Origin of the sequence: Streptomyces sp. NPDC006365, assembly GCF_042870755.1 — a bacterium.
Classification (GTDB): Bacteria; Actinomycetota; Actinomycetes; order Streptomycetales; family Streptomycetaceae; genus Streptomyces; species Streptomyces xiangluensis.
This window is the reverse complement of record NZ_JBIAHS010000001.1, coordinates 335,805-391,278: the sequence shown is the minus strand read 5'-3', so window position 1 is coordinate 391,278 and position 55,474 is coordinate 335,805. Positions and strand designations below refer to the sequence as shown.

The following is a 55,474-nucleotide window of genomic DNA, read 5'->3' as shown; positions in this document are numbered from 1 at the left end:
ATTGGTCCACAGAACCGTTCCGTCAGGTCGGTAGAAGGCCTTCTCCACGTGGTAGTGCTCACGCTCACCGCGCACCAACTCCTCGTACAGGTGCCAGACTTGAGGAGCATCGTCGGGGTGCGTCCAGTCGACCACGTTACGGCCGCGCATCGATTCCTCGGTGCCGCCGAACATCCGCAACAGGGCCTTGTTCACCTGCAGGATGTTGCCGTCGAGGTCCGCGATGCCGATTCCTATGGCCGCGCCCTCGAACACCGCGCGGAGTCGCGCCTCGGTCGCGTGCAGCGCCTGAGCGACCACGCCCTGAGCCTGAAGGGCCGCTCGCGCGATGGCTTCCTGTTCGGCCAGCGTCCGCTCCCGCAGTGCCTCGGCGAACCCGGCGGCCATGGCATGCTGCAACCGCGCCGAACGGCTGCGCAGGTCCTCGTGTGATCCGTCCCCGCCGCAGTAGAGCACCAGATAGGCGTCCACGCAGTCGAGTGCGCGGCTGAGCGCCTCCGGCTCTGTGCAGTGGGCGTCGATCAGCGCGGCGCCGACCCCCCTGCCCTCGGCCGCGTCGAACGTCCTGGCCCGCAGCGCCTCACTCAACCGCCGGGCGAGCGGCAGCAGTTCCCGCTCCAGCTCGGGGCGGGTCAGCGATGTCGCCGTGTGCGGGAAGACCGCCCGGCTCCAGATCGTCGCGAATCTGCGGAGTCTGTCTTCCGGCCCGTCCGGCTCCGCGGTCACGCCGTGCGCCCCACGCCGGCGAACCCGGAATAGGAATACGGATCCTCGTCCTCGAGTGCCGTGTCGGGCCGCCATTCCGGCATCGGCACCAGTCCGGGTTCCATCATGTCGTACCCCTCGAAGAACCGCGCGATCTCGTCGCGCGAGCGCATGATCAGCGGATTGCGAATGTTCTTGTAGACGTCGACCGCACCTTCGGCCCGCTCTGGGGGAAGCGGGATGCCCTCATAGGAGGCGTGCGTGACGACGAGCAGGCTGCCCGGCGCAAGCGCGTCGCGCAGCTGTGCCACCGCCTCGTACGGGCCGTCCTCGTCCTCCACGAAGTGAAGTATGGCAACGAGGAGGAGCGCTACTGGCCGATTCTGGTCGATCAGGCGCTGAAACTGAGAACTGGTCAGGATCTCCTGGGGCTTGCGCAGATCGGCGGCTACGACGTCCGTGTCCTCGTTGCCCTCCAGGACGGCCTCGCTGTGGGCGACGGCGACCGGGTCGTTGTCGACGTACAGGACGCGCGCTCCGGGGCTGGCGCTCTGGGCGACCTCGTGGACATTGCCGAAGGTGGGGATGCCTGAGCCGATGTCCAGGAACTGGGTGATGCCTTCGTCCGCCGCGAAACGGACGGCCCGGCGCAGGAAAGCGCGGTTTGCCTTCATGATCTTCGGAAGGCCCGGCATGAACTCCATCGCCTTGCGGGCCGCTTCCCGGTCGACGTCGAAGTTGTGCGATCCGCCCAGGTAGTAGTCGTAGATGCGGCTCACGCTCGGCACCGAGATATCGATGCCACGTGGGGCCCAGGCGGGACGCTCCATCTATCTCTCCAAGGCGTAGGCGATCCGGTGTTCGAGCTGAGGCTACTGATCGCCTGCCAACGGGGCGAGTGGAAACGGAAATTGACCATCCGTTCCCGGTCACTGCCCGGGGCACATGCGGAATTGCAGTCGTACGAAATCGCTCCGAAGCCCTGAGAGCGGTGAAAAACGGCCAACCCCCTCCGTGCGGTGCGGAGGGGGTGGACCGGGGGTTGAGCGGTTGCTCGGTTCCTTGCGGCGTGTCAGTCGTCTGTTCCTGGTGACTCCTCCCTTCGTTGTCCTGCCTGCTGTGGATTGTGTGCTGCGTGGTCTGTGGTGTGCGGTGACGTCTACTTCTTGATCGCGCTGCCATCGGGGGCCATGGCGTACCAAGTGCCGCCCACGCCCTGGCCGTTGGTGTCGCCGGGCTTCTTGTCGCCCGCGAAGGTGTACATCGGCCAGCAGTCGATGCTCTGCTGCTTGAGTCCGTCCGCACGCTTGTTGATGACGTAGCCGCGCCGGCCGTCGACCTCGGTGTCGATGCCCTTGGTGTCGGCGGCGTCGACCGGCTCGACTACCGGCCACTTCTCGAGGCACTCACCGACACAGTTCGACTTCATCGGCCACTGGACGTCCTTCTCGAAGCGGTAGACCGTCATACCGTTCTTGTCGACGACGACCTCACCCAGCTTGGGGTCCTGTCGGGTCGAAAGGCCGGGCAGACCGGCGGCCTCCGCCCCGGCGTCATCACCGGCTCCGGCCTCCGCGGCGTCCGCCGCCGCCTTCTTGCCGTTGGGCGCCGACGCGTACCAAGTACCCTGCACACCCTGGCCCTTGGTGTCACCGGCCTTGGTGTCCTTCGCGTACCGGTACATCGGCCAGCCGTCGATGGTCAGTTGCTTCGTGCCATCGGCACGGGTGACCTCACCGAGCAGCGTCTTGTCCATGCCCGCCGGAGCGGTGGCCCCCGAGGCCGGGACCGGGGGCCATGCCGTGGCGCAGTCGCCGTCACAGTTCGACTTCGGCGGTGAGGCGGTGTCCTTGTCGAAGCGGTAGAGCGTCATACCGGCGCCGTCCGTGACCATTTCGCCGAGAGCCTTGTTCTTCGATATGGCGAGCTTGCCGGCGGTCTGCGCCTGCGCACCGGCGCCGGCCTGTCCCGCACCGGGAGTGGGCGTGCTCGTACCCGCCCCGTAGTCATTGCCAACCCCGTTGGCGGCGGGCGCCGCCCCCACGTTCTGGCTTCCCGTGGACTGGGGGGTGTCCGAGCCGCACGCAGTCGTCAGCGCCAGGGCCGCAGCGGCCGCTACGAGGGAGGCGCTCCGCCAGGAGGTCTTCATTTGGGTAACTCCCCGCTAATCACTCAGATGTTGCGGCGCACCACTGCGCCGCGTATGGCCCTAGGTACGGGTGAGAACAGGGAGAGCGTTCAACCGGCTCACAAGATTCTTTGAGTGATGGCTGCGCAGCTTGCGCCGTATGTGACTCGCGCGTAGCCAGCCATCGCCGGAATGGCTTGTTCTCGCCGTTCTGTCGCCGTCGCGGCGGCGGCCGGTGCCCCATTCGGGCCACTGCGATCGCGCATGCGGGCGGACCTTTTTAGCGTTTCGACCATCGAGGTGCATGTACGGCGCAAGCGGAAAAGGTCCGCGGCTGCTCCTCGGGACCCGGAGGATTCACCATGCGCGCGATATGTGTCGCTTCGGCCGCACTGCTGGGCGCCGGCGCCCTGGCCCTGGCCGCACCGGCGGCCGTCGCCGCGACGGGCGGCGAACGCGGGAGCAACTCGTTCGGTTTCGATGTCTCACCTACGACCGTCGCCGCGGGCGACGACGTCACGCTGAACGTCTGGGGCTGCGCGACCGAGGTCAAGGTGTTCTCGAGTGCCTTCGATCCTGTGGTGATCCCCAAGGGCCAGCACTCGGCCACGGCCACCGTCGGCTGGAAAGCCGAGCCCGGCACCGTGCAGGTGACCTTCCAGTGCGAGAAGGAGTACGGCAACAAGGATCTGACCATCGAGGCCGGACGGCAGTCGGGCCATGGCCAGTCCAACATGCACGCCCAGAAGGGCGTCAAGGCCGGTGCCGGCGGCACCATCGCCGGTTTCGACCCGGGCGACATCGGACTGGGGCTCGCACTCGTCATGGGCTCGGTGGGCGCGGCGTACCACTGGTCACACCGCCGCACCGCCGGCGAGGACAACTGACCCGAGCACAACTGCCGTTCACCTTCCAGCTCTTCGCCCCGGACCGAGCGGTCCGGGGCGAAGAGCTGGAAGGTGTGTACTGCGTCGGGCCTTGTTATCTCAGGCCTTGTTCTCGGAGCGGCGGCGCATCCAGAACACCGCTCCGCCGACGAGCGCGAGGCCCAGCAGGCCGCCGCCGATCGCCATGTCGGTCGGCGTGGCACCACTGGAGCTGCTGCCGCCGAGACCACCGCGGACGCCGCCGATGACGGTGAAGGCCTGAGGCTTGGTGAGGGTGCCCGTGCCGACGCAGTTGACGGTGATGTCGTAGGTGCCCGGGGCGGCCGTCTGGTTGATGGTCGCGACCCCCCTGGCCGTCTCGCTCCCCCTGGACATGTCGTCGTGCCCCCTGTCGTGGTGATTCTTGATCGGCTCAAGAGGCGTCCGCGGGAACGCGGGCGACGTCATGGTGCCGCCCCGCGGGCAGCCGTCGACGGTGACCGTCAGCTGCCCGCCCCGGGCGATGACGCTGGGCGTGGCGACGATGTTGCTCGGGCTGGAGCTGAAGCCGTCCCGGGCCGCGGCCGTGGGGGCGGCGAGCCCGAGGGTGGCGAGGGCTGTCGCAGAGACCGCCAGGGCACGAGTGGTACGCATGTGATCCTCCGCGGAAGGCGCCCCGGGAACCGTCCCCGGGTCGAATCGGCGAGAAAACGCCTCCCAGACGAACCCTCAGATGGCTTGCGGAGGGCCGCATTTCGAGAATGGTCCGTCCTGGTGAGAGGAACGCCGCGGATAAGGACCACAATCGGATATTGCCGCAGGTCACGGACCGTCAGAAATTTCCGGACCGCTCAGACTCGGATGGCGCACCGGCTTCGACGCGGCCACCCGTTCGCGCGTCTCCCGTCGCCTGCCGGGAATCTTGGACTTAGCGTTCTCGTATGCGCGAGTGACGCGGCGACGGCCGCGTCGAGAGGGGTTTGCGAATGTCTGCGTCCGAGCTGGCCGAAGAGGAGGAGCGGCAGAGGAAGCGCGCTCCCTGGGGCGTGCTGGCACTTGTTCTGCTGACCGGTCTCGCGCTCATTCGAAATGGCTCGGGAGAATTCGACGTGGGCCCGCCGCAGCCCGCGACGGCGGCGGCCGCAAAGAGCCGTCCCCCCGGAATCACCCGCTCGAACGGGCCGGCTCCCCTGCCATTCTCCGTGGTCGACCGCATCAGCATCCCTGCCATCCAGGTCGACGCCCCGGTCATGCCGGTAGGGCTCGACGTGGAGGGCTGGGTGGACGCGCCCCCTCCCGAGGACCCGAATCTCGCGGGCTGGTTCACCGGCGCGGTCTCCCCCGGCGAAAAGGGCACGGCCGTCATGGTCGGCCATGTGGACAACGAGCAGGGACCCGCCGTCTTCTACGGTCTCGGGGCCCTGAAACAGGGACATCGCGTGGAGGTCACACGCAAGGACGGGAAACTCGCCGTGTTCGAGATCTACGGCATCGAGGTGTTCGACAAGAACAACTTCCCCGGCGACCGCGTCTACGGAGACACCGGAACTCCCGAATTGCGCGTCATCACCTGTGGAGGCGGTTTCTCCCAGCAGAACGGCTACGACGGGAACGTCGTCGTGTTCGCCCGCCTGGTAGAGGCTCACTGAGCGTTTCCGACGGAGCGGGTGAAAGCCCGTGGAATTCCGTCGGCTCTCCTGTCGCATCCGCGGATTCTCGTCTGAATCCGCGGATTCTCATCGGTCCACGTGAGCCGGTCTACGTGAACTGCCGACGGGGCACGGTGAGGTGATAGCCCGAGTCCAGCAGTCGCGGCAGATAGTCGCGCAGCGCCCGGATGCTCTGCGAACGGTCGCCGCCCGCGTCGTGCGCGAGGACCACGACGCCCGGGGCCGCGCCCTTCATGACCCGGCGCTCGATGGTGCGCGCACCGGGTTCCTTCCAGTCGAGGGTGTCGACGGTCCAGGCGAGCGGCTCCATGCCGAGTTCGGCGCCGAACTCGAAGACCGCCCGGTTCCAGGCCCCGTACGGTGCGCGGAACCAGCCGGGCCGTTCCCCGTACGTCTTCTCGATGATCTCGCTGGTGCGTTCCATCTCGGAGCGGATCGCGGACCGGCCCAGCCCGGTCAGCAGCGGGTGGGACCAGGTGTGATTGCCGACGATGTGTCCCTCGTCTGCCATCTTCCGGAGCATGTCCTTGTGCTCGACGACCATCGAGCCGCACACGAAGAACATCGCGCGGACGTCGTGGTCCTTGAGGGTGCGCAGGACTTGGGGGGTGTAGCGGGGGTCAGGGCCGTCGTCGAAGGTCAGCACCATGGTGGGGCCCCGCCCGGCGATACGCAGGAAGGGTTCGCGCCGTACGAGGGTGCGCCCCGGTGCGCTGCGCAGGGGGCCGTATCCGGCGATGGGCTGGAGCCGATAGGCAGAGGGCCGCAGGGCGCCGGCCTGCGGGGCGCCCGCGGCGGGATTCGCGGGAGGCTCGCCCGGCGGCGGGGCCGGACCGGCGGCGAGAAGGCGTACCGTACCGGCCGCTCCCGCAGCCCCCAGGACGGCGGCGCCACCGACGAGCAACGCCTTGCGCCGGGAAAGCATTTGATCCTTATTCATGACTAATCAGTCGCCCGGTCGGCGCCCTGAACCGCACACCGACACCTGTACGGCCGCACAAAAACACCCGTTGGAACCACCTCTGCAACGGCACACGAGCGCAAACGTTAGCGCCTCTCACACACAGTCAGCACGCGCACTCGGCCCGGTTCCCCGAGCGGGGCGGGACCTGGGCACTCCGATAACCTCGGCGCCGTGACGGAACAGCACTCACCAGGGCACTCACAGGAGTTCGAGCGCGGCACGGACGGGCCGAAGGTCATCGTGGCCGGCGTGGATGGCTCCGACTCCTCATTGCGCGCCGTGGCCTACGCCGCCGGTCTGGCCCGGCGGCAGCGGGCGCTGCTCGCCGTCGTGTACGTCCAGCCGGTGCTGGCGGCGGGCACCGCGGCCGGGGCTCCGGTCGCCGATACGACCGACGAGATCGCCCGGGGGCTCGTCCGGGACATGCACGAGGCGACCGAGCAGGTCAAGGACATATTCCAGGTCCGCTGGGAGTTCCACACTTTTCGCGGCGACGCATACAGCGGTCTCGTGGCCGCGGCGGACCAACTCAAGGCGGACGCCGTCGTGGTGGGAGCGTCCGAGCAGTCGGGGCATCGCTTCATCGGCTCGGTGGCCGTCCGCCTCGTGAAGGCCGGGCGATGGCCTGTGACGGTTGTGCCGTAACCCGCGGCCAGCTCTTCCGCCCCAGCTGCGACCGGTTCATCATGATCCGCCCGCGGTCCTCGTGTCGTTCCTCATCGCGGGCGTCGCGAGTGCCGCGGCGGCGCTGTCGTACGCCGAGTTCGCGGGCCTCATCCCGAAGGCGGGCTCGGCCTACACGTACGGCTATGCGGTGCTCGGCGAGTTCGCGGCTGGTTCATCGGCTGGCGACGGGCACAAAGTCGACCTGTTCGCGGCGGTGCTGTGCCTGCTCATCGCGTATCTGCTGAACCTGGGCATCAAGAACGCGGCCCGGTTCGAGATGGTCGTCGTCGTCCTGAAGGTCGCGGTGGTGCTCCTGGTGATCGGCGTCGGCGTCTTCCACATCGACACGGCGAACTACAACCCGTTCTTCCCGTACGGGGTCGGCGGGGCGTTCACGGGCGCGGCGGCCGTCTTCTTCGCGGCCTTCGGGTACGACGCCATGTCGACGGTCGCCGAGGAGTCGAAGGACGCTCAGCGCCATATGCCGAAGGCGATCATCTACTCCCTCGCCATCTCGATGGTGCTGTACGTGCTCGCCTGTCTTGTCCTGACGGGTATGCAGGACTACCCGGACATCGACAAGGAGAGCGGCTTCTCGACGGCGTTCCAGTCGGTGGGCCTGGGCGGGCTCGCGAACGTCATCGCGGTCGGCGCGATCATCGGCATTCTCACCGTGATGTTCACGTTCATGCTGGGTGTCACCCGTGTCTGGTTCTCGATGTCCCGCGACGGGCTGCTGCCCAAGTGGTTCGCGAAGACGCATCCGACGCGGCATGTGCCGACACGGGTGACCTGGATCGCGGGCGTCGCCTCGGCCGTCATCGCCGGGTTCCTGCCGATCGGCGAGGCGGCCGAACTGACCAATATCGGAATCCTGTTGGCGTTCGTCGTCGTGTGCGTCGCGGTGATCGTGCTGCGCTACAAGCGGCCCGACCTGCCGCGCACCTTCCGTACGCCGTGGATGCCGTTCGTGCCCGCGGTCGGCATCGTCTTCTCGATCTGGCTGATCACGTTCCTGCAGTGGCAGACGTGGGCGCGGTTCGCCGTGTGGTTCCTGGTGGGCCTCGTCTTCTCCTTCGCGTACTCGTACCCGGCGCTCGGAGCTGGCCAAGGCGGAAGCGGCGGCGAATTCGGAGACGACTGGGCCCACCTCCCCATGACGCGGGGACTACTTCCCCATGACGAGCCCGTCCTCGGCCGCGCCCCGGCTGAGGACGACCTGGCGGATCCGGTCGCGCACGGCGCTCTGGTCCGGCGCCTCGTTCAGGTTCACGACACGATGGGAGCCGACGTCGAACCACTGCGGTACGAACTCGGCCTTCTCGACCTTCCACCGTCCGCCGGGTTCGGCGGGCGGGGCGAAGGTGAAGCGGCCGATGGTGCTCTCGTTGCCGCGGGGGTCGTGGGCGCCGCTGTGGTTGACCATCGATCCGGCGATCTGGTCGCCCATGCCGTAGACGACCCAGGTGCCGTTGACCTTCTCGTACGCCTGCGGGACATGGGCGTGGGTGCCGAGGATCAGATCGATGGCGGGGCGGCCGTCCGTGCGGGCTTCGGTGAGCTGCCTGCTCAGCCTCAGCTGCTGTGCGTCGGGCGCGTCCTGCCATTCGGTGCCCCAGTGCACGGAGAGGACCACGACGTCGGCGCCCGCCTTCCGGGCGGCGCGGGCGTCCGCGAGGATTCTGTCGCGGTCGATCAGGTTCACCGCCCAGGGCCTGGCCTCGGGCAGCGGGATGCCGTTCGTGCCGTACGTGTACGCGAGGTGGGCGACCTTCGCGGGGCCCGCCCGCAGGAGGGTGGGCGTGCTCGCCTCGGCGGCGGTGCGGGCGGATCCGGCGTGCCGTACGCCCGCCCGGTCGAGTGCGTCGAGCGTGCGGTGGATGCCCGCGGCGCCGGCGTCGAGGGTGTGGTTCGAGGCGGTCGAACAGGCGTCGTAGCCGGTGGCGGCCAGGCCCGCGGCCACCTCGGGCGGCGACTTGAAAAGGGGGTAGCCGGAATAGTCGCCGTTCGCGCCGTACACCGTCTCCATGTGGCAGATTGCCAGATCGGCCCGGGCCACAACGGGTTGCATGCCCGCGAGCATGGGACGGAAGTCGTAGCCGCTGCCGCCCGCGTCCGCGTTCGCCTGGCGGATGACCGAGCTGTGCGGCAGGACGTCGCCGGAGGCGACGAGCGTGAAACGGGCGTTCGCGGCGTGCGGCGCGGGATCCCCGGACCGCGCGGGCCGCACCTGCTCCCGCGCCTGCTCCTGCTCCTGCTCCTGCTCCTGCTCCTGCTCCTGGCAGCCGACAGCTGCCGTGAGGAGCAGGACCGCCAGGGCCAGTGTCATGTGTCGCCTGCGTGTGGTCTTCAAGCCGGCTCCCGTGCGGTCGTATTTAATTACTAACGATTACGAATCCACCCAGAGACGACAAAGGGGTCAAGTAGCCATTCCGGCCAGGTAGCTGAAACGGCCCCACTCGGTCTCTTCCGGACCACCTGGTGCGCGAGCCGTTCCAGCCAGCCGGAGGGCTGGGGTGCCGTCGACCGGCCACCCCCGATCGACCGTTCATCGCACCGTTCGTCGACAGCTTCGACCGTCCGCCGACGATCCGCGTCCGTGACCTGTCCCGACGGAGCGACCTGCGCTGACATACGGCCATGACGGCCGCCACCACCATCACGAGCAGGACGACCGCCGAGCACGAGCTGGCCGAGTTGCAGCGGGAGCACGGCGCACCGCTCTTCGCCCTGCTGCTGAGGCTCTCGGACGGAGACCGGCAGCGCGCCGAGGATCTGGTGCAGGAAACACTGGTACGCGCCTGGCAGCACCCCGAGGCGCTGCGGGCCGACGACTTCGACTCCGTACGGCCCTGGCTGCTGACCGTGGGGCGACGGCTCGCCATCGACGCACGCAGGGCCCGTCAGGCGCGGCCCGCCGAGGTCGGGGACGCCGTACTGGAGAGCGCGCGGGTCTGCGCCGATCACGCGGAAAGGTCAGCCGCCACCCTCGATGTGCGCGAGGCTGTGAAGACACTCACTCCCGAGCACCGGGAAGTTCTGGTGCAGGTGTACTTCCGCGGTGCGAGTGTTGCAGAAGCCGCCGCGGAGCTGGGGATCCCGCCCGGTACCGTGAAGTCCCGCGCGTACTACGCGCTGCGCGCCCTGCGCCGGGTACTTCCGGGATATGCGGCCGACCTGCGGTGAAACCAATGGTCGAGTCAAACCTCCGTAAAGCGCCTTGCCGAGACCCTCTGTTGAGTAATCGGCTGTCCTCATCCGTGTTCCGGAATGGGGCCCGGGGTCGGGCGACGCGCACGCACCGGAGGAAGGCAGGAAAGGATGCTGCACAGAGGCCACGAGAGCACGGACGGCACCGGCGGCGGTGAACTCGTCGTTCCCATGGCGTGGTTGTACGCCGAGTACATCGCTGACGAGCTGTTGCGTACCGGGGACCTGATGCCGCCGACGTCATTCGAGTTCCGCGCCGGGCGCGACGCGCTGGCGCTGACCATCTTCCTGTCGGACACGAGCGGTGAGCTCTCCGGCATCCGCGTCGTCTCGCAGCTGGAGACCTGGCTTTCGCTGACGGCGTACGACCAGCCGTGGCAGGACTGGGTGTGTGAGCGGCTTGCGGCGCAGGCGGCCGAGGCGGTCGAATCGGGAGGCCCCACGCCGGACCTGGAGCTGGCGACGGCGGCCTGGCGCTGGCTGGAGGAGACGGAGCTTCTCGCGCCGGACCTGGACGCGGTGCCGGGCGGAGGCCCGGTGCCCGGCGAGGACGACGGCCCGAAGGTGTGGACGCCGGCCTGGCGGCTGGGGCTGCCGTTGGGGCACCTCGCGATCCATCTCTTCTGATCCGTGATCTTTCCGTTCTCCGAACTTTTCCGATCCGCGACTTTTTTTGGTTCCCGACCAATCCGCGGGCACTCCGGCTCCGAATCTCCTGGTTGGTTTCCTGCGGGGCTTGAGTGATTCGGCGTTCTCGTGCGTACCGGTGGGCAAGTAGCTACTCCTAGCTCTCACCATCGCCACGAGGATGAGGTATGAGGTCCCTGGAACGCCATCGCGACGTCGGCGCCTATGCGCTCGGCGTGCTGGACGCTGCGGATGCATTCCGCTTCGAGGACCACCTCGTGGAGTGCCCTCAGTGCGCGATGCAGATACGCGAACTCGCCCCCACGACACGGTCCCTGCGGGCGTACGCCGAGGCGACTCCGCGCACCGTGAATCCCATGACCAGGCCCGGCCCGGCGCTGCTCGACCGGCTGCTCGAGGACGTGGCCAGATCACGCAGGAAAGGACGTACGCGCTGGCTGTTCGCCGTCGCCGCCGCGGTGGTGATCGCGGTGGGCGGGCCCGCGGTCGCGGTGCTCGCCGGCGGATCCGACGCGGACGGACAGCGGGTCGCCGCGACCGACCCGGGTACCGGTGTGTGGGCCGAGGTCACCACCCATGACCGGGCCTGGGGCAGCGACGTCGATTTCATGGTCAAGGGCATCTCTGAGCCTCAGCCCTGCGAGCTCGTCGCCATCGGCAACGACGGCTCGGAGGAGACGCTGATGAACTGGCAGGCGGGCGGCGGCACACCCGGCCCCATGCAGGCCTCCGCGTCGATGAACACCGACGAGATCACGCGGTACGAAGTGCGCACGGGCAACAAGACGCTCGTGAAGCTCAAGGCTCCCTGATCCCCCGGGCCACTCCTGATCCGCGGGACTGCTTCAGGACGCCTACTTCAGGAACTTCGACAACCTGCGGTCCGCGAGGGGCTTGCCGCCCGTCTGGCAGGTCGGGCAGTACTGCAGGGACGAGTCGCTGAAGGAGACCTCGCGGATCGTGTCGCCGCACACCGGGCAGGGCTCCCCGGTGCGGGCGTGCACCCGCAGACCGCTCTTCTTCTCCGCCTTCAGCCGTCCGGCGGCCACCCCGCGTGAGCGCTCGACGGCCTCGGTGAGGGTGGTGCGCAGCGCCTCGTACAGGCGGTGGGTCTCCTCGGTGGTCAATGAGGCGGCGAGTTTGAAGGGGGACATCCGGGCGGCGTGCAGGATCTCGTCACTGTAGGCGTTCCCGATGCCCGCGATCAGGCTCTGGTCGCGCAGCGCGCCCTTGAGCTGGCGGCGCTCCCCCTCGAGCAGCTTGGCGAAGCGTCTCTCGTCGAAGTCGTCGGCCAGCGGATCCGGGCCGAGCCGGGCGACGCCCGGGACCTCGCCGGCATCCCGGACGACGTACACGGCCAGCCGCTTCTGCGTGCCGGCCTCGGTGAGGTCGAAGCCTTCGCCCGTCTCCAGGGCGACCCGCATCGCGAGCGGGCCCTTCCCCGGCCGGGGCGGGCCGTCGGGCAGACGGTCCTTCCACTGGAGCCACCCCGCACGGGCCAGATGCGTCACGAAGTGCGGGCCGTCGCCCGTCGACAGGTCCAGAAACTTGCCGTGCCGGTGCACGGCCGTGACCTCACGGCCTTCGAGGGCGGCGAGCGGCGGATCGTACGTCTTCAGGACGCTGATCGCGACGGGCAGCACCCGCACGATCTCATGGCCGACGAGGTGCTCGGTCAGGAAGTCCTTGAGCGCCTCGACCTCGGGAAGTTCCGGCATACGTCCAGAGTGCCACCCGGTGGCGACGACGCCATGCGCGGCAGTTGTCAGCTTCCTTCCGGAACGATGAACTCGCACCACACGCACTTGCCGCCGCCGCGCGCCTCCACGCCCCACACATCCGCGAGGCGGTCCACCAGCAGCAGTCCGCGCCCCGAGACCCCGGACTCCCCCGCCTCGCGGCGGCGCGGCAGGGCGCTGGAGGCGTCCTCGACCTCGACGCGCAGGCGGCGGTCGGAGCCGGAGAGGACCCTCAGGGTGACGATCGCGGAACCCTCGGTGTGTATCAGGGCGTTGGTGATCATCTCGTCGGCGACCAGTTCGACCTCGTCGGCACGGTCCTCCGCGTCCCAGGCCGCCACCGCGGCGCGGATCATGTGCCGGGCACCGGTGAGCGCCTCCGGATCGCCCGGCCCGATGTGCTGCTGGAGCCGTCCGCCGGACTGCTGCGCGACGTGGCCGAGGCGGCGCAGCAGAAGCAGTGCGACATCGTCGTCGCCGCCGCGTTCCTCGGCCACGTCGATGAGCCGGTCGGCGAGGTCGCGTACGTCGTCGGGGCCCGTGTGAACGAGTGCCTGGAGCGTCTTCATCCCCTCGTCGAGGTCCACTCCCGGCTGTTCGACGAGCCCGTCGGTGTACAGCAGCAGAGTCTGGCCCGGGTCGAGTTCGAAGGTGTCGACCTGGTAGTGCAGCCGCCCGAACTCGGCGGACAGACCGAGTGGCAGTCCCCCTTCGACGGACAGCCGGTGGCAGCTGCCGTCCGGGTCGCGCACCAGTGGGTCGATATGGCCGGCCCGTACGATCTGGACCACTCCGGTGGACAGGTCGGCCTCCGCGTAGGTGCAGGTCGCGAAGCGTTCGGTGTCGAGTTCGTCCAGGAAGACCGAGGCGCGGGCCATGACGGTGGCGGGTGTGTGGCCCTCGGCGGCGTAGGCGCGCAGCACGATGCGCAGCTGGCCCATCACGGCTGCCGCGTGGGTGTCGTGACCCTGGACGTCGCCGATGACGGCACCGACCCGGCCGCCGGGCAGCGGGATGATGTCGTACCAATCGCCGCCGATGTCCCTGCCCAGCGAGGCCGAGCGGTAGCGGACGGCGATGTCGGCGCCGGGGACGCTGGGTATGGAACGCGGCAGCATGGCCTGCTGGAGCCCCTGGGCGAGGTCCTTCTCCTGCTCGTAGAGCATGGCCCGCTGGAGGCTCTGCCCGATGCTGCTGCCCAGGGCGACGAGGACGTTGCGCTCCTCCGCCGTGAAGCCCCGCTTGTCGTGGTAGAGCAGGCCGAGCGCGCCGATGGGGCGGGCCTGCGCGATCAGCGGCAGATAGGCGGCCGAGGTGATGTGCAGGTCGGTTATGTGCGGCCACAGCAGGGGGTACGACTGGGCGAAGTCCTCCGGTGACTCGATGAAGCGCGGGGTGAGGGTGCGGACGACCTCGCTCATCGGGTACTGCTCGTCTATGCGCGTGACCCGGGTGCCGGGTACGAAGCTGCCGGTGGGCCCCTCCGCGACGAGGCGGATCCGGCCGGCCTCCACCAGGCCCATGACCAGGCTCGTCGCACCGAGGTGGGTCAGTCCATGGGTGTCGGTGAGGACGTCGATGACGTCCTGGACGGTGCGGGCGTGCGCGAGCGCGGCGGTGGCGATCTGCACGACGTTCGTCTGCCGGCGGCGGAACTCGTCGAGCGCCGCCTGTTCGCGCTGGGCCTCGCTCTCGATCAGCTCCTGGGTGGCGTCGCGGATGATGCCGATGACGCGACGCGGCCGGCCCGCCTCGTCGCGCCGGATGTAGCCCTGGGTGTGGGTCCAGCGGAGGGTGCCGTCGCGGCGGCGTATGCGGAAGTACGCCCCGTAGTTCTCGCTGCCGTCCTTGATGGCCTGGGAGACGTGGGTGTCCAGGCGGTGGGCCTCGGTCGGGGGCACTCGCGGGGCCAGCGTCTCGACGCGACCGTCGTACTCGTCGGGAGACATGTCGAAGATCTCGTGGGCCTGGGGATCCATCTGCATGATGCCGGTGTCCAGGTCCCAGTCGAAGCTGCCCATGCGGTTGAGCGCCAGGATCGGGTCCGGGTGGGCGGGCCAGTCGTCCGGGAGTGACAGGGCGCTCGCTCCCCGATCAACCATGGGGCTTACCTTGCCAGGGTTTGGCCAAATCTTCGACTTCTCGTCACGGCCGAATTGTGAGCGGATCGAGTTGCCCACGCCGGTCCTGGGCACCCCCCAACGGAGGCGTCACGCAGCGTCACAATGGGAGAGAAGGGAGCTGGCGACGTGGAGTGGTTCACCGCCGCCGAGTACTGGATGAGCCGGCTGGTCTTCCAGCGGGCCCTGGCCGTCGTGTATCTCTTCGCTTTCCTGAGCGCGGCGCTGCAGTTCCGCGCGCTGATCGGCGAGCGCGGCATGCTGCCCGTGCCCCGTTTCGTCGCGCAGGTGCCGTTCCGGCGGGCACCGAGCGTGTTCCACCTCCACTACTCCGACCGTTTCTTCGCGGCCTGGGCGTGGACCGGCTGCGCGGTCTCGGTCGCCCTCATCGCGGGCCTGGACGGTCAACTGCCGCTCTGGGGCGGCATGCTGCTCTGGCTCGTCCCCTGGGTGATGTATCTGTCGATCGTGAACGTCGGGCAGACCTGGTACTCCTTCGGCTGGGAGTCCCTGCTCCTGGAGGTCGGCTTCCTCGCCGTCTTCCTGGGCAACGACGAGGTCGCCCCGCCGCTCGTGGTGTTCCTCCTGCTGCTCTGGATCCTCTTCCGCGTCGAGTTCGGGGCCGGTCTGATCAAGATGCGCGGCGACGCCTGCTGGCGGAAGCTGACCTGCCTCGACTACCACCACGAGACACAGCCGATGCCCGGCCCGCTGAGCTGGTTCTTCCACCATCTCCCGAAGCCCTTTCACCGGGCTGAGGTGGCGGCCAACCACTTCACCCAGCTCGTCGTCCCCGTCCTCCTCTTCGCCCCGCAGCCCATCGCTACGGCCGCCGCGTCCCTGATGATCGTCACCCAGCTGTGGCTTGTCCTGTCGGGCAATTTCGCCTGGCTGAACTGGATCACGATCGTGGTCGCGCTGTCGGCCGTGGACTACGGAGTGACGCGCGGCCCCTCGGACGCTCCGCTCTGGTACGAGATCGTGGTCCTGGCCGTCGCCGCGGGGCTGGTCGCCCTCAGCTACCGTCCGGCCCGCAATCTGGTCTCGCGCCGCCAGGTCATGAACCGCTCCTTCGACCCGCTCCGCCTGGTCAACACCTACGGGGCGTTCGGCAGCGTCAGCCGGCTGCGGTACGAGGTCGTACTCGAAGGCACCCTGGACGAGCTGCCGCGCGCGGACTCCGACTGGCGGGAGTACGAGTTCAAGGGCAAGCCGGGTGATCCCCGGCGCTGGCCGCGCCAGTTCGCCCCGTACCATCTGCGGCTCGACTGGCTGATGTGGTTCGTGGGGCTCTCCCCCGCGTACGCCGGTTCCTGGTTCGGCTCCCTGGTGGAGCGGCTGCTGGAGAACGACCGGGACACCCTGCGGCTGCTGCGCCGCTCCCCGTTCCCGGCGGACCAGCCGCCCAGGTACGTACGCGCGAGCCTGTACCGGTACCGCTACACGACCTGGCGCGAGCTGCGCGAGACGGGCGCGTGCTGGCAGCGGACGTACGTACGCGACTTCCTGCCGCCCACACGGCTTGAGGTCGCCGTTCAGAGGACGTAGACGCGGCTCGCGGTGCCCGAGAAGACCTCGGTGCGCTCGCTGCCGCTCAGCCCGGTCGTCAACTCCTCGGCGGCGTCCAGCACTTGGGCGTACGTGGCAGCCAGTGTGCACACCGGCCAGTCCGAGCCGAACATCAGCCGGGACGGGCCGAAGGCCTCCAGCACCGTGTCCGCGTAGGGTGCCAGATCGCTCACCGTCCAGCTCTGCGGGTCCGCCTCCGTCACCAGGCCGGACAGCTTGCAGACGGTGTTGGGCAGCGATGCGAGGACGCGGACGTGGGAGGCCCAGGGTTCGAGTTCGCCCGTGGCGATGGGCGGTTTCCCCAAGTGGTCGAGGACGAAGGTGAGTTCGGGGTGGCTCTCGGCGGCCTTCACACAGGCGGTGAGCTGGTGCGGCAGGACGACCAGGTCGTGGACGAGGCCCGCCGCGGCGACGGCGGTGAGTCCTCGGCGTACGTCCGGGCGCAGCAGCCACTCGGGATCGGGCTCGCCCTGCACCTGGTGGCGGATGCCCCGCAGGTACGCGCCACCCCGGAGTTCCGCCAGCCGAGCCAGCTCGTCGGCGACGTCCGGCCGGGTCAGGTCGGTCCAGCCGACGACTCCCCCGATCAGCTCGGTGTCCTCCGCGAGGGCCAGGAACTCCGGGGTCTCCTCGGGCACGGTGATCGTCTGCACGAGGACGGTGCGGTCGACTCCGGCGGCCCGCGTCTCGGGTTCGAGGTCCGCGAGGGTGAAGTTCCGCCGGAGCGACTGGAGTCCGGGGCCGGTGATCCAGTCCTGGTCGCGCACGGAGAGGTCCCATACGTGGTGATGCGCATCGACGATCGCACATCCCGTCACGGCAGCTCCCAGACGACCGGCAGGCCCGCCTCCGCGCCCTCGGACGAGTAGTCGTGCACCACGTCCAGGAGCTGGGCCATTCGTGCCTGCCAGGCGATGTTGACCGGCAGTTTCTCCAGCTCGGCGAGGAGCCGCCCGTAGTCCTCGCACTCCAGGACATGGAACAGATCGGTGCCACTGCGCCAGATCGTCCAGGAGGTGGCACCGCCGGCGCGGATCGCGTCCGTGAGCTCCTCGGGGACCTCGCGGTGCGCTGCCTCGTACTCGGCGATGCGGTCGGCGCGGACCTTGGTGTGCAGGGCGATTCTCACGCGGGCTCCTCTCCTGCGTCGGGGATACGTACGGGGACTGGTGCCTCCTCGGGCAGCAGCTTGGCCTCCCGCAGCTCCTGCCAGAACTCCGCCGGTACGTCCGTGGTGAACTGCCGTACGGAGTCGCGGACTTCGTCCGCCGAGCGGGTGCCGACGAGGACGCTCGCGACGGCGGGGTGCGCGAGCGGGAAGGCGAGGGCGGCGGCACGCAGGGTGGTTCCGTGGCGTTCGGCGATCGCCTTGATACGCAGCGCCTGGTCCAACAACTCCTGTGGTGCGGAGGCGTAGTTGTACGTGGCTCCCGGCTTCGGGTCCGCCAGGAGGCCGGAGTTGAAGGCACCGCCGATGACGACGGACGTGCCGCGTTCCGCCGCGGACGGCAGCAGTTCGGTCAGGGCCCGCTGGTCGAGGAGTGTGTAGCGGCCCGCGCACAGCACCACGTCGACGTCGGTGTCGCGGACGAAGCGGGTGAGCATCTCGGCCTGGTTCATACCGGCGCCGATCGCACCGACGACGCCCTCGGAACGCAGCTGTTCCAGGGCGGGATAGGCCTGGCCGAAGGCGTCGGTGGCGTGGTCGTCCGGGTCGTGGAGGTAGACGACGTCGACGCGGTCGAGGCCGAGCCGCTCCAGGCTCTCCTCCAGGCCCCGGCGTACGCCGTCGGCGCTGAAGTCCCAGACGCGCCGGTGGGTGGCGGGCACGGCGAAGCCGCCCGCGAGGTCGTCGCCGGTGACCTCGTCGGCCGGCTCCAGGCGTCGGCCCACCTTGGTGGAAACCGTGTACCCGGACCGCCCGCGCAGCTTGGCGCCGACGCGCCGCTCGGACAGGCCGATCCCGTAGTGGGGGGCCGTGTCGAAGTAGCGGATCCCCGCATCCCAAGCGGTGTCGAGTGCGGCGAACGCCTGCTCGTCGCTCACCGGCGTGAACAGGCCCGCGATGCCCGCGGCGCCGAAGGCCAGCTCGGTGACCTCGACTCCGGACCGCCCCAGGGCCCGGGACCGCACCGGCGTGCCCATCACTGCCGCGCGGGGCGCAGCCGCAGCCCCTGCATGCCGCCGTCGACCGCGAGCGCCGTGCCGGTGGTCGCGCCGGACAGCGGGCTCGCCAAGTAGGCGACGGCGCCCGCGACTTCGGGTGCCGAGACGAGCCGGCCGGTGGGCTGGCGGGCTTCCAGGGCGGCCCGTTCGGCGGCGGGATCCGCCGCGGCGTCCAGGAGGCGGCCGACCCATGGGGTGTCCGCGGTGCCGGGGTTCACGCAGTTGACGCGGATGCCCTCACGGACGTGGTCGGCGGCCATGGCGAGGGTCAGCGACAGGACGGCGCCCTTGGACGCGGAGTACAGGGCGCGTTGCGGGAGGCCCGCGGTGGCCGCGATGGAGCAGGTGTTCACGATGGCCGCGTGCGCGGACTCGCGCAGGTGGGGCAGGGCCGCGCGGGCCGTACGCACCATGCCGAGGACGTTGACGTCCAGGACCCGGTGCCACTCGGCGTCGTCGTTGTCCTCGACGGTGCCCTGGGCGCCGATGCCCGCGTTGTTGACCAGCACGTCGAGTCCGCCGAGGTCCGCGACGGCGGCGGCGACGGCCTGGCGTACGGAGGTGTCGTCGCTGACGTCCGCCTGGTATCCGAGCAGGGGCTTGTCGACGCTCGACGGGTCCAGGTCGAGGACGGCGACCTGGGCGCCGCGGGCGGCCAGGAGTTCCGCGGTGGCCCGGCCGATGCCGGACGCGCCGCCAGTCACCAGCGCTTTGAGCCCCGCAAAGTCATGGGTGTCGGTCATGCCGCTGCCCCCTTCTGGCCGGTGAGCCGCTGATCGGTGGATGCCTGCTGGGCGAGGTCGGCGGCCCAGAACGTGCCGCCGGGGAACGTGAACTCGGCGAGAGTCTCGGGTCGCATGGTGGCCGAGAAGCCCGGCGCGGTGGGTGCCATGTAGTGACCTTCCCTGATCACCACCGGGTCGAGGAAGTGGTCGTGCAGATGGTCGACGTACTCGATGACCCGGTCATCAGTGGTACCGGAGAGGGCCACGTAGTCGAACATCGAGAGGTGCTGGACGAGTTCGCACAGGCCGACGCCGCCCGCGTGCGGGCAGACGGGCACGCCGAACTTGGCCGCGAGAAGCAGGATCGCGAGGTTCTCGTTGACGCCGCCGACGCGGGCCGCGTCGATCTGCAGGACGTCGATGCTCCCGGCCTGGAGCATCTGCTTGAAGACGATCCGGTTCTGGACGTGCTCGCCGGTGGCGACCTTGACCGGTGCGACGGCCTTACGGATCCTCGCGTGCCCGAGGACGTCGTCGGGGCTGGTGGGCTCCTCGATCCAGTACGGGTCGAACTCGGCGAGCGCCTGGGTCCACTCGATGGCCTCGTCGACGTTCCAGCGCTGGTTGGCGTCGATGGCCATACGGATACCGGGGCCGATGACGGAGCGGGCCACGCGGCAGCGGCGTACGTCGTCGGCGAGGTCCGCGCCGACCTTGAGCTTGATCTGGGTGAAGCCGTCGGCCACGGCCTGGCGGGCAAGGCGGGTGAGCTTCTCGTCGGAGTAGCCCAGCCAGCCGGGCGAGGTGGTGTAGCCGGGAAAACCGCGCTCCTTCAGCAGTTCGGTGCGCTCCGCGGCCCCCTCCCTGCCGCGTCTGAGCAGCTGGAGCGCGTCCTCAGGGGTGAGGACGTCCGCGATGTAGCGGAAGTCGACCTGGGAGACGAGGAACTCCGGGCCGGCGTCCGCGAGCAGCTGCCACAGCGGCTTCTGGGCGCGCTTGGCGGCGAGGTCCCACACGGCGTTCAGGACGGCCCCGATCGCCATGTGCATCACCCCCTTCTCGGGTCCGAGCCAACGCAGTTGGCTGTCCCCGGTCAGGTCCCGGGCCAATGACCCCGGGTCCGCGCACAGTTCGTCCAGCGACCGCCCGAGGACATGCGGGCGCAGGGCGTCGATCGCGGCGACCTGGACCTCGTTGCCCCGCCCGATGGTGAAGGTGAATCCGTGCCCCTCCGGCCCGTCCTCGGCGTCGGTGCGCAGCACGACGTACGCGGCCGAGTAGTCGGGATCCGGATTCATCGCGTCCGAGCCGTCGAGCTCGCGCGAGGTCGGGAAGCGGATGTCGAAGGTGTCGACCGCGGTGATACGGGGGGCGGCAGGTGAGGACACAGAAGTGCCTTTCGGTCAGGGACAGGGGAAGCGGACTTGCCGAAGTCCGGTGCGGTACCGCGCCCCTGAGGAGGCCCAGGCCTCTCAGGGGCGCGGGGCTGTATCAATGTGCAGCTCCGCCGGGATGGGGTCCCCCCGCTCATGGGGGTCCCCCCGCTCGAGCGAAGCCGAGAGTGGGGGAGGAGCCGAGAGTGGGGGGAGCGACCAGCCACGACGAACCCACAGCTTTGAACGTGCTTCCCAGCGGCACGCTCAATCCTGCGCACGGCCGGTCGTCACACGGGCAATCATGAGGGCCACCAGGATGATTCCTCCGTAAATGGCCTGGATCCAGAAGGACGGAACCTGCGCAAGGGTGAGCAGGTTCTGGACAACGCCAAGAAGGAGGACGCCCGTGAGGGCGCCAAACATCGTGCCCTTGCCGCCATCGAGGCTGATCCCGCCGATGACCGCGGCAGCGAACACCGTGAAGATCATGTTCTGGCCCTGGTTGGCGTTGATCGCGCCGACATAGCCGGTCTGCAACAGCCCGCCGACCGCGGCGAGTGTCCCGGCGATGACGAACACGGCGAGCATCACGCGATCGACCCGGATACCGGCCGCGCGCGCCGCGTCCGCGTTGCCGCCGATCGCGTACAGGGCGCGTCCCCACCGGTGGTACCTGAGCATGAGGCCCGCGGCACCGAACGCCGCCGCCGCCAGCCACACCGAGATGGGCACCGACAGGAAGGTGGTGGTGGCCAGCGTGTAGAAGGCGTCGGGCATGCCGAACAGCGTCTTGCCCTTGGTCGCGCCGACCAGCAGACCGCGCAGGACGATCAGCATCGCGAGCGTCACGATGAACGCGTTGAGCTTGAACTTCACCACGAGGATGCCGTTGAAGCCGCCGATGACCGCACCCACGCCGAGGATCGCGAGCAGGGCGAGCCCCACAGGGAGGTCGGTACCCCAGCCGGAGGCCGCGGCGGGCAGCACCAGCAGCGCGCCGACGGCGGGCGCGATACCGACGACCGACTCCAGGGACAGGTCGAACTTGCCGGTGATCAGGACCAGCGACTCGGCGAGCACGACCATGGCGAGCGCCGCGGAGGCCCCGAGGATCGAGATCAGGTTGCGCTCGGTGAGGAACGAGTCGTTGACGAACGCACCGAGGACCAGGAGCAGCAACAGCGCCGGTACTAGGGCGAGTTCGCGGGCCCTTCGCAGGAGTACGGACTTGGCGTTGGCGCTGCTCTTCACCGGCTGCTTGGAGGTGGCGGGCGAGGCCGACGGGGCCTTCGTGTCAGCCATGGTCCACTCCTTCTATGGATGCGATGAGCTCGTGGTCGCGCCAGCCCGCGGGGTGCTCGGCCACGACGCGGCCGTGGAAGAGGACGAGGACGCGGTCGCAGCGGCGCAGATCGTCGAGTTCGTCGGAGACGACGAGGACGGCGGTCCCGTCGTCGCGGGCCGAGTCCATGCGGGCGAGCAGGGACTCCTTGGACTTCACGTCGACGCCCGCGGTGGGGTTGATGAGGACGAGAAGCCGTGGGTCGGAGGCGAGGGCGCGGGCCATGACGACCTTCTGGGCGTTGCCTCCGGAGAGGTCGGAGACGGGCTGGTCGGGGCCCTCGGCGTGGATGTCCAGCCGGTGGATCAGTTCGGTGGCGAAGCCACGCTTGCGGGCGGTGCCCACGAACCCGTATTTCCCCAGCCGGTCCAGGATGCTCATGGTGGCGTTGTCGCCGATGGTCATCCCGAAGACGAGCCCCTGGCCGTGCCGGTCGCGGGGGACGCAGCCGACGCCGGCCTTGAGGGCTCCCTGAACATCGCCGAACGGCAGCGGCGTGCCCTCCAGAAGGGCAGTTCCCGAGGTGGGGGTGTGCAGTCCGGCGAAGGACTCGGCGAGCGTGATCTTCCCGCTGGCGCTGGAACCGGCGAGGCCGACGACCTCGCCGCGGCGGACAGTAAGGTCGACGTTCTCGTACGTGTCGGAGGTCAGGCCCTTCGCCTCCAGCACGACCGGCGCGTCGGCACCGTTGTCCTCCAGCACGGCGTCCGCGTGTTCCAGCACCGCGTCCGCGGCAGCTGCCTGCTGTTCGGCGACCGCCTCCCCCGCCATCGCCTCCACCAGCGCGCCGCGCGGCAGTTGGGCGACGGGCGCCGTGGTGATCCAGCGCGCGTCACGCAGCACCGTGACGGTCTGGCATACCTCGTACACCTCCTGGAGGTGATGCGAGATGAACAGGAACGTGACGCCGGATTCCTGGAGCGCGCGCATACGCGTGAAGAGACGCTCGATCTCCCGGTTGTCGAGCTGTGCGGTGGGCTCGTCGAGGACGATGAACCGGGCTCCGAAGCTCAACGCCCGGGCGATCTCGACCATTTGACGATCCTCGACCTTGAGATCGGCGGTACGCGCCTCAGGGTCGACGTGCACGTCCCAGGTCTGCAGGACCTCCGCCGCCTGGTCCTTCAGCCGGCGCCAGCTGATGAACCCACCGCGCCCGGTCGGCTGCCGGTTGATGAAGAGGTTCTCGGCGACCGACAGCTCCGGGACCACCGTGGGCTTCTGGTAGACACAGGCCACCTTGCGGCGCCAGGCGTCCCGGTCGGCGAGCGGTGGCGCGGGCTCGCCGTCGAAGCGGACCGTGCCCTCGTCGGCGGCCTGGAGTCCGGTGAGGATCGTGACGAGCGTGGACTTGCCCGCGCCGTTGCGGCCCACGAGGGCGTGGGACTCGCCGGGGAGGACGGTGAGCTGACCGTCTTGGAGGGCGACGGTGGGACCGTACCGCTTGGTGATCCCACGCGCCTCCACGAGTGGGGTGCTCATCCGACCGTGTTCCCCCACAGCTTCGGGTCGTCGACGTTCTCCTTCGTGACCAGCGGTGCGGGCAGCTGGTCCTCGAGGATGCCGCTCGGCAGCTTGACGATCGTGGAGTCGTGGTCGGTCGGACCCGGCTTGAACGTCTTCCCCTGCATCGCCTGCTTGATGTAGTACATGCCGTACTTGGCGTACAGGTCGGCGGGCTGCGAGACGGTGGCGTCGATCTCACCCTTGCGGATGGCGTCGTACTCCTGCGGGATGCCGTCGTTGGAGACGATCGAGATGTGGCCTTTCTCGCCGGCCTTCTTCAGCATCCCCTTGGACTTGAGGGTCTGCAGCGTCGGCGCGAGGTAGACGCCGCCCGCCTGCATGTATATGCCCTTGATGTCCGGGTTCGCATTGAGGAGTGTGTCCAGCTTGGAGGCCGCGGTGTCGGACTCCCACTTGGCGGGGATCTCCAGGACCTTCAGCTTCGGGTAGCTCTTCTTGACGCAGGCGCGGAACGCCTCCGAGCGGTCGCGGCCGTTGACCGAGGCGAGGTCGCCCATGATCTGCACGACCTTGCCGGAGGGGATCTGCTGGCCGAGGTACTCGCAGGCCTTCTCGCCGTACGCGACGTTGTTGGCGCGGACGACCATCGCGACCTTGCCCTTCTCGGGCGCCACGTCGACGGCGACCACGGGCACGCCCTTGCGCTCGGCCTGGTCGAGTCCGGCGGAGATCGCGGCGCTGTCCAGGGGGGCCACGACGAGGCCCTTCACCCCCTGGTTGAGCTGGTTGTTGATGTCGGTGATCTGCTGCGAGGCGTCGCTGTTGGAGTTGACGGTCTTGAGCGCGTCGACCCCCTCGGACTTCGCCATCTTCGGCACGTAGTCGTTGTACGACTGCCAGAACGGCGAGGTCAGCAGAGGCAGGATCACCCCGACCTTGCCTTCGCCGCCGCCCTCGCCACCGGAGGCGACGCTGTCCTCGGTGCTGCCGCATGCCGCGAGCACGAAGGTGGCGCAGGCTGCCGCAGCCGCCGTTCGCAGGGGGATCCGCCTCTTCCGCAGTCTCGTACCGGCTGTCTGTCGCCTCATCCGTCGGCTCCTCATCGAGCGAGATCGAGCAAGTGCCCGCATATTTATCAGACCACTTCCCTCTGACAACACCCTCAGACAGCAAACTTCCGCCATTTTGAGCGTAGTGGTCGGACCACTGGCCTGATTAGACTGCGGCACACCCGGTAACAGGAGGAGTGGCGTGGACGAGATCCTGCCCAGGCAGACGGAGCCCGCACCGCAGAAGGGCACCGTGACGCAGCGCGCCATCGAGCAGATCAAGGCGATGATCGCCGAGGGGCGGCTGGAGCCGGGTGCGCGGCTGCCGACCGAGCGCGAACTGGCGGTCCAGCTGGGCATCTCGCGCAGCTCGATGCGTGAGGCGATCCGCGCGCTGACCGTCCTGGGGGTGCTGGAGGCCCGGCACGGGTCCGGTATCTACGTCACGCAGTTGGAAGCCGGTGACCTGCTGGAGACCTTCGGTGTGGTCGCCGATCTCTCCCGGGGACCCCAACTGGTGGAGCTGCTGGAGGTGCGGCGGATCCTGGAGTCGACGGCGACGGCGCTGGCCGCCGCTCGGATCACTCCCGGTGAACTCGCCGAAGTCGAGAAGCACTTGGCCGCCATGCACGCGACGGACGATCCGGAGGAGATCCTCTCCCACGACCTGGCGTTCCACCGCGCGATCGTTGCGGCGGCGCGCAACGACACGATGGCGGCGATCCTGGAAGGCCTGTCCTCGCGTACGTTCCGCGCCCGGGTCTGGCGGGGCTATCAGGAGGAGGGCGCCTTCGCGCGCACCCGCCGCGAGCATGCGGCGATTCATCGCGCGCTGGTCGCTCATGATCCGGAGGCGGCCCGGGCGGCTGCCGCCGCGCATGTGGGCGAGGTGGAGGAGTGGCTGCGGACCCAGCTCAGTCAGTAGCGGGGGCGCGGCACATGGGGCCCGTTATGCGTAAGGCGGTGGCGCCGCGGCGGCTCTCAAGGTCAAGGGAGACGAAAATCGATTCGCCTCCTTGAGGACTCAAGTGGATCGGCACGGTAGAAAGGACCCATGGCGGAGCGTGAGGCACCCGTGATGGGTGTGGACGACGTCGACGAGGTGACCCGCGCGGTACTGACCGCGTCGAGGCTGCTGGTCGCGGTGTCCGCCCGCTCACTGTCCGCGGTCGAGGAACGCGTGACCCTCCCGCAGTTCCGGATGCTGGTGGCGCTGTCGACGAAGGGTGCCACCAAACTGGTCTCCCTGGCCGACCTGCTTCATGTGGCGCCGTCGACGGCCATGCGTATGGTGGACCGGCTGATCGCGGCCGGTCTCGCCGACCGGCAGACCAGTCCCGCCGATCGCCGGGTGACCCTGCTGCGACTGACCGGCGAGGGCCGGCGCACGGTGCGGGAGGTCACGGCCCGGCGCCGCGCCGACCTCGCCGAGATCGTCAAACGACTCGACCCCGAGCAGCGGGTGGACCTCATCGAGGCACTCACCGCCTTCAACGAGGCCGGCGGGGAACCTCCCGTTCCGGCGGACGATCCCGAGTGCCATCCGCTGGGCTGGGCGGACGACGAGCTGGGACGCGGAGCCTGAACCCTGTGTCGTCGATATGCCGCCCAGTGTGCGCCCGCCCTCGTACGGACCGAGGGCGCGCAGTCGGCGTCACCCACCCAACGCCGGGTTGGACGTCGAGTTGACCGAGGGCCCGGGGGTCGGCGGGCCGGGCGTCTTGATGTTCAGGTCCGGACGCGGCTTGAGGACCAGGACCGGCGACCCCGGCTGCGGCGGGGGCGGGGTGGTGTCGTCCTTGGGGAGCTTCGGCGGGGCGGTCTGCTGGAAGTTGTTCTGCTCGAAGTTCACCAGCTCGGTCTTCTCGAGAATCGTCATGTGGTCGAGGACCGTGGCATTGGCCAGGTCGGCGAGCTGACGAATCAGGGTGTTCTGAGTGGAAGCCCGGATTTTGGCGATGACCGGGAAGATCTGACCGTGCGTCACCCGCATGATGCTGACCGCGGTGGAGTCGAACTGCTTGCCCGAGCTCCCGTCCACGGTTGCCACGAACTGCTGCTGCTGCGGAGACGCCTGGTTGGGCAGCGTGATGCCCAGCTCCGGGGCGATCTGACGGCACATCACATCGAGACCGCCGTGCCCGACGACCAGGTGCTTGCCCGCCTCCTTCATCGCCTCGGTCGTACCACGCTCCATGGCCAGCTCGCCAAGGGGGTACTCCCACAAGCCTGCCGCGCGCACCTTCACCACGAAGTCGCGGTCTGCCTCCGTTATCGGCCCATAACGGGTGTTGGCGATGACACGCTCCGTGTTCGTGGACGTGTTCTCGATGCCCAGCATCGCCGGGTAGGCGAGTGCAGCGATCGTCATCGTCATGCCGCCGACCACGAAGACAGTTCCCGCTACGTTACGTGATATGCGCATAGATCCTCCTGGCGTGACTGGCGCTGACGCCAGAAGGTACGGACGAATCCGGTGGAGCGATCATTGCACCGGGTAAATTTTTTCGCCCGCCGTGTGATTTGCATCACACGGGTTTAGGCCTGTTGGCGAGACAGCGCGAAACCGCACGATACGCACAGCCCCGTGCGCACCCGTAATCCGCGGCCCACTGCCAGGTACCGCCGCCGAGGGTCTCCATGAAGACCTCTTCACCTCCCGGCAGCACCGACTCGCGGGCCGCCGAACGGAAGTAGACGCAGGTCAACTCCTCGACGGTCTTGGGCGATCCAGACCCGACAGCCTCTCGACGTCACGCCCCGATCCGGGCACAGTGCTCCCCATACCAGTGAGTAAGTTCACGCGAACCCCGTACAGAAGGAGCCTTCGTGACCACCTGGGCCGGCCGGACCGCCACCGAGATCGCCTCAGCCGTACGTGAGAAGCGGGTCACGCCCCGTGAGGTGGTGGCCGAGCACCTCGCGCGGATCGAACTGCTCGACGCCCGTGTGGGCGCCTTCCGTCAGCTGCGCGCGGCGGCGGCACTCGCCGAGGCCGACGAGGTGGCGGCCCGCGCCGATCTGGCCGGACTCCCCCTGGCAGGCGTGCCGGTGGCGATCAAGGACAACCTGTCCGTACGCGGCGAGTCCACCCGCCTCGGTTCCGCCGCGACTTCCGATACCCCGGCCGACCACGACCATGTCACGGTGGCCCGGCTGCGTGCGGCGGGCGCGGTCGTCGTGGGTCTGACGAACGTGCCGGAACTCTGCGTCTTCGGCACCACGGAGGGCGTGCACGGCACCGCACGCAACCCGTGGGACACCACCCGCACGGCGGGCGGCTCGTCCGGCGGCAGCGCGGCCGCGGTCGCCGCCGGGATGGTGCCGATCGCTCTGGGCAACGACGGGATGGGCTCGCTGCGGATACCGGCCGCCAACTGCGGGCTGATAGGCCTCAAGCCGGGCTTCGGCACGGTCCCGGCGGGCATCGGCAACGGCGACTGGTTCGGCATGTCGGAGAACGGTCCGCTGGCGACCACGGTCGAGGATGCCCGGCTGATGTTCTCGGTGCTGGCCGGCACCGATGTCGTACGTGCGGCCGAGCCCGTCACGCACACGGTCGCCGTCTCCGTACGCAGCCCACTGGTCGGCGTCACGATCAGCCGCCCCTACGCGACCGCGGCCCGTCAGGCGGCTCAGCTGCTGGCCGAAGCGGGTCATCGGGTGCGGCGGGCCGACCCGCCGTACCCCCTGTGGCTGGGCACGACCTCGCTCGCGCACTGGACGGCGGGGACGGCGGTGGACGCGGAGGGCCTCGACCCGCGACGGCTCACACGACGGACACGTGTGCACGCGGCTGTGGGGCGCCGCTTCGTGGGCTCGGTTCGCGGTGGTGCGCGCAGGGATCAGTTGCGCAGACGTATGGAGCCGTTCTTCGCGGAACACGACGTCCTGCTCACTCCGGCTCTCGCCCGGCGGGGGCCCGCCGCCGCGGACTGGCACAAGCGCGGCTGGCTGCGCAATCTGCTGGCCAACACGAACTACTCGCCGCTGACTCCGCCGTGGAACCTGACGGGCTGGCCGGCGATGGCCGTGCCGTTCGGGACCCTGCCGTCGGGTGCCCCGTGCGCTGTACAGCTGGTGGGGCGGCCCGGTTCAGAGGCCGAACTCCTTGAGCTGGCCGGGCAGTTGGAGGAGATACGGCCGTGGCGGCGTACGGCGCCGCTGGCATAGAAGGGCGCAGCAGGGGTCGTAAATCCCTTGCTGGGGTCGTCTCCCGCGGATCAGGATGACGCCATGCCCGCCTTCGCCGCCGACGACGGAACCGAACTCGCCTATCACGTCGTGGGCGAGGGCGAACCGCTGCTCTGTCTGCCCGGCGGCCCCATGCGGGCCTCCGCCTACCTGGGCGATCTCGGCGGTCTTTCCAGGCATCGGCAACTGGTCCTGCTCGACCTCCGGGGCACGGGTGACTCCGCGATCCCGGCCGACCCGGCCACGTACCGCTGCGATCGGCAGGGACCCGATGCCGAGGCCCTGCGCCGCCACCTCGGCCTGGAGCACATCGACGTACTCGCGCACTCGGCGGCCGGAGACCTCGCCCTGCTCTACGCTGCCGAGAACCCCGAACGCGTACGGAGCCTCACGCTGATCACCGCCCGGGCCCGCGCCCTCGGCGTCGACTTCACCGAGGAGCACCGTCGGGAGGCTGCCGCCCTGCGCTCGGCCGAGCCGTGGTTCGCCGCCACCCGCGTTTCCTTCGAGGCGTTCTTGGCCGGCACCGCGACCGACGCCGACTGGGACGCCATCGCGCCGTACTTCTACGGCCGTTGGGACGAGGCGGCGCAGGCACACGCCGCGCTGGACGTGGCGCAGAGCAACGACAAGGCCGGGGAAATCTACGCCTCGCCCGGCGCCTTCGAGCCCGCGACCACACGCGCCGCCATCGCCGCGTTGCGCGCACCGGTCCTGCTCATGGCCGGTGAGCTGGACAGCGGCCCGCGCCCTCGCGTCGCCACCGCCATCGCACGGCTGTTCCGCCATGCGGAGGTGGCCGTGCAGCCGGGCGGCGGCCACTTCCCGTGGCTGGACGATCCGGATCACTTCACAGCGACGGTCGGGGCATTCCTCGCCCGGAACCGCGGCTGATCAATAGACCGCACCCCCAACTTCTCGCGCCCTCCCGCCGCCGGGAGGGGGCGTGGGCCGATGCCTCTCGTATGCCCGTCGCGCAGGTTCTGTCTCAGGTCACCTGCGCCCTGCGGAAGCCGGAGCGCCGTATGCCCACCCTGCAACGGGCTGACGCACAGGCCCACGGCCCCGCACCCACCACCCGCCCAAGGGGCGCGGGGCTCGGACATCAGCGGCTCCGCCGGGCGCGACCAGCCACCCACAGACCCGCAGCCAAAAAGCCGCAGCCAGCGGAGCGTCACAGCGCCCGGTACATGATGTGCAGCCCTACCAGCCCATGGCGCGGATGCTCGAACGCCTCCGGAACGGTGCCCAGGATCGTGAAGCCGAGGGACGTCCACAGGTGAACAGCGGGGTTAGTCTCCACGACGGCGTTGAACACCATGCCCCGGTATCCCTCGGCCTTCGCCGTGGTCAGGACGTGTTCGGCGAGGCCGCGGCCGATGCCGCGGCCCGCGTGGTCCGGGTCGACCATGAAGCCGGCGTTGGCGATACGGGCCGCGGGCCCGCCGTAGTTGGGCGTGACATAGGCCGAGCCGACGACCGCTCCGGTGGCGTCCTCGGCGACGTACACGCGCTTGCCCGGTGCCATCCACAGGGCGCGGGCGTCCTCTTCGGAGGTGGCCGGGTCCCAGGCGTAGGTCTCGGCGGCGGCGACGATGCGGTGCCAGAAAGGCCAAATCCGCGGCCAGTCGTCGGCCGCGGCTTCTCTGATCAGCATGGGCGTGAGTCTGGCACGCCCATGCCGTCAGCGATCGCGCTGATCCCTCGGGGAACGCTTCAGTCCACGCTGGGCAGGATGTGCGGTTCCGCGAGGTCGTCCTCGTAACCCGCCAGGCGGATCGGGGCAGACCTGGACCACACTTCGAGACTGCCGAGCATGTCCTCGGGCCCGCTGCCTTCGCGCTCCATGCGTTCCTTGGGGCGCCGATCGCTGTTCTTCGTCTCCGGTGTCACCGCGCACTCCTTATGTGTCGGATCACCCTCAGGGCATGCAGGCCGGTCTGCTACCGGTCACATGACGCCCGCTCGGGTCTGGATTACAGGCAGTACGGACGCGGTGGCGCCGGTAACTCAAGTGAGAGCAGGCCGTGGTGACCGGCTTGTCCCGGGACGGACCGTGGGTGTGGGTGGGACCCAATTATGCTGTCCGTTCCGGTACAGGGTACACAGATGAGCGGGGGTCCGCTCGATGGGGCTGAAAACAAAAGGTAACTGTTTCGAGTCGTTCTGCGACAAAACGGACTTCAAGCACACCAGCCTCCCTTGGTTCTCCATGGGTTGTCCACAGGCACGGAGCCAGCCGTCCTGCTCTGTGCCAACATGATCAAACGCGCCACTTTCACGCGAAGGAGCCCGACATGGCCGCCCAGCAGGTACGGGGTGTCATCGCCCCCGGCAAGAACGAGCCGGTTGAGGTCCGCACGATCCTGGTTCCGGATCCGGGTCCGGGCGAGGCCGTGGTCCAGGTGCAGGCCTGCGGGGTCTGCCACACGGACCTGCACTACAAGCAGGGCGGCATCAGCGACGAGTATCCGTTCCTTCTCGGCCACGAGGCCGCCGGGATCGTGGAGTCGGTCGGCGAGGGCGTGACCGAGGTGGCGCCCGGCGACTTCGTGATCCTCAACTGGCGTGCGGTGTGCGGCCGTTGCCGAGCCTGTCTGCGCGGGCGGCCCTGGTACTGCTTCGACACGCACAACGCCAAGCAGAAGATGACCCTGGAGGACGGCACGGAGCTCTCGCCCGCCCTTGGGATCGGTGCGTTCGCGGAGAAGACCCTGGTCGCGGCCGGTCAGTGCACCAAGGTGGACCCGTCCGTGTCCCCCGCGGTCGCTGGTCTGCTCGGCTGCGGGGTGATGGCTGGGATCGGCGCGGCCATCAACACCGGTTCGGTGACACGTGGCGACTCGGTGGCGGTCATCGGCTGCGGTGGCGTGGGCGACGCGGCGATCGCCGGTGCCAGTCTGGCCGGCGCGGCGCGCATCATCGCCGTCGACATCGACGACAAGAAGCTGGCCACGGCCCGGACGATGGGCGCCACCCACACGGTGAACTCGAAGAAGACCGACCCGGTCGAGGCCATCCGAGAACTGACCGGCGGATTCGGGGCGGACGTGGTCATCGAGGCGGTGGGCCGCCCGGAGACGTACAAGCAGGCGTTCTACGCCCGCGATCTTGCAGGCACGGTGGTCCTGGTCGGCGTCCCGACACCGGACATGAAGCTGGAGCTGCCGCTGCTGGACGTCTTCGGCCGGGGCGGCGCGCTCAAGTCCTCCTGGTACGGGGACTGTCTGCCCTCGCGTGACTTCCCGATGCTGGTCGACCTGCACCAGCAGGGGCGCCTCGACCTGGCGGCGTTCGTCACCGAGACCATCGAACTGGGAGCGGTGGAGCAGGCCTTCGACCGGATGCACCAGGGCGATGTGCTGCGTTCGGTGGTGGTGCTGTGATGGCCGCCCGTATCGAGCACCTGGTCACCTCCGGCACGTTCAGCCTGGACGGCGGTACGTGGGACGTCGACAACAACGTATGGATCGTGGGCGACGACTCCGAGGCCATAGTGATCGACGCCGCCCATGACGCCGACGCCATCGCCGAGGCGATCGGCGACCGCCGGCTCGTGGCCGTCGTCTGCACGCACGCGCACAACGACCACATCGACGCGGCCCCCGCCCTGGCCGCCCGCACCGGCGCCCCGATCCTCCTCCACCCCGACGACCTCCCGCTGTGGAAGCAGACCCACCCGAACCGGTTGCCGGACGGTGAACTGACCGATGGGCAGCGGCTGTCGGTGGCCGGCACGGAGCTGACCGTGCTGCACACGCCGGGTCACGCCCCGGGCGCCGTCTGCCTGCACGCCCCGCAGCTGAGCACCGTCTTCACGGGCGACACGCTCTTCCAGGGCGGGCCCGGCGCGACGGGACGCTCCTTCTCCCACTTCCCGACCATCATCGAATCGATCCGCGACCGGCTGCTGACCCTGCCGCCCGAGACGGAGGCCCGTACCGGCCACGGCGACTCCACGACGATCGGTGCCGAAGCCCCGCACCTGAAGGAGTGGATGGACCGGGGCCACTGAGTCCGCGCGGTGAGACCGCGCTCGTTCGGGACGGCCGTGGGGTGCACTCGGTTCGCTATTCAGATCCTGTTGGTTCGGTTGAAAGCTGGCCATGATCTGCTGGCGCGGGACAACGGCCTTTCTCGCGGGCAGGGAGGACTGGCGCATGGAGCTGCGCAGTGTCGATGAGCTGATGGATCTGCTGCACGCCTGCCGGGGGGCCAGGGGCACCCCGGACCTCCCCCACTCGCGGACTCTCCCCCACTCTCGACTTCGCCCGGGCGGGGGGACCCCCATAAGCGGAGGGCCCCCCGCCGGCGGCTCGCTCGATCTGCACGATCACGCACTGCAGACCGCCGCGCTGTTGCGGCGCGGTCATCCCAGTGACAAGGAACTCCAGGTGGCCGGCCTGGTGCACGGCATAGGGCAGCTGTTGCACCCCGGTGACGAGGCCCGTCACGCGGACCACGCGGCGGACGCCGTGCGGTCCCTGCTCGGCGAGCGGGTCGCCCGTCTCGTACGCCTGCATGCCGCCCCGTGGGACGACGGCCCGTTCGACGACGACGTGCTGTCCCTGCGGCAGGCGGACGAGGCGGGCAAGGTCGCCGGGCTGAACGCCGGCGTGCTGGAGGACTGGCGCACCGTCCTGGAGCTGGTCGCGGCGCGCGCCACCGTCCGCCGCTGACGCACCTCTGGTAGCTGACGGCCCGTCATGAGAACGTACGCGGATGACTTCGCCGTACGGGCTCACGGGCAGGGCCGCGATCGTCACCGGTGCTTCGCGCGGGATCGGGCGAGCGGTCGCGGAGGCCCTCGTCCAAGCGGGCGCACGGGTGTGCGTGACCGCGCGGGATCCGGGCGGGGTGAGCCGGGTCGCCGACGAGCTCGGGGTCGTCGGGCTCGCGGGCTCGGTCACCGAACCGGCTCATCTGCACGAACTGACGGAGCTGACTCTGCGCGAGTTCGGGCGGATCGACCTGGTGGTGAACAACGCGGCGACGAACGAGCCGTACGGCCCGCTCATGGACGCCGACCCGGACCACTGGCGCGAGGCGTTCGCGGTCAACGTCGAGGCGCCGCTACGGCTGGTGCAGTGCGCCTGGCGGGCCTGGATGGCTCAGCACGGCGGGGCTGTGGTCAACGTCTGCACGGAGGGCGCCGCTCATGTGGGCCCCAACGTGGGCGCGTACGGCACCAGCAAAGCCGCCCTGCTGCACCTCACCCAGCAGCTCGCGGGCGAGCTGGCCCCGAAGGTGCGCGTCAACTCGGTCTCCCCCGGTCTTGTCCGGACCGAGATGGCGCGGTTCGTGTGGGAGCGGGGTGAGGACGAGGTGGCCGCCGGACTCCCGCTGGGCCGCATCGGTGAGCCCCAGGACATCGCGCGAGCAGTCCTGTGGCTGGCCTCGGACGCGGCGGAGTGGATCACGGGGGCGGACCTGCTGGTGGACGGCGGAACGAGAGTACGGGCGGCACACACGGCGACGGCGTACGCCGTCCACGAGCGCCTGCGGTCACGGGCGCCGCGGGATACCGACAGCAGCGCGTCCTCACACGGCTGAGCACGACACGATGTGCACAGGGTGCCCGAGATCAAGGCGGCTACGCGATTGCCCCCCAACAGGGCAACAGGCCCGCGGAGGGCCTGCACGGAGTCGAACCACGAAGAACGCGTCGCCTGCGCACCGGGCACCCTCACGGTAGGACAGCGGCCACCGCACGGGCCACCGGATTACCCCGGGCGGGCCCTACCACTTGCCGGGCGCGTAGTCCTTCAGGAACACCCCGTACAGGTCCTCGCCCTGCTCGCCCCGCACGATCGGGTCGTACACCCTCGCAGCCCCGTCGACCAGGTCGAGGGGCGCGTGGAACCCCGCGTCGGCGAGGCGCATCTTGTCCGGGTGGGGGCGCTCGTCGGTGATCCAGCCGGTGTCGACGGCGGTCATCAGGATGCGGTCCTTCTCGAACATCTCCTGGGCGCTGGTGCGCGTGAGCATGTTGAGCGCGGCCTTGGCCATGTTGGTGTGCGGGTGCCCCGCGCCCTTGTAGCCGCGGCTGAAGACGCCCTCCATGGCGGACACGTTCACGATGTACGTACGGTTCGCCCCCGAGGCCGCCATCGTGGCGCGCAGTCGGCTGATGAGGATGAACGGCGCGGTGGAGTTGCAGAGCTGGACCTCGAGCAGCTCGACGGGAGTGACCTCCTCCACGGACTGGATCCAGCTGTTGGTGTCGTGCAGGTCGGGCACGAGACCGCCGGCGTCGATCGCCGTGCCGGCCGCGATGCGCTCCAGGGAGGCTGACCCGGAGACCAGCGCGAGGTCCGTGACGTCCTGGGCGGTCAGCTCGCCGCCACCGGCCACCGGCAGTGCGGCCACGGCACCGGAGCCGAAGGTGCCGATCACCTCGGCGGGCGGCAGCTCGCCCGCGGGGAGCGGGGCGGACTCGGCGGCGAGCAGTTCGCTGTAGGCCCCCGGGGAGCGGCGTACCGTCTGGGCCGCGTTGTTGATCAGGATGTCGAGCGGGCCCGCGGCGGCGACCGAGTCGGCGAGCGCGACCACCTGGGCGGGGTCACGCAGGTCGATGCCGACGATCTTCAGGCGCCCGATCCACTCGTCACTGTCGGGCATGGCCTTGAAGCGGCGGATCGCGTCGTTCGGGAAGCGTGTGGTGATCGTGGTGTGCGCACCGTCGCGCAGCAGGCGCAGCGCGATATACATGCCGATCTTGGCGCGGCCGCCGGTGAGCAGCGCGCGCTTGCCGGTGAGATCCGCGCGGGCGTCGCGGCGGGCCCGGTTGTCGGCGGCGCACTCCTGGCAGAGCTGGTGGTAGAAGTAGTCGACCTCGACGTACCGGGACTTGCAGATGTAACAGGAGCGCGGGCGCCGAAGTATCCCCGCGATCTGCCCGGCCTCGATGGCCGACGAGGGCAGGACGCCCTCGGTCTCGTCGTCGATGCGCTGGGCCGAACCTGTCGCCGTCGCCTCCGTGACCGCCTTGTCGTGGGCGGTCTTGGCGGCCCGGCGTTCCTGGCGGCGGCGCTGCTTCACCGTGCGGTAGACGCCCGCGGTGGCGCGACGCACGGCAACGGCGTCGGGGTGGTCGACCTCCAGCTTGTCCAGCTCCTCGAGCACGCTGAGGCAGACAGCCAGCCGCTCCGGGTCGATGCCGGGACCGTACGAGGCCTCCGCCCCCTCTGCCGTGTCCACGGCGGGGGTCGCCTGGCTGTCCTGTGTCACCGTCATCGCCGTTGCTTCCTCGGGGTTCCGCGCCGCGCTCGAACCGCGCTCGCTTTCGAAGGCGGAATTTTACGGAGCGCGGGGCGAAGGCGCCAAACCCGGCGTGATCACGGCTCCCGTCAGGGCGCGCAGGCGACGTTCAGCTCCTCCACCTCCGCGATCACCGCCTTGGCCAGCCGGTCCAGGTCCGGCACGGCCTCCGCATCGGCGACGAGCCCGTAGTGGACGCGCCCGCGGTAGGTGGAGACCGCGACCGCGAGGGACTGGCCGCGGGCGAGCGGGGCGAGCGGATAGACCTCGGTGAGCGGGCAGCCGCCGAGCTTCAGACCGAGGCTGGGCAGCGGCACGCTGGTGACCAGGATGTCGAAGAGCAGCCGGGCGGCCTGGCCGACGACGGGTCCGCCGAGCCGGTGCCCGAGCGGCAGCACATGGTCGGCGAGCAGGGCGACGGCGCCCGCGCCCCGGTTGGGGCCCGCGTCCTTGTTGTGGTTCATGGCCGTACGCACCGTGTCGAGCCGACCGAGCGGGTCCGCATCGTCGACGGGCAGCTTGATCAGATAGCCGGAGAGCCGGTTGCCCTGGGGGTGCGCGGTGCGCGGGCGGCGCTTGGAGACGGGGATCAGGGCCCGGGGCTCGACGCCCTCGCTGCCGTCGCCGCGCTCGTCCAGCCAGCGGCGCAGAGCGCCCGCGACGATCGCGATCAGTACGTCGTTGACGGTGCCGCCCGCGCTCTTGCGGATCTTGTGCACCTCGTCGAGGTCCAGGTTCACGCCCGCGATACGGCGGGTGCCGGTGGGCTCCGACACCAGGGCGGACGAGGAGCGTACGCCCAAGGTGGCGCGGGCGACGGAGGCGCCGATGTCGAGGGCCCGGCCCACGTCGGAGAGGGTGCCGCGGACGAGACCCGGCAGTTTGCGCACGTCCGGGAGGAGGCCGCGTGCGGGCTCTTCGGGGCGTGGGCGGGGCTCGGGCAGGTCCATGGGGTCCATGACCGCCGCCGCGAGCGTCAGCGCCCGCAGTCCGTCGGCGAGGGCGTGGTGGAACTTGAAGAGCACGGCGAACGACGTGCCGTCCACGCCGGGCAGCACATGCGCCTCCCACGGCGGCCTGCCGCGCTCCAGCGGGCGCTGCATGAGTTCGCCCGCCGATTCGTGGAAGTCCGCGGTCGGCGCGTGCAACCGGACATGGTCGAGCGGGTCGAAGTCGGGGGCGGGCTCGCGGGCCGCGCCGCCGAAGGCCAGCGGCTGCCCGAAGGCCAGAGGCCGCCACACGTCACGGATCCGCATCCGCAGCCCGGGCACGCCCGCGGCGCGGGCCGCGAGCAGGTCGGCGGCGTGGGCGCCCGCTGCGGGCGAATGGGTCTCGAAGACACCGAGGGCGCCGAGATGCATGGGGTGCTCGGCGGACTCGATGTTCCAGAACGCCAGGTCGAGTGGTGCAAGCAGGTCGGAGGTCAATGGCTTGCTCTCGCGTCGACGACGGGTGAACAAGCAGTCAACCCCCGACAAGCGATTACGGTCAAGTACGATCAAGCTACGCACAGTTAACAGCAGATTAAGTCCCATCCCCCATGTGAGTGATGGGACCTATGGGATTCATGAGGTCGTTTCAGTGTGGTCGAAGCGGCCCGCGGGCCGGATACAGCCGGGCGGCCCGCCCGCCCGCCGAGAAGGTGAGCGGGCGGATTCCGCACAGCGCGCCGGTCGCAGGAATCAGCCGGATGGCCGTCACGCGACCGGGCAGCCCGCAGTCCAGGGACATGACGGAGATGACAAACGGCCCCGGTGCCTACTCCGCACCGAGGCCGTCTCGATGATCACCTCTTACGACACCTGCTGGCCCTTCCCCAGCGCGATCACACCGCCCTTGGAAACCGTGTAGAGCTCCTGGTCCCGTTCCGGATTGACGCCGATCGTCGCTCCCGGCGGTACCTGTACGTTCTTGTCGAGCACCGCGCCCCGTACCACCGCGCCCCGCCCGATGTGGACGTTGTCGTGCAGCACGGAGCCCTGGACTACGGCGCCCGGGTCGACGACCACACCCGGCGAGAGCACCGACCGGCTGACCTGGCCGCGGATGAGGCAGCCGGCGCTGATGATCGACTCGCTGGCGATGCCGCCGGCGTTGAAGCGGGCCGGGGACAGCTGACCGGAGTGGGTGTAGATGGGCCACTGGCGGTTGTAGAGGTTGAAGGCGGGCCGCTCGGCGATCAGATCCATATGGGCGTCGTAGTACGCGTCGAGGGTGCCGACGTCACGCCAGTACCCCTGGTCGCGCACGGTCTCACCGGGCACATGGTTGGCGCTGAAGTCGTACAGCTGGGCCTCGCCGCGTTCAGTGAGCTGCGGCAGGATCGAGCCGCCCATGTCGTGTACGGAGTTCTCGTCCTCGGAGTCCCGCTGGAGGGCCTCGATGAGGGCTTTGGTGGTGAAGATGTAGTTGCCCATCGAGGCGAAGACGGACTCGGGATCGTCCGGGAGACCCGGCGGGTCGGCCGGCTTCTCCAGGAAGCTGTCCACGGTCTGCCCGTCGGATCCCGGAGCGATGACGCCGAAGGCCGACGACTCGCCCCGCGGCACCCGTATCCCGGCGACGGTCACGCCGGCCCCGCTCTCGATGTGCTGGGCGAGCATCTGCCGCGGATCCATGCGGTACACATGGTCGGCGCCGAACACCGCCACGTACTCGGGCTGTTCGTCGTACACGAGGTTCAGCGACTGCAGGATCGCGTCGGCGCTGCCCAGGTACCAGCGCGGGCCGAGCCGCTGCTGGGCCGGGACCGGCGTGACGTAGTTGCCCAGCAGGCTGGACATCCGCCAGGTCGTGGTGATGTGCCGGTCCAGCGAATGCGACTTGTACTGCGTGAGTACGCAGATGCGCAGGATGTCAGCGTTGACAAGGTTGGAAAGAACGAAGTCCACGAGGCGATACGTTCCGCCAAACGTGACCGCGGGTTTCGCACGGTCGGCGGTCAGGGGCATCAGACGCTTGCCCTCACCGCCCGCCAGTACGATTCCCAGCACCGAAGGTCCACCGCGTCGCATGCCGTGCCGCCCCTCTACCGCCCGGTTGTGCCACTTTCTTGTACCTCACCTGCTTGAGGCTTACCCCTCTTTGCGGAGTTCCTCATACAGCTGGACCGTGCGCCGGGCCACCGCGTCCCAGCCGAACTCCCGCACCGCCCGTTCCTTGCCCGCCTCGCCCATCCGCCGGGCTGTCTCGGGGTCGGCGAGCAGTGCGTCGAGGGCGCGCGCGAGCTGCGCCGCGTGCTCCTCGGCGCTCTCGTCGACGGATACGAGCAGACCCGTCTCGCCGTCCTCGACGACCTCGGGGATCCCGCCGACGCGCGAGGCGACCACGGCGGTGCCGCAGGCCATCGCCTCCAGGTTGACGATGCCCAGCGGCTCGTACACCGAGGGGCACACGAACACAGCGGCGTGCGTGAGGAGTTGGATCACGTCCGGGCGCGGCAGCATCTGCGGGATCCAGAACACGCCCTGGCGTACGCGGCTGAGTTCCTGGAAGAGATCGCGGAACTCCCGGTCGATCTCCGGCGTGTCGGGAGCGCCCGCGCACAGGACGACCTGTGCGGCCGGGTCGATGTCCCGGACGGCACGCAACAGTCGGGGCACGCCCTTCTGGCGGGTGATGCGGCCGACGAACAGGACGTACGGGCGGCCGGTATCGAGGCCCACGCGTTCGAGGACGTCCGTGCCGTGGTCCGGCTGGTACAGGGAGGTGTCGATGCCGTTGTGCACGACGCGCACCTTCGCCGGGTCCAGGGCCGGGTAGCAGCCGAGGATGTCCTCGCGCATGGCTCCGGAGACGGCGATCACGGCGTCGGCGGCCTCGATCGCGGTGCGTTCGGCCCAGCTCGACAGGGCGTAACCGCCGCCGAGCTGCTCGGCCTTCCAGGGGCGCAGCGGCTCCAGGGAGTGGGCGGTCATCACGTGTGGAATGCCATACAGCATTTTCGCCAGGTGGCCGGCGAGATTGGCGTACCAGGTGTGCGAGTGGACGAGCTCCCGGCCTTCGAGGGCGGCGGTCATCGAGAGGTCCACGGAGAAGGTGCGCAGCGCGTCGTTGGCGCCGTCGAGCGTGGGCCAGGGCCGGTGGCGGACGACTCCGCCCGCGGCGCCCTCGCCCCAGCAGTGCACATCGAGGTCCGTGAGGGGCCGCAGCTCCCTGGCGAGGAACTCGACATGGACGCCCGCGCCGCCGTACACGTCCGGCGGGTATTCCCGGGTCAACAGGCCCACTCGCACCCGGTTACCCCCTGTCTCAGCGGCTTGTTCCCACATGGTCACCCAGAACAGGCCCGCGGGGGAAGAGCGCAAGTGACCGCGGGGGCCGGAACGGTGCGATGGGCGGGCGAAGCGAACCGGTGTGCGACCTCGCGGACACGGAATGTGGCCACGACCGAGCTCCGCGGAATTCGAGTAGACCAAACGGGCATACCGGTTCCAGCATGGGAGTTGTAGCCGGTGTCACCCAACCTGGGGAGGACGGGGCGCAGGTCGTACTCCATCGGCAGTAGGACCCAATGCCTGCTCAAGGACGACGACGCGAGCGCCTTCGAAGGGCATCGTATTCACCATGAAAACCGACCGTTCGCCGCGCCGGACTCCCCGCCAGCCGGAGCGCGCCAGCCAGACGCAGAGGAGGGACCCATGAGCGCCCTCGCACTGTCTGTGCTGCTTTCGCTCGTGTCCGCCGTCGCCTACGCCGGCGGCGCGATCGTGCAGGAACGGGTCGCCGCGGCCACGCCGGACCAGTCGTACGCTCCCATGCGCCGGCCCGCCTGGTGGGCCGCGGTGGGTCTCAACGGCCTCGGTGGTCTGCTGCACGTTGTGGCCCTCGCCTTCGGCCCTCTGAGTCTGGTGCAGCCGCTCGGCGCACTGACCATTGTGTTCGCGCTTCCCATGGCGGCTCTCTTCGTTCGCCGTAAGGCCGGTGCGACAGCCTGGCGGGGCGCCATCATGGCGACGGTCGGCCTGGCCGGACTGCTCTCGCTGGTCGGCACGGCCGATTCGCAGTCCCTGGACAACTCCCAGCAGCTGGCGGTGGCCCTGGCCACCGGCGGCGCGGTGGTGGCGCTGATGACGGCGGCCCGCGCGGCACACCGCCACCCGGCGGTGCGCAGTGTGCTGCTGGCAATCGCCTCCGGTGTCGCGTTCGGTATGTCGTCGGTGTTCACGAAGACGGTCGCGGTGGACTGGACGGGCGGCTTCGCACTCGGCCAGCTGCCCACCCTGGCGGTGATCGGCGTCCTGGCCACGGCCGGCATGCTGCTCTCACAGGCCTCCTACCGGGGCGCGGGACTCGCGGCGCCGCTGGCCACACTGACGGTGGTGAACCCTGTGGTGGCGGCCGCGGTCGGCATCACGATGTTCGGCGAGACCTTCCGTTACGGCTCGACGGGCACCGCCCTCGCGCTGGGCTGCGGAGTCATCGCGGCGGGCGGCCTCATCCTCCTGACGTCGGAGCGGATCAGCAGCACGGAGCGTACGGAGCCGGTTCCGGCCGAACCCGCCGTCGTGGCAGGGGCGCCGGCCGACGGGGTGGCCCTGCTGCCCGGGCAGCGGACCCCCGAGGTGGCAGGGCGGGTCGCCGCGGCGGCCCCGGTACGGGAAGCAGCTGGGCCGGTGCGGGAAGAGGTGCCGCTCGCGCCGACCGCGGTCGTCGTGCCGACGCCGGTGGCCGTGCGAGAGGCGGCCGGCCGGGCACGCACCGGGTCCAGTGGGCCGCCGCCGGGCGACGGTGCGCGGGACGGCACGGACGAACCGGCCCGGCAGCAAGGCCCGTACTACAACGGCCTCTATATCCCGCTGCTCCCGGTGCCGCTGGTGGCCGGCTCCCGCATCAAAACCTGATATCAGGCCTACGAGTCTGAAGCTGTCAGAGACTGACGCCACCCTTGCGCAGATAAGCGACCGGATCGATGTCGCTGCCGAATTCGGGCCCCGTCCGCACCTCGAAGTGCAGATGCGGGCCCGAACTGTTGCCCGTGGAGCCGGAGCGGCCGATGCGCTGCCCGCTCACCACTTTCTGCCCGTCCTTCACGGAGATCGCCGACAGATGGGCGTACTGGGTGTAGCGGCCGTCGGCGTGCTTGATGACCACCTGGTAGCCGAAGGATCCGCCCCAGCCCGAGGTCACTACCTCGCCCCCGGCGACCGACTTGACGGAGGTGCCGGTGGGCACCGGGAAGTCGACGCCCGTGTGATAGCCCTGCGACCAGGACGAACCCGTGGCGCGGTACGGCGTTCCGGCGCCGGCCTCCACCGGGGCGGTGACGGTACGCGCCGACTCACGGGGCTTGCTCTCGGCCCGCTCTTCCTTCTTCTCGGGCTTCTCGGGAGCGGTCGTGTTGGACACCGGCGTACCGGAAGCGGGCTTGTCCGGGGCCTTGGTGCGCAGGCTCAGCCGCTGGCCGGGGACGATCATGTTCGGGTCGGCGCCGATGGTCTTGCGGTTGGTGTCGTACAACTGCCGCCAGCCGCCCTGGACTTCACGGGAGCCGGCAATGCCGGACAGCGTGTCGCCGCGGACGACGGTGTACATCTCGGCGGTGCCGGCCTGGGACTGGGGCGTGGTCTGAGGCTGTACGTCGCGGACGGTGCGCTGGGGTTTACGGTCCGCGGTGCCCGAAGGGTTGATGTCAGGGGTGTCACCGCCACGGGTGAGACCCGCGCGCACGGAGCACACCGGCCAGGCGCCGGGGCCCTGGCCATCGAGGACCTTCTCGGCGATGGCGATCTGCTGGTCCTTGGTGGCGAGGTCGGCGCGTGCCGCGTAGGCCGTGCCGCCAAAGGCCTCCCAGGTGGACTGGCTGAACTGCAGCCCGCCGTAATAGCCGTTGCCGGTGTTGATGTCCCACTTGTTGCTGGACTCGCAGGCGGCGACCTTGTTCCAGGTGTCCACATCGGCCGCGTCGGCAACCCCGGTGGCTATGAGGGGCATCGCCATTCCGGCGCCACCCGCCGTGACCGTCAGCGAAGCGCGGTTGATCCTGTTCGGCTGATACCGGCGGTGCCGGCCCCGTACGGCCATGGAGTGAGCCCCCTCGACATGCGTCAGCGGGGGCAAAAGTAAACGCCGCGAACAGGCCATGACAAGGCGGCAATCAGCCGCTCTGTCCCGCCAAGTGACTGAGAATGCACCCTTGTTGCGAGTCGGCTGAGGCAGAACGGCACACCATGCGTACACATCGTCGGCAAGTCAGGATGGTCAGTGGGGCGATACTGACGAGCACCACCGTTTTCAGGACCTTTTAGGAGCCAACCGTATGAGCACTTCAGCGCAGATCGGCGTGACGGGTCTCGCGGTCATGGGGCGCAATCTCGCCCGTAACTTCGCGCGCAACGGGTACACGGTCGCCCTGCACAACCGGACGGCGTCGCGCACGCACGCGCTGGTCGAGGAGTTCGGCAGCGAGGGCAACTTCATCGCGGCCGAGACCGCCAAGGAGTTCGTGGCCGCCCTGGAGCGCCCGCGCCGACTGGTGATCATGGTGAAGGCCGGTGACCCGACCGACGCGGTGATCCAGGAGTTCGCCCCGCTTCTGGAGCCCGGCGACATGATCATCGACGGGGGCAACGCCCACTTCGCGGACACCCGGCGCCGGGAGCGGGACCTGCGCGCGCAGGGCATCCACTTCGTCGGCATGGGCGTCTCCGGCGGCGAGGAAGGCGCTCTGAACGGACCGAGCATCATGCCGGGCGGCCCGAAGGAGTCGTACGACTCGCTGGGCCCGATGCTGGAGAAGATCTCGGCCAAGGCGGCCGACGGTTCGCCCTGCGTCTCCCATGTCGGTCCGGACGGTGCCGGTCACTTCGTGAAGATGGTGCACAACGGCATCGAGTACGCGGACATGCAGCTGATCGGCGAGGCCTACCAGCTGCTGCGTGATGTGGCGGGCTACTCCCCCTCGCAGATCGCGGACATCTTCCGCACCTGGAACACCGGACGCCTTGACTCCTATCTGATCGAGATCACCGCCGAGGTTCTGTCCCACGTGGACGCGGCCACGGGCAAGCCCTTCGTGGACGTCGTCCAGGACCAGGCCGAGCAGAAGGGCACCGGGCGCTGGACCGTGCAGATCGCGCTGGACCTCGGTGTGCCGGTTTCGGGCATCGCGGAGGCGGTCTTCGCCCGGTCGCTGTCGGGCCACACGGAGCTGCGGGAGGCCTCGCGCGGGCTCGCCGGGCCGAAGGCCACGCCGCTCGGCGAGTCGGAGGCGGCGGCCTTCGCCGACCAGGTGGAACAGGCGTTGTACGCCTCGAAGATCGTGTCGTACACGCAGGGCTTCCACAAGATCGCGGCGGGCAGCGCGGAGTACGACTGGAACATCGATCTGGGTGCGGTGTCCTCGCTCTGGCGCGGTGGGTGCATCATTCGCGCGGCGTTCCTCGATCGGATTCGGGCCGCTTACGATGCCCGGCCCGATCTGCCGAGCCTGCTGTCCGATGAAGGGTTCGCTCAGGAGATCGGGGCGGCTCAGGACGACTGGCGGGCGGTTCTGGGGGCGGCCGTTCAGCAGGGCGTTCCTACGCCTGGTTTTGCTGCGGCGCTGTCTTACTACGACGCGTTGCGTGCGGAGCGGTTGCCTGCGGCGCTCACTCAGGGGCAGCGGGACTTCTTCGGGGCGCACACGTATCGGCGTGTGGACCGGGAGGGGTCGTTCCACACCCTGTGGGGTGGGGATCGGTCCGAGGTGGCCGGCTAAGAGCTCGGGGGTGCTGGGAGGGGCGGCTGCGGGTTGTGTGTGGTTGATCGCGCCCACGCGGCGGAGCCGCAATTTGATACAGCCCCGCGCCTCTTGTGGGACGCCCGCCCCTGCTGAACCCGATCTGACACGTGGCCCGGTGCGGAAGTGTCCGCACCGGGCCACGTGATGTTTGCCGTCTACGGCTGCAGTGGGCCCGGCTTCGGCAGCGGCTCGGGGCCGGGAGGCTCCGGGACCGGGGACGGGCTGGGGTCTGGTACCGGGGACGGGCTGGGGTCTGGTACCGGGTGGGGCTTGGGGTTGGGGACCGGGTCCGGGAGGGGTTCCGGGCGGTCGGGGCCCGGACCCGGAGGAGGGCCCGGGCGGGTGGGATCGGGATTCGGGTGGGTCATCGTGTCCTCCAGCCATGTGGAACTTCGGCCCTGGACTTGTTTCCACGCGTACCCGTGCGCCGTACGCGCACTCACCCCGTCGCGGGACGTACGGGGCCCAGATGGACGGTCAGGCGGTGACCGCGGGCACGGCCTGCGGGCTGCGCTCCTGGTCCGAGCCCGGCACCGGCTCAGAGGGGTCCGCGCCAAGGGCGACGATCCGGTTGTCGGCGTCGACGTGTACGACGCGTGGGCGCAGGGCGCGGGCCTCGGCGTCGGAGACCTGGGCGTAGCTGATGATGATCACCAGGTCGCCGGGGTGCACCAGGTGGGCTGCCGCACCGTTGATGCCGATCACGCCGGAGCCGCGCTCGCCCTCGATGGCGTATGTCTCCAGGCGGGCGCCGTTGGTGATGTCGACGATGTGGACCAGCTCGCCGGGCAGCAGATCGGCGGCGTCGAGCAGATCGGCGTCGATGGTCACGGACCCGACGTAGTGCAGGTCGGCCTGGGTCACCGTGGCACGGTGGATCTTGGACTTGAACATGGTACGAAGCATGGAGAAACTCCCGGTTTGTCAGCTCCCTGCCTGCTCAACGCAGGTCAAGGGCGGTCTTCGGACAGTACAACGATTCGCATGTTCGGTCAGCTGTCGCGAGATGTATCAGGACTCACACTGACCCGTTGCCGACTCTTCTGATGCCCCATCAGCTCGGGACCGTGAGTCGCCGACGGGCCGGTACCGCACGACTCCGAATCCCTGCTCGCCGGCCGGTGTCCTCCAGGAGGACACCGGCCGTGCGTCGCGTGGAGGTCGGCGAAGCCGAGCCCTCGGCCGTGCACGGGTGAATCCCTCCAGTCCACCGGCCTCCACGGCCCGGAACCCGACGTCTCCATGTCGAATCGCGCATTCCGCCGGACGGGTGAGAGGTGTGACGGCTTCCACCGTCCGGACCAGGGCACTCGGCATCCTCGAACGCCGTCGGTGGTGCGTCTCCTCAAGGAGGGGGCCGGGAGGAGGAAGGACGCTGCGTGGTTCAGATTTGGGGAGGGCAGCCGCGTGAACAGCACCTTTACGCCGTCCACCTCCCGAAAGCACCGGCGCCGCCGGAGGAGCGCCGACGACGGCGCCGGTGTCAGCGGAAGTGAGCACTTGTGAGCGGTTCAGGCCGCCTCCCATGAGCAGCCCCGACCGGCACGATGGGGCGAAGAGGTCCGGGCCGGCCAGGCGACCGGCGCCCGTGATCCGTACGGGCGCCGCTGCCCGGGACGCCGAGACGGCGCTCCGGCCGACCCCATCGTTCCCTACGCTGAAAGTCGTTCCATGCGCATCCTTTCTCCGGTACGCCGGCCTACGGCCACCTGCTTCCGCTGCTCCCCTTGGAGAGGGCCGCCCGCAGGGCCGGTCACACGGCTCCACCGTCCTGAAGGCCATGGCCGACGCGGACCGCGACCCGCAGCGCTTCAAGGACCCGGGCCGGTTCGACATCCGCCGGGACACCCGCGGCCACATCGCATTCGGCCATGGTCTCCACCACTGCCTGGGGGCGCCGCTGGCGCGCCTGGAGGGCCGAATCGCGATCCGTGCGCTCCTGGAGCGCTGCCCCGACCTGAGGGCGGGCGTCGATGAGGCCGAGCTGCCCTGTGATACCCGGCATGCTGATCAGGGGCGTACGGATGCTGCCCGTGCGCTGGTGACTCAGCAGCCCGCTCAGTGGTGGCTTCGCCGGGGGTGGGACACCCCCGGCCCGATCCGATGAGAACGAGGGGTTCAGACAACGTTGCCATCTGTGTTGTGCGCGGCCACTTCGGCGGCCAGACGAAGGGCGAGCGGATTGGCCGCGGCGAAACCGAGGAGTTCGGCGTGCAGTGCCGGGCCGCGATTTTCCGACGGCTCATGAATGAGCGCGTCAGAGCCGTTCGCACGCAGCCCAATTCATAGGAGACGCCGGGTGCCAATTCCAGGCGGCACACCCGCAGTTGATGCCGTCGAACGGTCACCCTCCGATTCCGTGGGACGCGATCACGATGCGGTCTTCTGGAGGAGCACCGGCAGCTAAGGCTGCACTCCAATGAGACGAAGGCGTCGTGCGGTTGAACGGGTCCTTCCCGGCACAGCGAGCCGCATGAACCGGCGGAGCGGGGCGAAGGTCCACTCCACTCGACGACGCAGCGGCGCTTGTCCAGGCCCTTGATGTCCGGCGCGCCGTTGCGGGTGATCATCGGCCTCACAGCCATGTGGTGGCCGGCCAGATGGCCACGGCCGCTGCGAGAAGGAGCGCGATGTTGAGGGCGATTCGGCGGTCTTCGCGGCGCAGGTGAACTGTGGTCGCGCCGATCTGCAGGAGCACGAACCCGATAGCCGCAGCCAATGCCAGCCAGGGAGCAATGCCGGCCAACGGGGGCACGATGAGCCCGATCGCGCCGAGCACTTCGAGCACCCCGATCGTCCTGACGGCCGGCATCGGCGTGCGGTCCACCCAGGCCATCATCGGCAGGAGCTGCTCACGGGTCTGGATCACCTTTATTCCACCCCCGTAGAGGTAGAAGAGCGCGAGTATGCCGGCAACGATCCAGTACGCGACCTTCATGATTCCCATCCACGTCTACCAGTTTGTAAGTGATCAAATTCATGCGTCATCACGGGAGCACCTGCGAAGGCACACGCGTGTGCGCACGCGACCCGGGACTTGAGAAGCAGGAGCAGTCCCCTCGGCTGCACCGATCCGGTGACAGACAGCCAGGCGGCTTCATCCTTCCGGCTTCCAGGCGAAGTCGGCGGCGGGCTCGGTGGCGTAGCGACTCATCGCCTGGATGGTCGCCTGTGCGGTCAGTTCCTGGCCGCCGGCGATCATGTCCCGCAGGTCTCGGAAGTACTGCACATACAGGTCGGGGGTGAAAAGGCTGAGCATGACGGCCGGTTGGCCGGTCAGGTTGGCGAAGGTGTGCGGGGCTCCGGGCGGGATCATCACGAGCGTGCCCGCGGTCGCGTCGTGCGTCTTCTGTCCGACCGTGAACCGCACCGTGCCGGAGATGACGTAGAAACCCTCGTCGTGCTGGGAGTGGCGGTGCTGGGGTGGTCCGTCTGTGCGCGGAGCGAGGATGGTTTCGCCGATCCCGAGACGGTGCCCGGTGGTGCTGCCGTCTTCCAGGATGCGCAGTCGCGTGGTGCCCAGGAGGATCATCTCACCGTCGTCCGGACCGACCACCGATACGGCAGGGTCGGCCGTGGGATCGCTGGTCATCGGTCCGTTGGTCATCGGTTCGCTGGTCATCGGCTGGTCTGTCATGCTCCGATTCCAGCGCCCGGACACCGCGGCCGTCCAAGACCGGTTGGGTGGCCTCGATACCGCACGGGTATCGTCGCCGGTCATGGAGCTACGCACGCTGCGCTATTTCGTGGCCGTCGCCGAGGAACTCCACTTCGGCCGTGCCGCCGCCCGGATGCACATGAGCCAGCCGCCGCTGAGCCGGGCGATCAAGCAGCTGGAGACCGACGTCGGTGCCGCTCTGTTGCACCGCTCCTCCGCAGGCGTCACACTCACCCCGGCTGGGGCGGCGCTGCTCGAGGAGGCGCGCATCCTGCTCGACCAGGCCGACCGGGTACGCGTTCGCGTGGCCGCGGCGGCCGGCGCCGCGACCATCACCGTCGGCATCCTGGGCGACACCGCCGACCCGGGCGCAGCCCGGTTGGCCGCCGCGTACCGCCGGCAGCACCCGGGTGTCGAGGTCCGCATCCGCGAGACCGACCTGGCCGATCCGACCTGCGGGCTGCGCGCCGGACTGGTCGACGTCGCTCTGACCCGCAGCCCGTTCGACGAGACCGGCCTGACGGTGCACGACCTACGCGCCGACCCGGTGGGCGTCGTGCTGCGCGCCGACGATCCGCTGGCCCGCCACGACCGCCTGAAGCTGGCTGACCTGGCGGACCGGCGCTGGTTCCAGTTCCCGGACGGCACCGACCCGATCTGGCAGTCGTACTGGAACGGCGGCGAGCCTCGCGAGGGTCCGGTGGTGCGCGCCGTGCAGGAGTGCCTGCAGGCAGTGCTCTGGAACGGCACGGTCGGGATGACTCCGCTCGGGCACGACCTGCCCGGGGAGCTGACCGTGGTACCGCTGATCGACATGGCACACAGCCCCGTGGTGGCGGCGTGGAACGAGGGCGACGCGAACCCGATGATCCGGTCCTTCGTCCACATCGCAACGGCCGCCTACCGCGACTGAGCGCCGCACGGCCTGCACCGGGTACGACCGGTACACCACGTTCGGACCCCGCGTCCGCGCCTCGGTCTTCCGCGCCTGAGGGCGGGAGGCTGCCCGAGCCACGGGTGCAGGACCGGCTCGGTCATCGCCCGCCCATCGTCATCCACGATGCCGTACCGGTGTCAGGGCCATCAGCCCCGAATCACGAGACCCATATGACGGGCTGTACCGCAGGGCGAGTCAGTCGACGGTGAATCCGTACTTGTCGGCGACGGCGGCCATGGCCTTCACATCGACCTCGTCGAGCGGCGGTCCCACCTGTCCGCGCACACCCGGAGTCCCGTGGAGCGGCAGTCGGAGCGTGCGACTGCAGGTGGGCGTGGGCGAGCCGGCGGTCGGTCTCGTCGACCAGCAAGTCGCCGAGGGCCCGCGCTACGCGGTCAGCGCTGCCACCCGCCGCATCACGTCATGGCAGAACGCCCCGACCCCGTCCGGGTCGTCAATGAACTGGTTCGGCTTGATGCAGAAGGTCGTGAAGCCCTGTGCCAGCTGTTCCGGGATCGACGCCAGGGCCGCACCAAGATCCGCCGCGGAGCGGTCGTCGGGGAAGACGGCCTGGGTGCCGCCGATCATTTCCAGGTCGGTGACGTCACGGCCGGCCGCCGCCATGGCTTGCTTCAGCAGCTGCATGTCCTGCGGCGTGGGCCTGCCCAGCGGGTGGAAGCCGTGCCCGTACCGGACGAGCCTTCGCAGCACGGGCCCGTGCAGGCGCTGTCCGCCGAACCACAGTCGTGGGCCCTCCGGTCGGTACGCCTTGGGCTCGAAGTAGACGTCCCGGAACGGGTAGTGCTCGCTGTCGTGCGAGATCGGGGACGGCCCCCATGCCTTCGCCCAGACTTCCAGGTGCTCGTCGAGCAGCCGCCCCCGCCTGCCGAAGGGGACTCCCAGGGCGTCGTACTCGTCCCTGCTCCAGCTGACCGTGGGCTGCACCAGCAGTCGCCCTTCACTGATCAGGTCGAGGGTGCCCAACTCCCGTGCCATGAGCAGCGGATGGCGCAGTGGGGCGAGGACGGCCGCGGCGGCCAGCCGCAGCCGTTCGGTTACGGAGGCGATGGCGGCGAGCAGGAGCAGCGAGTTGGGCCAGGGGGTGTGCGGGTCCTGGTTGCCCGGGAGGGCATAGTCGCGCGGGTTGCCCATGATCCCGTCGGCACCGGCGTCGGGGCCGAGCACGATGTGTTCGCTGACCATCACCGAGTCAAAGCCCGCGTCCTCGGCCTCGCGGGCCCACCGGACCGCCTTGGGCAGGTCGGCGCGGCCGCCGGTCAGGGTCCAGTTCTCGCTGAGGACGAGCAGCATGCGGGGTGTGGTGGTCATCTGGGCTCCCTCTCCACGAAGTACTCGAGGTCCTCGGGCGCGGGCCGCAGCACTCCGTCACGCACGGCGAGCGCCGTTGCCTCGGCGCGGGAGCAGCAGCCGGTCTTGCGCAGCAGGTGCTCGATGTGGCTGTGCACCGTGCGTGGCGACAGGAACAGGGCCTGCGCGATGGCCTGGTTGGTCTGGCCCCGGGCGGCTCGCGTGAGGACTTCGAGTTCGCGCGGGCTCAGTCCGTACGGCAGCTCGGCGCGCTCCTCGTACACCAGCACCGCCTCGCGTGCCGCCGGACCCGCCGTGCATCGTTGGAGCACCACCCGGCACCATCCGGATCCGACCGGCCACAGCGCCCGCAACCGCAGCCCTCGCGAGAGGGTGAACGCCTCCATGAGCCGCCGGAAGTGCTCGTCGTGCAGTGCCCCGGCGGGCGCCCGGCCAGGCAGGTCGATGACGCCGGCGGAGGTGACGAGGTTCGCCGCTGCCCCCGCCGGGAGTTCGTGGAAGCCACCGGCGTGTGCGGTGGGGTCGGCGAGGGCGCCCAGTGCGGGCAGGATCGAGGCGAGCAGTTGTCGCGCCTCGGTGTCGTAGACGTCCGCGCCTTCCGCGGAGAGATGGATCAGTCCGACGAGGCGCCCTTGGTGACGCAGCGCCCCGGTCAGCCCGTCACGAAAGCCGGCGGGGCGGACCCGCTCTGCGTAGAACCAGCCATGCCGGAAGCGCGGTCCGGGATCGTCGGCGTCCTCGGAAATGGAGCGCGGCAGCTCCTGCCGTACGACGTTGGCGTACCACGGGGTCGAGACGAACTCGGCGGCCAGGGCCTGCGATGCCGCGGCGGGGTAGCCGACACCGGCGATCTGCAGGTGCGCCCCGGAGACAGGGTCGATCCCGAGCAGGGACGCGGCGTCGAACGGAAGGGCGCGGCCGAGTTCCTGCATGGCCTGAGCGCAGGCCGTGGCGGTGTCGCGCTCGCGCGTGAGCATGCCGATGCGCGTCGCGGCGGCGATCTGCTGGTGGCCGAGCATGCGAGCCTCCCGACGGCTCCTGTCGCTACGAACATTGTCCGAACTGATTGTTTGGGCCCTAACGATATGCGGGTCCAAGGCGCCGGACAAGCCGTTTGCCGTTCTGCAACCGAGCCCGTCCCGGTCGGCGCCCGGGCACTCGGGGAGTCGGTATTTGTACGGATGGCCAGGCACGTGCTCCGGGGCTTTCCTGTTCGGCACAGCCGGACGCCCGCCATGACGGGCCCGTTCACCTGGGAGAGCCCGCCATGACCAGATTCCCGCAGGCCGTGTCCACGGCCTCACGCCGGCAGTTCCTCGCATGGTCCGGCGGCATCACGGTGGCCACCGCGCTGGCCACCGCGGGCTGTTCGGCGCCGGACGACGGCGCCGGCTCGACCGCCGCGGCCGCCGGCTCGTCGCCGGGGGCGAAGTCCCTCGGCAAGATCGGCTTGGATTATCCGTTCACCCAGCTCCCCCTGTACTCGACGCTCGTGAAACTTTCCACCAAGGCCGCGAAGAAGCACGGCATCACCCTGCTGACCACGAGCGACGCGAGCAGCGCCGACACTCAGGCCACCAATCTGAGTGCCTGGGTCTCGCAGAAGGTCCCGGCCATCGTGTCGTTCCCGATGGTCTTCGAGGCCACCGAGGCCACCGCCAAGCGAGCGCTGGACACCGGGCTGATCTGGGTGACATACGGCGGAACGCTGCAACATCAGAGCGCGGACATCCAGTTCAGCTTCCTCGAGGGCGGCACTCTGCTCGGGGAGGCCGCCGCGCAGTGGGCCAACGAACGGCTCGGCGGCAAGGGCAAGATCGCGTTCCTCACCGACAGCACGATCCCGCTGGGCCGTGAGCGCACCAAGGGCATGATCGACGCCTTCACCCGGCACGCGCCCGGTGTCGACGTGGTCGCGAAGGAGCAGGCCATCGACCCGGACACCGGGCTCTCGAAGACCCGGGCCATCCTCGCCAAGCACCCCGACCTCAACATCGTCCTCGGGGTCACGGACGCCGCCGCGTACGGCGGCTTCAAGGCCCTCCAGCAGACAGGGCGGGCGAAGGCCGACACCAAGACCTTCGTCGGCGGGCAGGACGGCGCCGCACCTTCGCTGCTCGCCATCAAACAGGGCACGTTCTACCGGGCCTCCGCCGCGCTGGCACCGAAGGACATCGCGAACGCCGTCGTCGACGTGCCGCTGGCTGTCGCCGCCGGGAAGGAGAACCCCAGCGCCCAGGTGCCGATCACGCTCGTCCAGCACGCCGACACCGCGCGGATCGACGACCTGCTCGCGCAGAACTCCTAGGCGGCCGGCATGACGGGCATGACGGAACCGAATCTCCGTATCCGCGGACTGAGCAAGTCCTTCGGTGGCGTCCGTGCACTGGACGGCGTGGACCTCACCGTCCCGGCGGGCCAGGTGCACGCCCTCCTCGGCCACAACGGCGCCGGTAAGTCCACCCTGATCAAGTGCCTCGGCGGGGCCTTCCCGCCGGACGCGGGCACGATCGAGGTGGGTGGCAGCAGCCACACACGGCTGAGCCCGCGTGAGTCGATCGCCGCCGGAGTGGCGATCATCTTCCAGACGCTCAGCGTCGTCGACTCCCTGACGGTGGCCGAGAACATCTTCCTCGGCCAGGAATGGACCAAGTACGGCCGGATCGACCGCCGGGCTCAGGAGGACGTCGCGGCCGGACTGCTCAAGCGGGTGGCGGCGAACTGCTCCCCTCGCGACCGTGTAGGCGAACTTCCCATGGGACAACGGCAGTTGGTGGAGATCGCCAAGGCGCTCAGCCGCAGCGCCTCGGTCCTCGTCCTGGACGAGCCCACCGCCGCCCTCTCCGGGGCCGAGAGCGACGCCCTGGCCGAGCGGGTGGAGGACCTGCGCGCCCAAGGCCTGGCCATCGTGTACGTCACCCATCTGCTGGCCGAGGTGGAGCGGCTCGCGGACGCCGTGACGGTGCTGCGGGACGGGCGCGTGACCCATCACTCGGAGGTGTCGGGGCGAAGCCGACAGGAATTGGTCGACGCGATCGTCGGCCCGGCGCCTCCTCTCTCGCCGGGCGCGACAGCGGGCGCCCCGGCCGACTCCGGCGCGCCGCGCTCGCCCTGCCTGACGGTGGACGGCCTGCGCGGTCCCGGATTCGGTCCCGTGGACGTGGACGTGGCCGAGGGCGAGATCGTCGGCCTGTTCGGACTCATAGGTTCCGGACGTACGCGTGTCCTGGAGACGCTCTTCGGCAGGCGCCGCGCATCGGGTGGGACCGTGCGTGTCAAAGACCGCGCCGTCGAAGCCGCCCGGCCTGCCGACGCACTGGCCGCCGGGATCGCCCTCGTACCGGCGGACCGGCGCAGACAGGGCCTGTTCCCGGTGCTGAGCGCGCAGGACAACGCGTTGCTGCCGACGATCCGTCCGCTCGCCCGGCGCGGCGTACGGGCGCTGCGCGCCGAGCGGCGGATCTTCGGCGCGCTGTGCGACGCCGTGGGGCTGCGCCCGGCACGGCCGGGCCTGCCGGCGGCCGCCTTCTCCGGCGGGAACCAGCAGAAGCTCGTCCTCGGCCGCTGGATCAACGAGGCGCACAACGTCGACGTCCTGCTCCTCGACGAGCCCACCCAAGGCGTCGACGTGGGTGCCCGGCAGGAGATCTACCAGGTCGTCTCCTCACTCGCCGTACAGCGCGGCACCGCCGTGCTGTTCGCCTCCAGCGATCCGGAGGAGGTCGTCGCACTCGCCCACCGCTGCCTGATCGTCTCCGCCGGACGGATCGTCGGCGAGCTCGGCGGCTCCGAACTCACCGAGGCCGCGCTCCTGTCGGCCGTCCACGACCCCGCCCCCGCGACCTCAAAAGGAGCGGCATGACCACCGCGACCACCTCCCCCGCCGGCCGCCTCGTTCCGGGCCCGCGCGCCATGGCCGGCAGCGGACTCGACGCCGTGCGGCGGCATCCGCTGCTCATCGTCCTTGTCCTGATGGTGCTGGTGTTCCAGCTGACGACGGGGAGCTTCCTCGACGGGGGCAACCTGCGCGGCATCGCCACCGACGCGGCCACCCTCACCCTCGTGGCCGTGCCTCTGGCGCTGCTGGTCATCAGCGGTTACCTCGATCTGTCGGTCGGCTCCACTGTCGCTCTGGGCGGGCTGGTCGCCGGCTGGCTCGCCGGGCAGCAGCACCAGTCACCGGTCGTCGCCGTGCTCGGCGCACTCGCCGTGGGTGCGGCGGTGGGCGCCGTGAACGGCGTCCTGTGCTGCTATCTCGGACTGTCCTCGTTCATCGTGACGCTGGGCATGCTGACCGCGGTGCGCGGACTCGCGCAGCAGCTCTTCCCGCTGCCGCTGAGCAGCTTCGGCTCCGGGTTCGCCTGGCTCGGCGGGTCGCGTATCGCCGGGATCGACGCGCCGGTCGTCATCGCCGTACTGGTGCTCGTCGCCGGTGCGCTGTTCCTGGCCCTCACCCCGGCCGGGCGGCACGTCTTCGCCATCGGCGTCAACCGGGAGGCCGCCTATCTCTCCGGCATCAGCATCCGCCGTACACCCTTCGCACTGTTCGTCGTCACCTCGGTCGCGGCGGCCCTGGCCGGCGCGATCAAGGCGTCCGTACTGGACAGCGTGGTCGCCGGGACCTCGGGGGCCGGCTTCGAGCTGACCGTGCTCACCGCGGTCCTGCTCGGCGGAGTCGCGCTCACCGGCGGCTCGGGCTCCGTCTTCGGAGTGCTGCTCGGCGTACTCTTCCTGGGCTGTCTGCAGAACGGGCTGACGCTGCTGAACGTACCGACGTTCTGGCAGCAGATGGCCCAGGGCATCGCCCTGGTGGCGGGCGCGGCGCTCGCCTACTTCGGTCCGCGGCTGACGCGGTGACCCGTCCTACGACCTTCACGTCCCAGAGAGGTTTCGCGTGAGCGACAGCGCCCCCACCCTCATCCTGACCGGCGGCCAGGTCCTGACCGTCGACGACGGCTTCACCG

General features: G+C 69.7%; 51 protein-coding genes and 2 pseudogenes (2 of these 53 only partly in view). 24 read left to right on the top strand and 29 right to left on the bottom strand.

Annotated features, from left to right (window positions below; all coding sequences use genetic code 11):
* The 3 genes from ACFYO0_RS01810 to ACFYO0_RS01800 form a co-directional block, all read right to left on the bottom strand.
* On the bottom strand, positions 1-726 hold the start of the coding sequence (locus ACFYO0_RS01810) for a putative bifunctional diguanylate cyclase/phosphodiesterase (RefSeq protein ID WP_388668988.1). 1,413 nt of this gene lie to the left of the window's left edge; the window shows 726 of its 2,139 coding nt (coding positions 1-726); the start codon lies at positions 724-726; its stop codon lies off the left edge, out of view.
* Positions 723-1,535: an SAM-dependent methyltransferase gene (locus ACFYO0_RS01805; RefSeq protein ID WP_388668985.1), complete on the bottom strand. Its 813-nt coding sequence runs from the start codon at positions 1,533-1,535 to the stop codon at positions 723-725. Before ACFYO0_RS01805 ends, ACFYO0_RS01810 begins: the two co-directional genes overlap by 4 nt.
* A 329-nt stretch (positions 1,536-1,864) precedes the next feature.
* A complete protein-coding gene (locus ACFYO0_RS01800; protein ID WP_388668982.1) occupies positions 1,865-2,854 on the bottom strand; it encodes an SCO0930 family lipoprotein in 990 nt (329 codons plus the stop codon).
* A gap of 341 nt (positions 2,855-3,195) precedes the next feature.
* On the opposite strand from ACFYO0_RS01800, the gene ACFYO0_RS01795 reads away from it, so the two are divergent.
* Positions 3,196-3,720: a hypothetical protein gene (locus ACFYO0_RS01795; protein ID WP_388668979.1), complete on the top strand. Its 525-nt coding sequence runs from the start codon at positions 3,196-3,198 to the stop codon at positions 3,718-3,720.
* Between the two features lie 99 nt (positions 3,721-3,819).
* Here ACFYO0_RS01795 and ACFYO0_RS01790 read toward each other — a convergent pair whose 3' ends face one another.
* Positions 3,820-4,353, bottom strand: a complete 534-nt coding sequence (locus ACFYO0_RS01790; RefSeq protein WP_388668976.1) for a hypothetical protein — start codon at positions 4,351-4,353, stop codon at positions 3,820-3,822.
* 332 nt (positions 4,354-4,685) lie between these two features.
* Between ACFYO0_RS01790 and ACFYO0_RS01785 the strand changes: the two genes are divergently transcribed.
* On the top strand, positions 4,686-5,348 hold the full coding sequence (locus tag ACFYO0_RS01785; RefSeq protein ID WP_388668973.1) for a class F sortase: 663 nt from the start codon (positions 4,686-4,688) through the stop codon (positions 5,346-5,348).
* A 109-nt stretch (positions 5,349-5,457) separates the two neighbouring features.
* Here ACFYO0_RS01785 and ACFYO0_RS01780 read toward each other — a convergent pair whose 3' ends face one another.
* Positions 5,458-6,309 (bottom strand): polysaccharide deacetylase family protein, encoded by an 852-nt coding sequence (locus ACFYO0_RS01780; protein ID WP_388668970.1) that lies wholly within the window; start codon positions 6,307-6,309, stop codon positions 5,458-5,460.
* 195 nt (positions 6,310-6,504) lie between these two features.
* Here ACFYO0_RS01780 and ACFYO0_RS01775 point away from each other — a divergent pair, with 195 nt between their 5' ends.
* Positions 6,505-6,978: a universal stress protein gene (locus tag ACFYO0_RS01775; protein ID WP_388668967.1), complete on the top strand. Its 474-nt coding sequence runs from the start codon at positions 6,505-6,507 to the stop codon at positions 6,976-6,978.
* A gap of 49 nt (positions 6,979-7,027) precedes the next feature.
* Positions 7,028-8,159 (top strand): annotated as a pseudogene (locus ACFYO0_RS01770) (APC family permease); the annotation flags it as partial.
* Between the two features lie 8 nt (positions 8,160-8,167).
* On the opposite strand, the gene ACFYO0_RS01765 reads toward ACFYO0_RS01770, so the two are convergent.
* Complete coding sequence (locus tag ACFYO0_RS01765; RefSeq protein WP_388668964.1) at positions 8,168-9,328, bottom strand: CapA family protein; 1,161 nt, start codon at positions 9,326-9,328, stop codon at positions 8,168-8,170.
* Between the two features lie 311 nt (positions 9,329-9,639).
* On the opposite strand from ACFYO0_RS01765, the gene ACFYO0_RS01760 reads away from it, so the two are divergent.
* The 3 genes from ACFYO0_RS01760 to ACFYO0_RS01750 all read left to right on the top strand — a co-directional run bounded on the left by ACFYO0_RS01760 (position 9,640) and on the right by ACFYO0_RS01750 (position 11,669).
* Entirely contained in the window at positions 9,640-10,185 is a 546-nt protein-coding gene (locus ACFYO0_RS01760; RefSeq protein WP_033319094.1) for a sigma-70 family RNA polymerase sigma factor, read from the top strand.
* A gap of 135 nt (positions 10,186-10,320) precedes the next feature.
* Positions 10,321-10,836 carry a hypothetical protein gene (locus ACFYO0_RS01755; RefSeq protein ID WP_388668961.1) on the top strand — a complete coding sequence of 172 codons (516 nt, stop codon included), beginning with the start codon at positions 10,321-10,323 and terminating at the stop codon, positions 10,834-10,836.
* 188 nt (positions 10,837-11,024) lie between these two features.
* Positions 11,025-11,669 carry an anti-sigma factor family protein gene (locus ACFYO0_RS01750; RefSeq protein ID WP_388668959.1) on the top strand — a complete coding sequence of 215 codons (645 nt, stop codon included), beginning with the start codon at positions 11,025-11,027 and terminating at the stop codon, positions 11,667-11,669.
* Positions 11,670-11,711: 42 nt separating this feature from the next.
* Here ACFYO0_RS01750 and ACFYO0_RS01745 read toward each other — a convergent pair whose 3' ends face one another.
* Positions 11,712-12,575 carry an Fpg/Nei family DNA glycosylase gene (locus tag ACFYO0_RS01745; RefSeq protein ID WP_388668956.1) on the bottom strand — a complete coding sequence of 288 codons (864 nt, stop codon included), beginning with the start codon at positions 12,573-12,575 and terminating at the stop codon, positions 11,712-11,714.
* Positions 12,576-12,622: 47 nt separating this feature from the next.
* Complete coding sequence (locus ACFYO0_RS01740) at positions 12,623-14,698, bottom strand: SpoIIE family protein phosphatase (protein ID WP_388668953.1); 2,076 nt, start codon at positions 14,696-14,698, stop codon at positions 12,623-12,625.
* A gap of 147 nt (positions 14,699-14,845) precedes the next feature.
* On the opposite strand from ACFYO0_RS01740, the gene ACFYO0_RS01735 reads away from it, so the two are divergent.
* The gene (locus ACFYO0_RS01735) at positions 14,846-16,264 is read left to right on the top strand and encodes a lipase maturation factor family protein (RefSeq protein WP_388668950.1); all 1,419 of its coding nucleotides are present in this window, start codon (positions 14,846-14,848) and stop codon (positions 16,262-16,264) included.
* Here ACFYO0_RS01735 and ACFYO0_RS01730 read toward each other — a convergent pair.
* The 8 genes from ACFYO0_RS01730 to ACFYO0_RS01695 all read right to left on the bottom strand — a co-directional run bounded on the left by ACFYO0_RS01730 (position 16,252) and on the right by ACFYO0_RS01695 (position 24,449).
* Positions 16,252-17,103, bottom strand: a complete 852-nt coding sequence (locus ACFYO0_RS01730) for an amidohydrolase family protein (protein ID WP_388668947.1) — start codon at positions 17,101-17,103, stop codon at positions 16,252-16,254. The two genes, ACFYO0_RS01735 and ACFYO0_RS01730, sit on opposite strands and share 13 nt — an antisense overlap.
* On the bottom strand, positions 17,100-17,414 hold the full coding sequence (locus ACFYO0_RS01725; RefSeq protein ID WP_388668944.1) for an L-rhamnose mutarotase: 315 nt from the start codon (positions 17,412-17,414) through the stop codon (positions 17,100-17,102). The genes ACFYO0_RS01730 and ACFYO0_RS01725 overlap by 4 nt, the downstream gene beginning before the upstream one ends.
* The gene (locus tag ACFYO0_RS01720) at positions 17,411-18,430 is read right to left on the bottom strand and encodes an aldo/keto reductase (protein ID WP_388668941.1); all 1,020 of its coding nucleotides are present in this window, start codon (positions 18,428-18,430) and stop codon (positions 17,411-17,413) included. The genes ACFYO0_RS01725 and ACFYO0_RS01720 overlap by 4 nt, the downstream gene beginning before the upstream one ends.
* A complete protein-coding gene (locus ACFYO0_RS01715; RefSeq protein ID WP_388668938.1) occupies positions 18,430-19,194 on the bottom strand; it encodes an SDR family NAD(P)-dependent oxidoreductase in 765 nt (254 codons plus the stop codon). Before ACFYO0_RS01715 ends, ACFYO0_RS01720 begins: the two co-directional genes overlap by 1 nt.
* A complete protein-coding gene (locus ACFYO0_RS01710; protein WP_388668935.1) occupies positions 19,191-20,564 on the bottom strand; it encodes an L-fuconate dehydratase in 1,374 nt (457 codons plus the stop codon). Before ACFYO0_RS01710 ends, ACFYO0_RS01715 begins: the two co-directional genes overlap by 4 nt.
* A 252-nt stretch (positions 20,565-20,816) precedes the next feature.
* Entirely contained in the window at positions 20,817-21,854 is a 1,038-nt protein-coding gene (locus tag ACFYO0_RS01705; RefSeq protein WP_388668932.1) for an ABC transporter permease, read from the bottom strand.
* On the bottom strand, positions 21,847-23,376 hold the full coding sequence (locus ACFYO0_RS01700; protein WP_388668929.1) for a sugar ABC transporter ATP-binding protein: 1,530 nt from the start codon (positions 23,374-23,376) through the stop codon (positions 21,847-21,849). Before ACFYO0_RS01700 ends, ACFYO0_RS01705 begins: the two co-directional genes overlap by 8 nt.
* Complete coding sequence (locus ACFYO0_RS01695) at positions 23,373-24,449, bottom strand: sugar ABC transporter substrate-binding protein (protein ID WP_388668926.1); 1,077 nt, start codon at positions 24,447-24,449, stop codon at positions 23,373-23,375. Before ACFYO0_RS01695 ends, ACFYO0_RS01700 begins: the two co-directional genes overlap by 4 nt.
* Before the next feature lie 163 nt (positions 24,450-24,612).
* On the opposite strand from ACFYO0_RS01695, the gene ACFYO0_RS01690 reads away from it, so the two are divergent.
* Positions 24,613-25,335: a FadR/GntR family transcriptional regulator gene (locus ACFYO0_RS01690; protein ID WP_388668923.1), complete on the top strand. Its 723-nt coding sequence runs from the start codon at positions 24,613-24,615 to the stop codon at positions 25,333-25,335.
* 129 nt (positions 25,336-25,464) lie between these two features.
* Positions 25,465-25,995 (top strand): MarR family winged helix-turn-helix transcriptional regulator, encoded by a 531-nt coding sequence (locus ACFYO0_RS01685; RefSeq protein WP_388668920.1) that lies wholly within the window; start codon positions 25,465-25,467, stop codon positions 25,993-25,995.
* 69 nt (positions 25,996-26,064) lie between these two features.
* On the opposite strand, the gene ACFYO0_RS01680 is transcribed toward ACFYO0_RS01685, so the two are convergent.
* A complete protein-coding gene (locus ACFYO0_RS01680) occupies positions 26,065-26,835 on the bottom strand; it encodes a DUF4142 domain-containing protein (protein ID WP_388668917.1) in 771 nt (256 codons plus the stop codon).
* Between the two features lie 404 nt (positions 26,836-27,239).
* Between ACFYO0_RS01680 and ACFYO0_RS01675 the strand changes: the two genes are divergently transcribed.
* Both ACFYO0_RS01675 and ACFYO0_RS01670 read left to right on the top strand, forming a co-directional pair.
* The gene (locus ACFYO0_RS01675; RefSeq protein WP_388668914.1) at positions 27,240-28,583 is read left to right on the top strand and encodes an amidase; all 1,344 of its coding nucleotides are present in this window, start codon (positions 27,240-27,242) and stop codon (positions 28,581-28,583) included.
* A gap of 63 nt (positions 28,584-28,646) precedes the next feature.
* Positions 28,647-29,498, top strand: a complete 852-nt coding sequence (locus ACFYO0_RS01670; protein WP_388668912.1) for an alpha/beta fold hydrolase — start codon at positions 28,647-28,649, stop codon at positions 29,496-29,498.
* 280 nt (positions 29,499-29,778) lie between these two features.
* Here the strand turns inward: ACFYO0_RS01670 and ACFYO0_RS01665 are convergent, their stop codons facing one another.
* Together ACFYO0_RS01665 and ACFYO0_RS01660 are read right to left on the bottom strand one after the other, a co-directional pair.
* Positions 29,779-30,261: a GNAT family N-acetyltransferase gene (locus ACFYO0_RS01665; RefSeq protein WP_388668909.1), complete on the bottom strand. Its 483-nt coding sequence runs from the start codon at positions 30,259-30,261 to the stop codon at positions 29,779-29,781.
* A 59-nt stretch (positions 30,262-30,320) separates the two neighbouring features.
* Positions 30,321-30,497 carry a hypothetical protein gene (locus ACFYO0_RS01660; RefSeq protein WP_388668906.1) on the bottom strand — a complete coding sequence of 59 codons (177 nt, stop codon included), beginning with the start codon at positions 30,495-30,497 and terminating at the stop codon, positions 30,321-30,323.
* A 404-nt stretch (positions 30,498-30,901) separates the two neighbouring features.
* Between ACFYO0_RS01660 and ACFYO0_RS01655 the strand changes: the two genes are divergently transcribed.
* From ACFYO0_RS01655 to ACFYO0_RS01640, 4 genes are all read left to right on the top strand, one after another.
* Positions 30,902-31,990 carry an S-(hydroxymethyl)mycothiol dehydrogenase gene (locus ACFYO0_RS01655; protein WP_388668903.1) on the top strand — a complete coding sequence of 363 codons (1,089 nt, stop codon included), beginning with the start codon at positions 30,902-30,904 and terminating at the stop codon, positions 31,988-31,990.
* A complete protein-coding gene (locus ACFYO0_RS01650; RefSeq protein ID WP_388668900.1) occupies positions 31,990-32,619 on the top strand; it encodes an MBL fold metallo-hydrolase in 630 nt (209 codons plus the stop codon). The genes ACFYO0_RS01655 and ACFYO0_RS01650 overlap by 1 nt, the downstream gene beginning before the upstream one ends.
* Before the next feature lie 145 nt (positions 32,620-32,764).
* Positions 32,765-33,283 carry a hypothetical protein gene (locus ACFYO0_RS01645; RefSeq protein ID WP_388668897.1) on the top strand — a complete coding sequence of 173 codons (519 nt, stop codon included), beginning with the start codon at positions 32,765-32,767 and terminating at the stop codon, positions 33,281-33,283.
* Positions 33,284-33,326: 43 nt separating this feature from the next.
* Entirely contained in the window at positions 33,327-34,157 is an 831-nt protein-coding gene (locus ACFYO0_RS01640) for an SDR family oxidoreductase (RefSeq protein ID WP_388668894.1), read from the top strand.
* 186 nt (positions 34,158-34,343) lie between these two features.
* Here ACFYO0_RS01640 and ACFYO0_RS01635 read toward each other — a convergent pair whose 3' ends face one another.
* The 4 genes from ACFYO0_RS01635 to glgA all read right to left on the bottom strand — a co-directional run bounded on the left by ACFYO0_RS01635 (position 34,344) and on the right by glgA (position 40,099).
* A complete protein-coding gene (locus tag ACFYO0_RS01635; protein ID WP_388668891.1) occupies positions 34,344-35,840 on the bottom strand; it encodes an SDR family NAD(P)-dependent oxidoreductase in 1,497 nt (498 codons plus the stop codon).
* Positions 35,841-35,953: 113 nt separating this feature from the next.
* On the bottom strand, positions 35,954-37,291 hold the full coding sequence (locus tag ACFYO0_RS01630) for a wax ester/triacylglycerol synthase family O-acyltransferase (protein ID WP_388668888.1): 1,338 nt from the start codon (positions 37,289-37,291) through the stop codon (positions 35,954-35,956).
* 366 nt (positions 37,292-37,657) lie between these two features.
* Positions 37,658-38,878: a glucose-1-phosphate adenylyltransferase gene (gene glgC, locus ACFYO0_RS01625; RefSeq protein WP_388668885.1), complete on the bottom strand. Its 1,221-nt coding sequence runs from the start codon at positions 38,876-38,878 to the stop codon at positions 37,658-37,660.
* 60 nt (positions 38,879-38,938) lie between these two features.
* Entirely contained in the window at positions 38,939-40,099 is a 1,161-nt protein-coding gene (glgA, locus tag ACFYO0_RS01620; protein WP_388668882.1) for a glycogen synthase, read from the bottom strand.
* Between the two features lie 405 nt (positions 40,100-40,504).
* On the opposite strand from glgA, the gene ACFYO0_RS01615 reads away from it, so the two are divergent.
* On the top strand, positions 40,505-41,707 hold the full coding sequence (locus tag ACFYO0_RS01615; RefSeq protein WP_388668879.1) for a DMT family transporter: 1,203 nt from the start codon (positions 40,505-40,507) through the stop codon (positions 41,705-41,707).
* Between the two features lie 25 nt (positions 41,708-41,732).
* On the opposite strand, the gene ACFYO0_RS01610 is transcribed toward ACFYO0_RS01615, so the two are convergent.
* Positions 41,733-42,887 (bottom strand): transglycosylase family protein, encoded by a 1,155-nt coding sequence (locus ACFYO0_RS01610; RefSeq protein WP_388668876.1) that lies wholly within the window; start codon positions 42,885-42,887, stop codon positions 41,733-41,735.
* 235 nt (positions 42,888-43,122) lie between these two features.
* Between ACFYO0_RS01610 and gndA the strand changes: the two genes are divergently transcribed.
* Positions 43,123-44,562, top strand: coding sequence for an NADP-dependent phosphogluconate dehydrogenase (gene gndA, locus ACFYO0_RS01605; RefSeq protein WP_388668873.1), 1,440 nt, complete (start codon positions 43,123-43,125; stop codon positions 44,560-44,562).
* A 501-nt stretch (positions 44,563-45,063) separates the two neighbouring features.
* Here gndA and panD read toward each other — a convergent pair.
* On the bottom strand, positions 45,064-45,492 hold the full coding sequence (gene panD, locus ACFYO0_RS01600; RefSeq protein WP_388668870.1) for an aspartate 1-decarboxylase: 429 nt from the start codon (positions 45,490-45,492) through the stop codon (positions 45,064-45,066).
* Between the two features lie 853 nt (positions 45,493-46,345).
* On the opposite strand from panD, the pseudogene ACFYO0_RS01595 reads away from it, so the two are divergent.
* A pseudogene (locus ACFYO0_RS01595) lies at positions 46,346-46,631 on the top strand (cytochrome P450); the annotation flags it as partial.
* Positions 46,632-47,161: 530 nt separating this feature from the next.
* Here the strand turns inward: ACFYO0_RS01595 and ACFYO0_RS01590 are convergent.
* The gene (locus ACFYO0_RS01590; protein WP_388668867.1) at positions 47,162-47,524 is read right to left on the bottom strand and encodes a DoxX family protein; all 363 of its coding nucleotides are present in this window, start codon (positions 47,522-47,524) and stop codon (positions 47,162-47,164) included.
* A 159-nt stretch (positions 47,525-47,683) separates the two neighbouring features.
* Positions 47,684-48,208 carry a cupin domain-containing protein gene (locus tag ACFYO0_RS01585; protein WP_388670802.1) on the bottom strand — a complete coding sequence of 175 codons (525 nt, stop codon included), beginning with the start codon at positions 48,206-48,208 and terminating at the stop codon, positions 47,684-47,686.
* Between the two features lie 97 nt (positions 48,209-48,305).
* Here ACFYO0_RS01585 and ACFYO0_RS01580 point away from each other — a divergent pair, with 97 nt between their 5' ends.
* Positions 48,306-49,157 carry a LysR family transcriptional regulator gene (locus tag ACFYO0_RS01580; RefSeq protein ID WP_388668864.1) on the top strand — a complete coding sequence of 284 codons (852 nt, stop codon included), beginning with the start codon at positions 48,306-48,308 and terminating at the stop codon, positions 49,155-49,157.
* 411 nt (positions 49,158-49,568) lie between these two features.
* Here ACFYO0_RS01580 and ACFYO0_RS01575 read toward each other — a convergent pair whose 3' ends face one another.
* Entirely contained in the window at positions 49,569-50,510 is a 942-nt protein-coding gene (locus ACFYO0_RS01575; protein WP_388668861.1) for a TIGR03619 family F420-dependent LLM class oxidoreductase, read from the bottom strand.
* Positions 50,507-51,529 carry a response regulator transcription factor gene (locus ACFYO0_RS01570; protein ID WP_388668858.1) on the bottom strand — a complete coding sequence of 341 codons (1,023 nt, stop codon included), beginning with the start codon at positions 51,527-51,529 and terminating at the stop codon, positions 50,507-50,509. The genes ACFYO0_RS01575 and ACFYO0_RS01570 overlap by 4 nt, the downstream gene beginning before the upstream one ends.
* Before the next feature lie 248 nt (positions 51,530-51,777).
* Here ACFYO0_RS01570 and ACFYO0_RS01565 point away from each other — a divergent pair, with 248 nt between their 5' ends.
* The 4 genes in view from ACFYO0_RS01565 to ACFYO0_RS01550 are tightly spaced (at most 37 nt apart) and all read left to right on the top strand, a layout consistent with a single transcriptional unit that may run on beyond the window.
* The gene (locus tag ACFYO0_RS01565) at positions 51,778-52,818 is read left to right on the top strand and encodes a sugar ABC transporter substrate-binding protein (RefSeq protein WP_388668855.1); all 1,041 of its coding nucleotides are present in this window, start codon (positions 51,778-51,780) and stop codon (positions 52,816-52,818) included.
* Between the two features lie 18 nt (positions 52,819-52,836).
* Positions 52,837-54,372, top strand: a complete 1,536-nt coding sequence (locus ACFYO0_RS01560; protein WP_388668852.1) for a sugar ABC transporter ATP-binding protein — start codon at positions 52,837-52,839, stop codon at positions 54,370-54,372.
* On the top strand, positions 54,369-55,367 hold the full coding sequence (locus ACFYO0_RS01555) for an ABC transporter permease (RefSeq protein ID WP_388668849.1): 999 nt from the start codon (positions 54,369-54,371) through the stop codon (positions 55,365-55,367). Before ACFYO0_RS01560 ends, ACFYO0_RS01555 begins: the two co-directional genes overlap by 4 nt.
* 37 nt (positions 55,368-55,404) lie before the next feature.
* Positions 55,405-55,474, top strand: the 5' portion of a protein-coding gene (locus ACFYO0_RS01550; RefSeq protein WP_388668846.1) for an amidohydrolase. 1,628 nt of this gene lie beyond the right edge of the window; 70 of the gene's 1,698 nt are visible here — the first part of the coding sequence; the start codon lies at positions 55,405-55,407; the stop codon falls past the right edge of the window.

What these genes read in the sequence shown, in the direction of transcription:
- ACFYO0_RS01765 (WP_388668964.1), bottom strand. Translation starts at nt 9,328, where the DNA reads ATGACACTGGCCCTGGCGGTCCTGCTCCTCACGGCAGCTGTCGGCTGC.
- ACFYO0_RS01570 (WP_388668858.1), bottom strand. Translation starts at nt 51,529, where the DNA reads ATGCTCGGCCACCAGCAGATCGCCGCCGCGACGCGCATCGGCATGCTC.
- ACFYO0_RS01650 (WP_388668900.1), top strand. Translation starts at nt 31,990, where the DNA reads ATGGCCGCCCGTATCGAGCACCTGGTCACCTCCGGCACGTTCAGCCTG.
- ACFYO0_RS01590 (WP_388668867.1), bottom strand. Translation starts at nt 47,524, where the DNA reads ATGAAGGTCGCGTACTGGATCGTTGCCGGCATACTCGCGCTCTTCTAC.
- ACFYO0_RS01670 (WP_388668912.1), top strand. Translation starts at nt 28,647, where the DNA reads ATGCCCGCCTTCGCCGCCGACGACGGAACCGAACTCGCCTATCACGTC.
- ACFYO0_RS01585 (WP_388670802.1), bottom strand. Translation starts at nt 48,208, where the DNA reads ATGACCAGCGAACCGATGACCAACGGACCGATGACCAGCGATCCCACG.
- ACFYO0_RS01780 (WP_388668970.1), bottom strand. Translation starts at nt 6,309, where the DNA reads ATGAATAAGGATCAAATGCTTTCCCGGCGCAAGGCGTTGCTCGTCGGT.
- ACFYO0_RS01655 (WP_388668903.1), top strand. Translation starts at nt 30,902, where the DNA reads ATGGCCGCCCAGCAGGTACGGGGTGTCATCGCCCCCGGCAAGAACGAG.
- ACFYO0_RS01705 (WP_388668932.1), bottom strand. Translation starts at nt 21,854, where the DNA reads ATGGCTGACACGAAGGCCCCGTCGGCCTCGCCCGCCACCTCCAAGCAG.
- ACFYO0_RS01785 (WP_388668973.1), top strand. Translation starts at nt 4,686, where the DNA reads ATGTCTGCGTCCGAGCTGGCCGAAGAGGAGGAGCGGCAGAGGAAGCGC.
- ACFYO0_RS01720 (WP_388668941.1), bottom strand. Translation starts at nt 18,430, where the DNA reads ATGGGCACGCCGGTGCGGTCCCGGGCCCTGGGGCGGTCCGGAGTCGAG.
- ACFYO0_RS01680 (WP_388668917.1), bottom strand. Translation starts at nt 26,835, where the DNA reads ATGCGCATATCACGTAACGTAGCGGGAACTGTCTTCGTGGTCGGCGGC.
- glgC (WP_388668885.1), bottom strand. Translation starts at nt 38,878, where the DNA reads ATGCGACGCGGTGGACCTTCGGTGCTGGGAATCGTACTGGCGGGCGGT.
- ACFYO0_RS01615 (WP_388668879.1), top strand. Translation starts at nt 40,505, where the DNA reads ATGAGCGCCCTCGCACTGTCTGTGCTGCTTTCGCTCGTGTCCGCCGTC.
- ACFYO0_RS01575 (WP_388668861.1), bottom strand. Translation starts at nt 50,510, where the DNA reads ATGACCACCACACCCCGCATGCTGCTCGTCCTCAGCGAGAACTGGACC.
- ACFYO0_RS01715 (WP_388668938.1), bottom strand. Translation starts at nt 19,194, where the DNA reads ATGACCGACACCCATGACTTTGCGGGGCTCAAAGCGCTGGTGACTGGC.
- ACFYO0_RS01800 (WP_388668982.1), bottom strand. Translation starts at nt 2,854, where the DNA reads ATGAAGACCTCCTGGCGGAGCGCCTCCCTCGTAGCGGCCGCTGCGGCC.
- ACFYO0_RS01745 (WP_388668956.1), bottom strand. Translation starts at nt 12,575, where the DNA reads ATGCCGGAACTTCCCGAGGTCGAGGCGCTCAAGGACTTCCTGACCGAG.
- ACFYO0_RS01755 (WP_388668961.1), top strand. Translation starts at nt 10,321, where the DNA reads ATGCTGCACAGAGGCCACGAGAGCACGGACGGCACCGGCGGCGGTGAA.
- ACFYO0_RS01610 (WP_388668876.1), bottom strand. Translation starts at nt 42,887, where the DNA reads ATGGCCGTACGGGGCCGGCACCGCCGGTATCAGCCGAACAGGATCAAC.
- ACFYO0_RS01560 (WP_388668852.1), top strand. Translation starts at nt 52,837, where the DNA reads ATGACGGAACCGAATCTCCGTATCCGCGGACTGAGCAAGTCCTTCGGT.
- ACFYO0_RS01645 (WP_388668897.1), top strand. Translation starts at nt 32,765, where the DNA reads ATGGAGCTGCGCAGTGTCGATGAGCTGATGGATCTGCTGCACGCCTGC.
- ACFYO0_RS01665 (WP_388668909.1), bottom strand. Translation starts at nt 30,261, where the DNA reads ATGCTGATCAGAGAAGCCGCGGCCGACGACTGGCCGCGGATTTGGCCT.
- ACFYO0_RS01640 (WP_388668894.1), top strand. Translation starts at nt 33,327, where the DNA reads ATGACTTCGCCGTACGGGCTCACGGGCAGGGCCGCGATCGTCACCGGT.
- ACFYO0_RS01760 (WP_033319094.1), top strand. Translation starts at nt 9,640, where the DNA reads ATGACGGCCGCCACCACCATCACGAGCAGGACGACCGCCGAGCACGAG.
- ACFYO0_RS01565 (WP_388668855.1), top strand. Translation starts at nt 51,778, where the DNA reads ATGACCAGATTCCCGCAGGCCGTGTCCACGGCCTCACGCCGGCAGTTC.
- panD (WP_388668870.1), bottom strand. Translation starts at nt 45,492, where the DNA reads ATGCTTCGTACCATGTTCAAGTCCAAGATCCACCGTGCCACGGTGACC.
- ACFYO0_RS01580 (WP_388668864.1), top strand. Translation starts at nt 48,306, where the DNA reads ATGGAGCTACGCACGCTGCGCTATTTCGTGGCCGTCGCCGAGGAACTC.
- ACFYO0_RS01790 (WP_388668976.1), bottom strand. Translation starts at nt 4,353, where the DNA reads ATGCGTACCACTCGTGCCCTGGCGGTCTCTGCGACAGCCCTCGCCACC.
- ACFYO0_RS01555 (WP_388668849.1), top strand. Translation starts at nt 54,369, where the DNA reads ATGACCACCGCGACCACCTCCCCCGCCGGCCGCCTCGTTCCGGGCCCG.
- ACFYO0_RS01750 (WP_388668959.1), top strand. Translation starts at nt 11,025, where the DNA reads ATGAGGTCCCTGGAACGCCATCGCGACGTCGGCGCCTATGCGCTCGGC.
- ACFYO0_RS01740 (WP_388668953.1), bottom strand. Translation starts at nt 14,698, where the DNA reads ATGGTTGATCGGGGAGCGAGCGCCCTGTCACTCCCGGACGACTGGCCC.
- gndA (WP_388668873.1), top strand. Translation starts at nt 43,123, where the DNA reads ATGAGCACTTCAGCGCAGATCGGCGTGACGGGTCTCGCGGTCATGGGG.
- ACFYO0_RS01795 (WP_388668979.1), top strand. Translation starts at nt 3,196, where the DNA reads ATGCGCGCGATATGTGTCGCTTCGGCCGCACTGCTGGGCGCCGGCGCC.
- ACFYO0_RS01805 (WP_388668985.1), bottom strand. Translation starts at nt 1,535, where the DNA reads ATGGAGCGTCCCGCCTGGGCCCCACGTGGCATCGATATCTCGGTGCCG.
- ACFYO0_RS01635 (WP_388668891.1), bottom strand. Translation starts at nt 35,840, where the DNA reads ATGACGGTGACACAGGACAGCCAGGCGACCCCCGCCGTGGACACGGCA.
- ACFYO0_RS01685 (WP_388668920.1), top strand. Translation starts at nt 25,465, where the DNA reads ATGGCGGAGCGTGAGGCACCCGTGATGGGTGTGGACGACGTCGACGAG.
- ACFYO0_RS01700 (WP_388668929.1), bottom strand. Translation starts at nt 23,376, where the DNA reads ATGAGCACCCCACTCGTGGAGGCGCGTGGGATCACCAAGCGGTACGGT.
- ACFYO0_RS01695 (WP_388668926.1), bottom strand. Translation starts at nt 24,449, where the DNA reads ATGAGGCGACAGACAGCCGGTACGAGACTGCGGAAGAGGCGGATCCCC.